At 48.9% G+C, this 57,671-nt stretch carries 57 protein-coding genes, 1 rRNA gene and 1 riboswitch (1 of these 59 running past the window's edge); of the genes, 55 read left to right on the plus strand and 3 right to left on the minus strand.

Annotated features, from left to right (window positions below; genetic code table 11):
* The first annotated feature begins 139 nt into the window (after window positions 1-139).
* Window positions 140-256 (plus strand): 5S ribosomal RNA (gene rrf / locus ACO9K6_RS16200).
* A gap of 301 nt (window positions 257-557) precedes the next feature.
* On the opposite strand, the gene ACO9K6_RS16205 is transcribed toward rrf, so the two are convergent.
* Complete coding sequence (locus tag ACO9K6_RS16205) at window positions 558-1,088, minus strand: transposase (RefSeq protein ID WP_424768589.1); 531 nt, start codon at window positions 1,086-1,088, stop codon at window positions 558-560.
* Window positions 1,089-1,321: 233 nt separating this feature from the next.
* On the opposite strand from ACO9K6_RS16205, the gene ACO9K6_RS16210 reads away from it, so the two are divergent.
* The 9 genes from ACO9K6_RS16210 to ACO9K6_RS16250 all read left to right on the plus strand — a co-directional run bounded on the left by ACO9K6_RS16210 (window position 1,322) and on the right by ACO9K6_RS16250 (window position 13,022).
* Window positions 1,322-1,513, plus strand: coding sequence for a sigma factor G inhibitor Gin (locus ACO9K6_RS16210; RefSeq protein ID WP_424768590.1), 192 nt, complete (start codon window positions 1,322-1,324; stop codon window positions 1,511-1,513).
* Window positions 1,514-1,619: 106 nt separating this feature from the next.
* Complete coding sequence (locus ACO9K6_RS16215; protein ID WP_424768591.1) at window positions 1,620-3,140, plus strand: aminotransferase class I/II-fold pyridoxal phosphate-dependent enzyme; 1,521 nt, start codon at window positions 1,620-1,622, stop codon at window positions 3,138-3,140.
* 496 nt (window positions 3,141-3,636) lie between these two features.
* Complete coding sequence (locus ACO9K6_RS16220) at window positions 3,637-4,668, plus strand: substrate-binding domain-containing protein (protein WP_424768592.1); 1,032 nt, start codon at window positions 3,637-3,639, stop codon at window positions 4,666-4,668.
* Between the two features lie 86 nt (window positions 4,669-4,754).
* On the plus strand, window positions 4,755-5,936 hold the full coding sequence (locus ACO9K6_RS16225) for a M24 family metallopeptidase (protein ID WP_424768593.1): 1,182 nt from the start codon (window positions 4,755-4,757) through the stop codon (window positions 5,934-5,936).
* Between the two features lie 154 nt (window positions 5,937-6,090).
* A complete protein-coding gene (locus ACO9K6_RS16230; RefSeq protein WP_424768594.1) occupies window positions 6,091-7,074 on the plus strand; it encodes an ABC transporter permease in 984 nt (327 codons plus the stop codon).
* Window positions 7,075-7,105: 31 nt separating this feature from the next.
* Window positions 7,106-8,599, plus strand: coding sequence for a sugar ABC transporter ATP-binding protein (locus ACO9K6_RS16235; protein WP_424768595.1), 1,494 nt, complete (start codon window positions 7,106-7,108; stop codon window positions 8,597-8,599).
* Window positions 8,600-8,604: 5 nt separating this feature from the next.
* Window positions 8,605-9,543, plus strand: coding sequence for an ABC transporter permease (locus tag ACO9K6_RS16240; RefSeq protein WP_424768596.1), 939 nt, complete (start codon window positions 8,605-8,607; stop codon window positions 9,541-9,543).
* 126 nt (window positions 9,544-9,669) lie between these two features.
* Window positions 9,670-11,424: a sensor histidine kinase gene (locus ACO9K6_RS16245; RefSeq protein WP_424768597.1), complete on the plus strand. Its 1,755-nt coding sequence runs from the start codon at window positions 9,670-9,672 to the stop codon at window positions 11,422-11,424.
* A 17-nt stretch (window positions 11,425-11,441) separates the two neighbouring features.
* On the plus strand, window positions 11,442-13,022 hold the full coding sequence (locus ACO9K6_RS16250) for a helix-turn-helix domain-containing protein (protein WP_424768598.1): 1,581 nt from the start codon (window positions 11,442-11,444) through the stop codon (window positions 13,020-13,022).
* On the opposite strand, the gene ACO9K6_RS16255 is transcribed toward ACO9K6_RS16250, so the two are convergent.
* Entirely contained in the window at window positions 13,015-14,325 is a 1,311-nt protein-coding gene (locus ACO9K6_RS16255) for an extracellular solute-binding protein (RefSeq protein WP_424768599.1), read from the minus strand. The genes ACO9K6_RS16250 and ACO9K6_RS16255 overlap by 8 nt on opposite strands.
* Window positions 14,326-14,577: 252 nt before the next feature.
* Here ACO9K6_RS16255 and tmk point away from each other — a divergent pair, with 252 nt between their 5' ends.
* The 8 genes from tmk to rsmI all read left to right on the plus strand — a co-directional run bounded on the left by tmk (window position 14,578) and on the right by rsmI (window position 20,119).
* A complete protein-coding gene (gene tmk / locus ACO9K6_RS16260) occupies window positions 14,578-15,213 on the plus strand; it encodes a dTMP kinase (protein WP_424768600.1) in 636 nt (211 codons plus the stop codon).
* A 128-nt stretch (window positions 15,214-15,341) separates the two neighbouring features.
* Window positions 15,342-15,671: a cyclic-di-AMP receptor gene (locus tag ACO9K6_RS16265; RefSeq protein ID WP_056634702.1), complete on the plus strand. Its 330-nt coding sequence runs from the start codon at window positions 15,342-15,344 to the stop codon at window positions 15,669-15,671.
* 16 nt (window positions 15,672-15,687) lie between these two features.
* Window positions 15,688-16,131, plus strand: coding sequence for a YaaR family protein (locus ACO9K6_RS16270; RefSeq protein ID WP_424768601.1), 444 nt, complete (start codon window positions 15,688-15,690; stop codon window positions 16,129-16,131).
* A gap of 33 nt (window positions 16,132-16,164) precedes the next feature.
* A complete protein-coding gene (gene holB / locus ACO9K6_RS16275) occupies window positions 16,165-17,142 on the plus strand; it encodes a DNA polymerase III subunit delta' (RefSeq protein ID WP_424768602.1) in 978 nt (325 codons plus the stop codon).
* Between the two features lie 3 nt (window positions 17,143-17,145).
* Window positions 17,146-17,949, plus strand: coding sequence for a PSP1 domain-containing protein (locus ACO9K6_RS16280; protein ID WP_424768603.1), 804 nt, complete (start codon window positions 17,146-17,148; stop codon window positions 17,947-17,949).
* 61 nt (window positions 17,950-18,010) lie between these two features.
* Complete coding sequence (locus tag ACO9K6_RS16285; RefSeq protein ID WP_424768663.1) at window positions 18,011-18,412, plus strand: initiation-control protein YabA; 402 nt, start codon at window positions 18,011-18,013, stop codon at window positions 18,410-18,412.
* A gap of 160 nt (window positions 18,413-18,572) precedes the next feature.
* Entirely contained in the window at window positions 18,573-19,241 is a 669-nt protein-coding gene (locus ACO9K6_RS16290; RefSeq protein ID WP_424768664.1) for a tRNA1(Val) (adenine(37)-N6)-methyltransferase, read from the plus strand.
* On the plus strand, window positions 19,238-20,119 hold the full coding sequence (gene rsmI, locus ACO9K6_RS16295) for a 16S rRNA (cytidine(1402)-2'-O)-methyltransferase (RefSeq protein ID WP_424768604.1): 882 nt from the start codon (window positions 19,238-19,240) through the stop codon (window positions 20,117-20,119). The genes ACO9K6_RS16290 and rsmI overlap by 4 nt, the downstream gene beginning before the upstream one ends.
* Before the next feature lie 207 nt (window positions 20,120-20,326).
* Here the strand turns inward: rsmI and ACO9K6_RS16300 are convergent, their stop codons facing one another.
* On the minus strand, window positions 20,327-20,581 hold the full coding sequence (locus ACO9K6_RS16300; RefSeq protein ID WP_424768605.1) for an AbrB/MazE/SpoVT family DNA-binding domain-containing protein: 255 nt from the start codon (window positions 20,579-20,581) through the stop codon (window positions 20,327-20,329).
* A gap of 271 nt (window positions 20,582-20,852) precedes the next feature.
* Here ACO9K6_RS16300 and ACO9K6_RS16305 point away from each other — a divergent pair, with 271 nt between their 5' ends.
* The 37 genes from ACO9K6_RS16305 to tilS all read left to right on the plus strand — a co-directional run.
* Window positions 20,853-22,151, plus strand: coding sequence for an HD domain-containing protein (locus ACO9K6_RS16305; protein ID WP_424768606.1), 1,299 nt, complete (start codon window positions 20,853-20,855; stop codon window positions 22,149-22,151).
* 17 nt (window positions 22,152-22,168) lie between these two features.
* Window positions 22,169-22,942: a TatD family hydrolase gene (locus tag ACO9K6_RS16310; RefSeq protein WP_424768607.1), complete on the plus strand. Its 774-nt coding sequence runs from the start codon at window positions 22,169-22,171 to the stop codon at window positions 22,940-22,942.
* 184 nt (window positions 22,943-23,126) lie between these two features.
* Window positions 23,127-23,309: riboswitch (cyclic di-AMP (ydaO/yuaA leader) on the plus strand.
* A gap of 248 nt (window positions 23,310-23,557) precedes the next feature.
* Window positions 23,558-24,709: a ubiquitin-like domain-containing protein gene (locus ACO9K6_RS16315; RefSeq protein ID WP_424768608.1), complete on the plus strand. Its 1,152-nt coding sequence runs from the start codon at window positions 23,558-23,560 to the stop codon at window positions 24,707-24,709.
* Window positions 24,710-24,832: 123 nt separating this feature from the next.
* The gene (gene rnmV / locus ACO9K6_RS16320; protein ID WP_424768609.1) at window positions 24,833-25,381 is read left to right on the plus strand and encodes a ribonuclease M5; all 549 of its coding nucleotides are present in this window, start codon (window positions 24,833-24,835) and stop codon (window positions 25,379-25,381) included.
* Between the two features lie 3 nt (window positions 25,382-25,384).
* Window positions 25,385-26,302, plus strand: coding sequence for a 16S rRNA (adenine(1518)-N(6)/adenine(1519)-N(6))-dimethyltransferase RsmA (rsmA, locus tag ACO9K6_RS16325; RefSeq protein WP_424768610.1), 918 nt, complete (start codon window positions 25,385-25,387; stop codon window positions 26,300-26,302).
* Window positions 26,303-26,374: 72 nt separating this feature from the next.
* Entirely contained in the window at window positions 26,375-27,259 is an 885-nt protein-coding gene (gene yabG, locus ACO9K6_RS16330) for a sporulation peptidase YabG (RefSeq protein WP_424768611.1), read from the plus strand.
* A 184-nt stretch (window positions 27,260-27,443) separates the two neighbouring features.
* A complete protein-coding gene (veg, locus tag ACO9K6_RS16335; protein ID WP_424768612.1) occupies window positions 27,444-27,719 on the plus strand; it encodes a biofilm formation stimulator Veg in 276 nt (91 codons plus the stop codon).
* Window positions 27,720-27,881: 162 nt separating this feature from the next.
* A complete protein-coding gene (locus tag ACO9K6_RS16340) occupies window positions 27,882-28,067 on the plus strand; it encodes a small, acid-soluble spore protein, alpha/beta type (RefSeq protein ID WP_424768613.1) in 186 nt (61 codons plus the stop codon).
* 138 nt (window positions 28,068-28,205) lie between these two features.
* Entirely contained in the window at window positions 28,206-29,060 is an 855-nt protein-coding gene (ispE, locus tag ACO9K6_RS16345; protein WP_424768614.1) for a 4-(cytidine 5'-diphospho)-2-C-methyl-D-erythritol kinase, read from the plus strand.
* An 82-nt stretch (window positions 29,061-29,142) separates the two neighbouring features.
* Window positions 29,143-29,970 (plus strand): pur operon repressor, encoded by an 828-nt coding sequence (gene purR, locus ACO9K6_RS16350; protein ID WP_424768615.1) that lies wholly within the window; start codon window positions 29,143-29,145, stop codon window positions 29,968-29,970.
* 52 nt (window positions 29,971-30,022) lie between these two features.
* Complete coding sequence (locus ACO9K6_RS16355) at window positions 30,023-30,421, plus strand: RidA family protein (protein WP_424768665.1); 399 nt, start codon at window positions 30,023-30,025, stop codon at window positions 30,419-30,421.
* A gap of 130 nt (window positions 30,422-30,551) precedes the next feature.
* A complete protein-coding gene (gene spoVG, locus ACO9K6_RS16360) occupies window positions 30,552-30,833 on the plus strand; it encodes a septation regulator SpoVG (RefSeq protein WP_028609566.1) in 282 nt (93 codons plus the stop codon).
* Window positions 30,834-30,953: 120 nt separating this feature from the next.
* The gene (gene glmU / locus ACO9K6_RS16365) at window positions 30,954-32,351 is read left to right on the plus strand and encodes a bifunctional UDP-N-acetylglucosamine diphosphorylase/glucosamine-1-phosphate N-acetyltransferase GlmU (protein WP_424768616.1); all 1,398 of its coding nucleotides are present in this window, start codon (window positions 30,954-30,956) and stop codon (window positions 32,349-32,351) included.
* Between the two features lie 241 nt (window positions 32,352-32,592).
* Window positions 32,593-33,243, plus strand: coding sequence for a 50S ribosomal protein L25/general stress protein Ctc (locus ACO9K6_RS16370; protein ID WP_424768617.1), 651 nt, complete (start codon window positions 32,593-32,595; stop codon window positions 33,241-33,243).
* A 130-nt stretch (window positions 33,244-33,373) separates the two neighbouring features.
* Entirely contained in the window at window positions 33,374-33,934 is a 561-nt protein-coding gene (gene pth / locus ACO9K6_RS16375) for an aminoacyl-tRNA hydrolase (RefSeq protein ID WP_424768618.1), read from the plus strand.
* A 63-nt stretch (window positions 33,935-33,997) separates the two neighbouring features.
* A complete protein-coding gene (locus ACO9K6_RS16380; RefSeq protein WP_424768619.1) occupies window positions 33,998-34,228 on the plus strand; it encodes an anti-sigma-F factor Fin in 231 nt (76 codons plus the stop codon).
* Between the two features lie 110 nt (window positions 34,229-34,338).
* Window positions 34,339-37,866, plus strand: coding sequence for a transcription-repair coupling factor (mfd, locus tag ACO9K6_RS16385; protein WP_424768620.1), 3,528 nt, complete (start codon window positions 34,339-34,341; stop codon window positions 37,864-37,866).
* A gap of 76 nt (window positions 37,867-37,942) precedes the next feature.
* Window positions 37,943-38,977 carry a peptidylprolyl isomerase gene (locus tag ACO9K6_RS16390; RefSeq protein ID WP_424768621.1) on the plus strand — a complete coding sequence of 345 codons (1,035 nt, stop codon included), beginning with the start codon at window positions 37,943-37,945 and terminating at the stop codon, window positions 38,975-38,977.
* 353 nt (window positions 38,978-39,330) lie between these two features.
* A complete protein-coding gene (gene urtA / locus ACO9K6_RS16395; protein WP_424768622.1) occupies window positions 39,331-40,602 on the plus strand; it encodes an urea ABC transporter substrate-binding protein in 1,272 nt (423 codons plus the stop codon).
* Window positions 40,603-40,706: 104 nt separating this feature from the next.
* The gene (gene urtB / locus ACO9K6_RS16400; protein WP_424768666.1) at window positions 40,707-41,612 is read left to right on the plus strand and encodes an urea ABC transporter permease subunit UrtB; all 906 of its coding nucleotides are present in this window, start codon (window positions 40,707-40,709) and stop codon (window positions 41,610-41,612) included.
* A 57-nt stretch (window positions 41,613-41,669) separates the two neighbouring features.
* Window positions 41,670-42,752, plus strand: a complete 1,083-nt coding sequence (gene urtC / locus ACO9K6_RS16405; RefSeq protein WP_424768623.1) for an urea ABC transporter permease subunit UrtC — start codon at window positions 41,670-41,672, stop codon at window positions 42,750-42,752.
* On the plus strand, window positions 42,724-43,500 hold the full coding sequence (gene urtD, locus ACO9K6_RS16410; RefSeq protein ID WP_424768624.1) for an urea ABC transporter ATP-binding protein UrtD: 777 nt from the start codon (window positions 42,724-42,726) through the stop codon (window positions 43,498-43,500). Before urtC ends, urtD begins: the two co-directional genes overlap by 29 nt.
* Window positions 43,478-44,173: an urea ABC transporter ATP-binding subunit UrtE gene (urtE, locus tag ACO9K6_RS16415; protein WP_424768625.1), complete on the plus strand. Its 696-nt coding sequence runs from the start codon at window positions 43,478-43,480 to the stop codon at window positions 44,171-44,173. The genes urtD and urtE overlap by 23 nt, the downstream gene beginning before the upstream one ends.
* A gap of 285 nt (window positions 44,174-44,458) precedes the next feature.
* A complete protein-coding gene (spoVT, locus tag ACO9K6_RS16420; RefSeq protein ID WP_424768626.1) occupies window positions 44,459-45,001 on the plus strand; it encodes a stage V sporulation protein T in 543 nt (180 codons plus the stop codon).
* Window positions 45,002-45,125: 124 nt separating this feature from the next.
* Window positions 45,126-47,111: a polysaccharide biosynthesis protein gene (locus tag ACO9K6_RS16425; protein WP_424768627.1), complete on the plus strand. Its 1,986-nt coding sequence runs from the start codon at window positions 45,126-45,128 to the stop codon at window positions 47,109-47,111.
* Window positions 47,112-47,391: 280 nt separating this feature from the next.
* Window positions 47,392-48,912: a bifunctional methyltransferase/pyrophosphohydrolase YabN gene (yabN, locus tag ACO9K6_RS16430; RefSeq protein WP_424768628.1), complete on the plus strand. Its 1,521-nt coding sequence runs from the start codon at window positions 47,392-47,394 to the stop codon at window positions 48,910-48,912.
* A gap of 181 nt (window positions 48,913-49,093) precedes the next feature.
* A complete protein-coding gene (locus ACO9K6_RS16435) occupies window positions 49,094-49,366 on the plus strand; it encodes an HU family DNA-binding protein (protein WP_424768629.1) in 273 nt (90 codons plus the stop codon).
* 4 nt (window positions 49,367-49,370) lie between these two features.
* Window positions 49,371-49,661, plus strand: coding sequence for an RNA-binding S4 domain-containing protein (locus tag ACO9K6_RS16440; protein ID WP_424768630.1), 291 nt, complete (start codon window positions 49,371-49,373; stop codon window positions 49,659-49,661).
* A gap of 246 nt (window positions 49,662-49,907) precedes the next feature.
* Window positions 49,908-50,195: a sporulation protein YabP gene (yabP, locus tag ACO9K6_RS16445; RefSeq protein WP_424768631.1), complete on the plus strand. Its 288-nt coding sequence runs from the start codon at window positions 49,908-49,910 to the stop codon at window positions 50,193-50,195.
* The gene (yabQ, locus tag ACO9K6_RS16450; RefSeq protein WP_424768632.1) at window positions 50,192-50,800 is read left to right on the plus strand and encodes a spore cortex biosynthesis protein YabQ; all 609 of its coding nucleotides are present in this window, start codon (window positions 50,192-50,194) and stop codon (window positions 50,798-50,800) included. Before yabP ends, yabQ begins: the two co-directional genes overlap by 4 nt.
* A gap of 9 nt (window positions 50,801-50,809) precedes the next feature.
* Window positions 50,810-51,118, plus strand: a complete 309-nt coding sequence (locus ACO9K6_RS16455) for an FtsB family cell division protein (protein ID WP_424768633.1) — start codon at window positions 50,810-50,812, stop codon at window positions 51,116-51,118.
* Window positions 51,119-51,265: 147 nt separating this feature from the next.
* Window positions 51,266-51,781, plus strand: a complete 516-nt coding sequence (locus tag ACO9K6_RS16460; protein ID WP_424768634.1) for a S1 domain-containing RNA-binding protein — start codon at window positions 51,266-51,268, stop codon at window positions 51,779-51,781.
* Between the two features lie 394 nt (window positions 51,782-52,175).
* Window positions 52,176-54,668, plus strand: coding sequence for a stage II sporulation protein E (gene spoIIE, locus ACO9K6_RS16465; RefSeq protein ID WP_424768635.1), 2,493 nt, complete (start codon window positions 52,176-52,178; stop codon window positions 54,666-54,668).
* Between the two features lie 6 nt (window positions 54,669-54,674).
* Window positions 54,675-54,833, plus strand: a complete 159-nt coding sequence (locus tag ACO9K6_RS16470) for a hypothetical protein (protein WP_424768636.1) — start codon at window positions 54,675-54,677, stop codon at window positions 54,831-54,833.
* 273 nt (window positions 54,834-55,106) lie between these two features.
* Entirely contained in the window at window positions 55,107-55,832 is a 726-nt protein-coding gene (locus ACO9K6_RS16475) for a vWA domain-containing protein (protein WP_424768637.1), read from the plus strand.
* Complete coding sequence (locus tag ACO9K6_RS16480; protein WP_424768638.1) at window positions 55,816-56,739, plus strand: protein kinase domain-containing protein; 924 nt, start codon at window positions 55,816-55,818, stop codon at window positions 56,737-56,739. The genes ACO9K6_RS16475 and ACO9K6_RS16480 overlap by 17 nt, the downstream gene beginning before the upstream one ends.
* Before the next feature lie 42 nt (window positions 56,740-56,781).
* Window positions 56,782-57,671, plus strand: the 5' portion of a protein-coding gene (gene tilS, locus ACO9K6_RS16485) for a tRNA lysidine(34) synthetase TilS (protein WP_424768639.1). Its footprint extends 523 nt past the window's final position; 890 of the gene's 1,413 nt are visible here — the first part of the coding sequence; the start codon lies at window positions 56,782-56,784; the stop codon falls past the right edge of the window.

Below are 57,671 nucleotides of genomic sequence, written 5' to 3' on the forward strand. Positions count from 1 at the left end.
GTGTGGAGCTGACGAATACTAATCGGTCGAGGGCTTATCCTAAAAAAGTTTGCATGGACCCATACATCCGGCAGACAGCAGCAAAGGCTTTCAGCAGCCATTCTCTTTCGTATCCAGTTTTCAGCGTGCAAACGCTACGTTTGGTGGCGATGGCGGAGGGGAACCACGCGTTCCCATACCGAACACGACCGTTAAGCCCTCCAGCGCCAATGGTACTTGGACCGCAGGGTCCTGGGAGAGTAGGACGTCGCCAAGCACGAGAGACCTATCGCATGTTATGCGATAGGTTTTTTGTTTTTTCATGGCCAAAGGCGATCAAGGGCAATCTAATTATTGTTTTGTGCTGAATTTAGATCAACGAAATTGAATTAATTTGAGATCAGCCAGTCGTCCGACTGTCCATGACAGCATGCCAGCCCAGCGCCAATAGGACTTAGGTTCTACGGATCCTCTGGGAGCGTAGGACGCAGCCAAATAAGTCAAATCTATTGCCCTTACAAGGATTTTAGTTACAAAAAAAGCCTAAGCCCCTCGTGAGAGAGCTTGGGTTTTTGGTATTAACGCCGGTAATAGGATGCTTCTCGTGCTTGCAGTCGTAGTATGCCATCCTTCTGCTGCTTACGGAAGGAGAAGGATAAAAGCAACCGTGGAATGATAAACCATAGATGCCAGCCTACGATGCTAATCAGAAGAGATTCTTTAATCCAAGGGTACAAAAGCGCAATTGCACATAATCCGATCCAGAATAGATGCCGATGCACACGTCTGAACAGGATGAACTTAATGTCGTTAGCTGGCTTAAACCCAACCCAAGGCGGGCTTATTCCCCAGGTCCATTTCCTGTCGGCTGCCTCATCTACACGGATGAAGGTGAGCAAAATGATAGAAATATGTATCACCTGCACCACTACAAAGCCGAAGAGCCAAGCGAATAGACCATCCATTTTATAGACCAGCATAAGAAAAGCGAGTAATATGGCCAAGGTAAGCAAATGGCTTTGAATAAGCTCAGACCGAATTATTTTTCGTTTAACAAGCTGATACTGGTAAATTGTCGCATTTTGCTGATCGGATAATGGTTGGCGCATCAATGAACTTCCTTCCTTTAACTATTAACAAAAGCACTCGTTAAATATATCGGTATTTATTTGTAAATTGTCCATAGTATTGATGAAACATTTTTATAAATGTAGTAACCATAAGCCTATTCGGAGCATACGATGTATAAATATTTGAAATGGGCTATGAAACAAGTATAAATAGCTAGATTATGTGTCATAATAGTAACTATATAGGAAAGTAATAGAAAGCGGGGATTGTTATGAGCGATAATCGCGAGCATCACTGCGTGATATGCGGTCAACAAAAGGCCGAAGGTCAAGGCATTAGGATTGTATCCGGCTTTATTTGTGAGACATGTGAAGAAGAAATGGTTCGAACTGATGTGAGGGATGCGAAATATCCATTTTTTATTCATCAGATGAAGCAAATATTTATGGATAAAAATGCTTGAGCGGATTCTGGCGACAGATACTGCTCTTTTTTTATCCTTAATTCAGGTACAATAATAAAGGGAAATACGCTGTGGATGTTTCTTTTGAAGGGAAAGTGTTATATAAATGAAGCAATTTTATGCTCCTATTTTTAATGCGCTCATTGATCATGCCAAAAATAAGCCTGCAGGCTTCCATGTACCTGGACATCGTTATGGACAGGCTATGAGGCAGAACCTTCTGCTAAGCCATGCAACAAAGCATCCTGCTGACTGGTTTTCTTCCATTATGGAGCTTGATGTAACGGAGCTATCTTCGACCGATGATTTGCATCATCCTGAAGCTTCTATTAAGGAAGCTCAGCAGCTTGCAGCGCGCACATTTGGAGCGGAGGAAAGTTATTTTCTCGTGGGAGGGAGCACTTCCGGCAATCTTGCTCTGATCTTGACCGTATGCGGTGCAGGTGATTTGATTATCATGCAGCGAAATGTACACAAGTCCGTTTTAAATGGCTTAAAGCTCGCAGGAGCTTCGGTGATATTCTTATCTCCACAAATTGATCATGTAACGGGACTGGCGACTATTCCGGCTTTAGCACAGATCGAAGAAACGCTTCGAAAATATCCTAAGGCAAAAGCTGTGTTTTTGTCGAATCCTAATTATTATGGCATGGGCTACGAGTTGGAGCCTTACGTTGAGCTTGTACATAAATATAATAAGCCGCTCCTCGTTGATGAAGCGCATGGCGCACATTACGGGTTTCATCCGAAGCTGCCTCGGTCGGCATTGGGGGCAGGGGCAGATGCGGTTGTTCAATCTGCTCATAAAACTTTGCCCGTATTAACCATGGGCGCTATGCTGCACATACAAGGCGATAGAATGGAGCGAGATGGTCTCCGACAGGCTTTAATGATGATACAGAGCTCCAGCCCGTCTTTTCCGATTCTTGCTTCATTAGATATTTCCCGAGCAATGATCGATTCTCTCGGTGACAAAATGTTTGAGCAAAGCATAGTCTCTGCTGATTCTTTCCGTAAATGGTTAAGGCAGCATTCAACAGCCATACAGGAGGTTGATAGAATGTCAGATCGCTTAAGCTCTAATAAATCACCTGTCCGCTTCGCCGATCCTTTGAGGGTTGTCTTATACGATAGTACGGCTGCGATGTCTGGGTATGTGCTGCAGCGCCTGCTGGAGGAGCAAGGTTGTTACGCAGAGATGGCCGATCCTCGTTATGTTGTTCTGGTCTTTGGTATTCAAGCTTCTTTAGAAGAGAATAATAAACTGCAAGATGCCATACAGAAGATTAACCGAATGACTATTACACGAGCTGACGATGCTCCAGAGGTTCTGAATGAACCCAGATATGGCCATCCAGCTGCTGTGGGGGCTTCCTCAGCACCGGTATCGTTTGCGCGTGATCAGAATACGAATCGAAGCAGCGCACGAATCGACTTGAAGAAGGCTGTGAAAAAAATATCAGCTGAAATGGTTACCCCGTATCCGCCAGGTATTGCTATATTGTATCCAGGAGAAATCATAACACCGGCCATCATTAAACAAATTGAGCTTTTAGCTGCTGCAGGAGCAAAATTTCAAGGAGCAGCTGATCCCATCATGGCAACGATTGCTGTCTATAGCAATTAGAGGTTACTTTCCTGGCAGAGAGTTTGTCCAGCTCTGCCAGGGAAAAACACCTTATTATCTAAAATCCTCAGTAATACCTCGGTCCCCAAATAAGCTAGTCGTTTCCTATATCGCATGAAATGGAATAAGCCTATCCCTCGTTTTACGAATCCATCAACATCTCTTCATTCATGAGAAAGCCACTTCATTTATCACTGTCCCCAACTGCCTTTATTCTTAATCTTGCTTAGGCTGATCAAAACATTCAACCTGATTGTCATGTTTTTCGACCTAAATCGTTCCAATGGCTATTATATAATTAGCTCGTACCCAATAAGACATGACATCCCATACAAGCAAGCTCGGGAAGGAGGGGAACGGGGAAACAGCTTGGGAAGAGCTGAAGCAACGCAATCTTTAGCTATGTAAGCCACTGTGAAAACCGATTCGAGCAAGCCAGAGATGCAAGAACACGCGGTAAAATCTATTCAGACATTGGAGGGAGTCAATAGACACTATGAAGAAGAAGAGTTTTTCCATAATTATCGCCAGTATGCTGGCATTCGCACTTACCATAACGGGATGCGGCAATTCCAACAATGATCCCGGAGCAAGCGGCAACGAAAGCCCGACCGCCAGCACTGTTCCGGCAGGATCCTATGAATATAAAACGAAAGCGGAAGGTGATATCGTTATCGGTTTCTCGCAAGCGGTGATGAACCATCCGTTTCGTATTGCTAACGTGGAGTCCGCGAAAGCAACGGCTGCGGAGCTCGGTATTGAACTCATCGTTACCGATGGCCAAGGCGATGTGAACAAAGAAATCTCCAACATCGAGAGCCTAATCGCACGGAAAGTTGACGCCATCATCGTTTCCAGTCTTTCCGGCAAAGCAATTTACCCGGCATACAAGCAGGTTGCTGAAGCCAAGATCCCGCTGATCATCGCTGCTTCCGGTGTGCCAGACGACGAGAGTATCCCTTATGTGAGCTACGTCGCCACCGACGAAGTTACCATGGGACAGCAAGCTGCTCAATATATCGGGAAATTGCTTAACAACAAAGGAAACATCGTAGTTATCGATGGTGTTCCGGAATCGACAAACTCCGAGCTTCGCCGCCAGGGCTTCATGCCTGAAATCGAGAAATTTGCCGATATCAAAGTTGTTGCCCACCAATCTGGCGATTGGCTTCGTTTACCGGCCATGCAAGTCATGACGAATATCCTGCAAGCTAATGACGAGATCGATGTCGTACTGGCACAGAACGACGAAATGGGCTTCGGTGCTCTGGAAGCCATCAAAAAAGCCGGCCGCGAAAATGAAATCAAAGTCATCGGCATGGATGCTCAGAAAGAAGCTCTTGAACTGATCAAGAACGGTGATAGTTACATCATGTCAGTCAAAAACGAATGGTCGCTCGACACCGCAGTTAAATTAGCTGTAGACGCCGTCCGCGGCAAGCCGATTGATAAACGCGTCGTTCTGGATTCGCCGATCATCGACAAGGCCAACATCGACGAGTACTACGATCCGAACTCCATTTTCTAAGCCGAAACAACAAATAAGAACAAAGACACCAAAGAAACGACTATATGAGAATGCATACTATTTATTTTGATAATGGAGGTCATTAAATGTCTAATCCTAATTTTCGCTATGAAGATGTATTGCAAGATATTCCTGTAACCGAATACCAAGGCCGCGTGGAAAAAGCGCGCAAAGCGATGGAAAAAGAAGGACTGGACGGATTGCTTGTATGGTCCGACGCGGCCCGCATGAGCAACGTACGCTGGCTAGCCGACTATCGTGCATTCGACGGCGTGTTCCCTTACCCAGCCATGGTTTTTCTGCCGCTGGAAGGGGAACCGACTTTATTTGCTGAAGGCTCCATGGTGTCCTATGCCGCAGATGAAACGTGGTTTACCGATACGCGTGGTATCCGTCAGGAGTTAGGCAACTCAATCAAGGATTTCATGCACAAAAAACCGAATGCCAAAATCGGCCTGAGCGGTTCCAAATACCTTGCTCTTGAGTTCTATGAGCAAATCATGGGCGCATTGAATGATCCGCAACAGCTAAGAAAAACGAATATTATCGAATACCTCAAATCCATTAAAAGCGAAAATGAGATCCGCAATATGAAGGTTGCCGGCCGTCTAGCCGATCTTGGCATCGAGAAAATCCACGAGCTGCTTGCAACGGAGGGCCTCAGCGAGCGCGAGCTTGTTCGCCAGGCTTACGCTGCAATGTTCGCTGCAGGCGCTGATACAGTATCATTCGATATCATGGTTCAGTCCGGATCCAACTCTTCTGATTTCTTCCTGGCACGTCCTCGTGACAAGAAGGTCGTCAAGGGTGAAACGATCCTTATCGACATCGGCTGCCGCTTCAACGGCTATTCTTCCGACATGGCCCGCGGTGTAGGCTACGGCAATGTGTCTGACGATAAGCGCCGCATGCTGGATGCTTGCCTTGAAGCCTGGACCGCCGGCATTAGAGCAATTCGTCCCGGCATGACCGGTGCGGAAGCAGACGTCGCCGCGAATGAAGTACTTCACGATTACGGCTATCCCCATGCTTCCGGCGAAGGCCGCGGTTGTGCGCACTCCACGGGTATGGATCCGGAAGAGGAAATTCCAGTTGTAGGTCCGGACAGCCAGGATGTGCTTGTCGAGAACCAAACGATCGCCTTCGAAATTACGCTTATGGTTCCTGGCGTTGGCGGCACACGGGTAGAAGACACTGTGGTAATCCGCAAAGACGGAGCTGAGTCGCTGACTAACTTCCCGCACAGCTGCTACTGGTATCAAGATTAATCCGAAATCTACTAATTTATGAAAATTGGCTTTGCACCGCTTGTTGCGAGAACGGAAGCAGAACATGTCTCCTTCTTACATATGCTTGCGAAGCCTTTTTTACTCAAAACACAAATGCAGACCGGAATTTTACGGATGAAGGGGAACTTCCGAAATGGATATAAAACTGGGATGGAGAAACAGACTTGGTTTTACGATCAAGAGCCATCAAGAGGAGTCGCTGTTGCTGCTGTTAATCCTGATCATCATCGCGATCTCCCCTATTATTTCGCCTGATTTTTTCACGGAATACAATCTTTATAATTTATTGCGGCAAATTTCCTATACCGCCATCGTTTCGATCGGTATGCTGCTTACGATCCTAATTGGAGGCATTGACCTTTCTGTCGGATCCATCATGCAGGCGGTAGGCTTGTCATCGATTTTACTCATTCAGAATGATATGCCTGTTTGGTTGGTCGTCATTGCCGTCATGTGCATCGGGATGGGACTCGGGCTCATAAACGGGTCGCTGATCGTCTACGGCTTGCTTCAACCATTCATTGTGACGCTGGGAACCAAGATCGTTATAGACGGAACGACGCTGGTCATTTCAGACGGTAAAGGGATCAGCGGAAACGCGCCCGACAGCTTTCTGGGAATTGGAGCGGGGCATCTGGGGCCGATACCGATTCCAGTGGTCATCATGTTCGTGTTGATTAGTACTGGATCAATCGTTCTAAACCGAACGGTATTTGGCAGACAAATTTACGCTGTCGGTTCCAACCGGTTGTCGGCGCACAATTCTGGCATTAATGTGAATAAAGTTCAGCTTCTCGTATACATGTTGTCCGGTTTGTTCGCGGCAATTGCCGGTTTGCTCGTTGCAGCAAGAACAGGCGCATTCCAGCCGATCACGACGCATGGGGGCGCCGCTGGTATGGAACTGAACGCAATTGCAGCGGTTGTCGTGGGAGGTGCGAGCCTGGCGGGCGGAAAAGGCACCATCGGGGGAGCGTTTCTGGGCGCGCTGCTGTCAGGACTGCTGTTCAACCTGCTTGTCTTCCTGAACATGAATCCTTACATTCAACAATTTATTTTAGGCGCTATCGTTCTTGCCGCGGTCATTTTCTCCGCCTCCAAACGCAGAAAGCGTTAATCGCCAATCTTTAGAATTAAAGAGGGATAACATGATGAACAACGTGATACTCGAACTCAAAGGCATTTCCAAAAAATTCGGGCCTGTGTATGCCCTCCAGGATATTAGCGTGCAGCTGCAAAAAGGGGAGTTTCACGCGATCGTTGGCGAGAATGGGGCTGGCAAATCGACCTTGATCAAGATGCTTTCCGGGGTTCACCTTCCGGATGAAGGACAAATTTACTGGAACGGCAATCCCGTACGATTGTTGTCACCCCACGCGGCGCAGAGTCAGGGAATCAGCACGTTGTTCCAGGAAATTCAGGAGATTCCGGCGCTTTCTGTCGCAGAAAATATTTTTCTCGGTCGGGAGCCGAAGCGAATGGGCTTTATGCAATGGTCCGAGCTGTACAAGGAGGCCGAGAAACTGCTGCGCAGCCTGAATATTATGATCGATCCACGCGCTAAGATGGAAGATCTGCAGATTTCCGAGCGGAAAATGGTCGAAATCGCCCGTGCGGTTTCCGTCAAAGCGGAGCTTCTGATCATGGATGAGCCGTCGGCCAACTTGAACGAGGATGAGCTCAAAATTCTGTTCGATACGATCGCGCTCCTTCGTAAACAAAACGTGACGATTGTGTACATTTCTCATCGTTTGAGAGAAATATTTACGATGGCCGACCGAGTGACCGTTCTGCGGGATGGCAGATATATCCAGACGGTCAATATCTCGGATACGAATGAAGCGGGGCTCGTCACCTCGATGATCGGAAGGAAGCTGGAGGAATACTATCCGGCCAAAACCGTGGAAAGCGGCGATATTTTGCTTAATGTAAAAAATTTAAGCCTCCCGGATGGAGACCTAAGCAATGTTAGCTTTCAGCTCCGCAGGCGAGAGGTAGTCGGCTTGGCCGGACTCGCCGGTTCGGGTCAAGCGCTTGTGACGAAAATACTATTCGGTTTGATCAAGGGTTATACGGGCTCCATGGAGTTGGATGGAAAGTCTTTCGTCCCCCACTCTCCACGGCAAAGTATGGATGCCGGTATTTCATTCGTGCCTGAAGACCGGAAGACACAGGGCTTGTTCCTCAATCAAAGCGTAAAGGACAATATGTCAATCACGGCGCTGTCCAAAAATTTCGTAACCGGCGGCTTAATCAACAAGAAGAAGGAGCTTCGAAAGGCTCAGAGCCTGATCACGCAATTGTCGGTAAGGCCGCAGGATCCTTATAAACATGTCGGCAACCTAAGCGGCGGCAATCAGCAAAAGGCGCTGATCGGCCGCTGGCTGATCGACAAGTACAAAATTCTCATTCTGGAAGAACCGACTCGCGGTGTGGATGTCGGCGCCAAAATGGATATATATCAGGAGGTTAATAAGCTCCTGGAACAGGATTTAGCTATACTGATGGTATCGTCGGAGCTTCCGGAGCTGCTCGGAATGTGCGATCGTATCCTCGTGTTCTCGGAAGGGAAATTGACCGCCGAGCTAAGCAGGGATGAGGCGACGGAAGAAAAAATTATGGAATATGCTTTTCCGAGGTGAAACAGATGAAAAGACTAAACAACCAGCTTCCGTTGATCACACTTGTCATATTAATTATAGCGGGATCGCTGCTGTCGGACAGGTTTTTGTCCTTGCAGAATCTCATTAACCTGGTTCAATTCGCCGCTGAAACGGGTATCATTGCAGTCGGCATGGCGTTTGTCATCTTCACCGGCGGCATCGATCTGTCGGTCGGGTCGATCGTGGCCTTGGCCGCCGTCGTCTCAGCAAGCACGCAGCAAATGGGCGTTGGCGGAGTACTGTTGCTTTGTGCGACGCTCGGCGCTTTGATCGGTTTGATTAATGGTTTAGTCATTACGAAAGCGAGAGTCGAGCCGTTCATGGCAACGCTCGCCATGATGGCAATTGTGAGGGCGGTCACCTTGTGGATTACTAACGGGGGACCGGTTCTCAAGCCTGTATCGGCAAGCTATCAAGCTATTGCGGGCGAAGTGTTGGGCATTCCACTTCCTGCTATTTATCTCATCGTCATTTTTATATTCGGTTATATCCTGCTGAATCGCATGCCTTTCGGCAGACATGTGCTAGCAGTCGGCGGCGGGGAAGAAACCGCCAGACTGTTCGGCGTTAAGGTTGAGAACGTCAAGCTTGCGGTTTATACGCTAAGCGGCGTGCTAGCTGCACTGGCGGGTGCGCTGATTACGGCGCGGATCGGTATGGGCGAGCCGAGGTCAGGCTACAACTTTGAATTGACGGCGATCGCCATCGTTATTGTCGGCGGAACCTATCTGCTCGGCGGGCGCGGCACAATCGGTGGTACGTTCATCGGTGCCATGATCTTCGCTGTTATTTTAAATCTGATGAACCTGATGGATGTCTCGGCGTATATTCAACCCATCGTTCGCGGCTTGATTATCATCATTGCCGCCCTGCTCATTTCACGTTCGTTCATCAAATCCAAGAAAACGGCGGAAGCCACGTAATAGATTTACCAGACTCCTCCTGGACATGGCGATTAATGATGCTTGTCCGGGAGGATTATTAATAATAGAATGAGATGTAAGTGTTAAAAATGACTGAACTTTTCGTCATTTAAGGGGTTGCTCATGATGAAACAACTGTTGCGAAACTTAAATGACTATTTCTTTTCCAGCGTGAAGCGCGAAATGATGCTGATGGTCACAGCCACGATCGTTCTGGTCGTAGGGGCAATTGTGATCGTGACGTACAACGTCTCGATCGATTTGCAAATGAAAGACGCCAAAGCAAATGATGCTTCCAAAGTCCGGATTATCGGTGACAATATTGATGAAACCGTTATCAATATTAACCGGCTGATGGACAGTTTGACGCAGGATACGGAAGTTCAGGCACTGCTGGACAGCCCCTCCAAACTGCTAATCTCCGAAGTAAGGCAACTGGAGGACCACTTTCTGTCCAAGGTGATGTATTCCTCCGATATGTTTAATTCTATCTACCTCTTTGATACGAGTGAGCAGCTGTTCCATCTCAAATTTGGAAGTCGTACAAATGATCAAGAGCTTCTGAACTACAACAAATACCGCTACGACACGATTGGCAGGACGACTTGGCGTATTGACAATGGCGTCGTATACGTGGACAAAACCCTCCGACAGCGCGAGTCGCTGCGAACGCTCGGCTATATTAGCATTGAAATTAACAAGGAATATTTGCGGCACCGGCTTCAGTTGGAAGGCAACCGCTTTACTTATGTCTATGATGAAAACGGCGGCATTCTGATTGGCAGCCACGAAGACCGCGGACTGAACACGGAAGAACTGTTCGCCCAAGCAAAGCTCGAGCAAAATGGCATTTCCAACGTCGTCAAGATTCCGCCGTACCGGAATATGCTGCTCACCACCCATCTCTCGGACTACGGCAAGTGGCGGGTGGTTTCTGTCGTTCCCGTAAAGGAAATTGCTAGAGGACCGGAACTGATTGGATTGTGGATTGCTATTATCGGAATACTTGGCGCCCTCTCCGGAATCGTGATCTTCTGGTATAGCTCCAGCAGGTTGATCTCACCGCTTAATGATCTAAAGAAGCTGATGGATCTGGCCGATGTCGACAATTTTCAGCATCAGGCCGATATTCGGCGCCGGGATGAGTTTGGCCGGCTGGGCCGCAGCTTTAACCATATGATGCGTAAAATCAATTACCTCATTTCTGAAGTTTATCAGAAAGAAATTGCCCAGAAAGAGTCTGAATACAAGGCGCTCAAAGCGCAAATCAATCCCCATTTTCTTTACAACACACTTGATACTATCCGCTGGCTGGCGATGTATGGCGAAACGGGGAGGATTGAAAAGGTAGCCGTTTCGCTAGCCCAAATTTTGAAGGCCAGTCTTATGAATAGTAAAGACATGGTGCCGATTCGTACAGAAATGGAGTTCATTGACGCTTACCTCGCCATTCAGAAAAACCGTTTCGAGAACCGCATTTCCGTCTCGATCCATATGGACGAGCGAATCATGGACCTGATGATTCCGCGATTTGTTTTGCAGCCGATTGTCGAAAATTCCTTCATTCACGGTTTAGAGCAGAAAGTAGGAGAAGGAAAATTGATGATTCAAGGATCGCTCGGCGTTAATGGAGTAACCATCCGGGTCATCGACGATGGGGTCGGAATGGAGGAAGAAAGGGCGCAGCAGTTGTTGGAGGGGCGCAAGACGACCGCATTTTCCAGTACAACAGGAACCGGGAGCGGCATCAATAACGTGCATGAACGAATTCGTACGCTGTTTGGGGAATCTTACGGGTTATCTATCGACAGCTCACCAGGGTCAGGGACGATCGTAGAGGTGGCGCTGCCCGCTAAGCAGGAACAAATGGCTGTAACATGACGCAAGGGGGACGAATCATGTATAACGTCGTTATTGTAGACGATGAAATGATCGTGAGCCGCGGTCTCAGCGAGAAGATCGATTGGGGCCAGTTGGAATGCAACATCGTCGGTATCGGGAGCAACGGAATCGAAGGCAAAGAGCTGGTGGATCGTTACCGGCCTGATATTGTCCTTACCGACATTAAGATGCCGGGGATGAACGGACTTGATTTGGCACAGTACATGAAGGAAAACTACCCGGAGAGCGTTACGATTCTGCTCAGCGGCTATCAGGAATTTGATTACGCACGAACGGCGGTCCGCCATCAGGTGTTCGATTATTTACTAAAGCCTGTAGATCTGGACGATTTGAGGATCTGCATTCGAAAAGCGAAGCAGCATCTAGCGAGCATTGGAACGTCGACGAAGAAAGCGGAGCTCGACAAGGAGGTCTCGGAACGGAAAACAGCGCTGGCGGAGTCGGGTATTCTGCTGAACGTAATCGTGAACGGCAAAAAGGATATCGGCATTCTCGAAAAGAAAATGGACGATATGGGCATACTGCTGCGTAAGGGGCAAACGGTGATTTTTGAACGTTACGACTGTACGGTCGATCCTATTTCGGCTTCGTTGTACCAGTACGCCATTCAGAATATTGTGAGCGAGACGTTCGACAACCACAATATCCGTACTACGGTAATCAACCATGAAGAACAGAACGTCGCGGTTGTCAAATACAATCCTGAGATCCAGTCTGTTGTCTTTGAAAGCAGGTTGATGGAAGTAATTGATAGGTGCAAAAACAACGTAGACCTGTATTTAAAAATGAGCGTGAACATCGGTATCGGGAATGTTTTCGATGGCATTCAAGGCTTACATGCTTCTTATTTGAGAGCCAACAGCATGCTGCAGGATAATTTGTTCTGGGGGATGCACGAGATCTCAACGCGGACGGCTCCTGTAACTGGCAACCATACGATCATACATGTCAATCCGGCATGGTTCGAAGCGGTGAGCGAGGGGAAGGAAGAGGAAGCGTTGCGATACATGGAGTCATTTCTGCAGGAGACCAGAAGATACAAAAACAAAACATGCGCGTTCAACGCTCTGATGGACTTTCTGGTTGGTCTGACCCGTCATGTAACCGATAAAGAAATGAAGGCTTTCATCACGAGGACTATTACAGAAATGGCTGCAATCAGAACTTACAAGGAATACGAAGCGATGTTGTTGAGAACAATAGAAACGGTATGTCGACAAGCGAGAAGAGACTTCGAGGACATGAGCGCTTCTCTCGTCCAGCGCGTGCTCGAATACATCGATACACATTACCAGGAATCCTGGCTCAGCCTTCAATTGGCGGCCGAAATGTATCACGTGAGTGACGGACACCTGAGCCGGCTGTTCAAGAAGGAAACCGGCAGCAACTTCAGTGAATACCTTATTAAGAAACGGGTGGACAAGGCCAAGAGACTGCTGGACAAAGACCACCGCATGCCGGTAGCTGGCGTTGCGGGCCGGGTGGGATTCACGGACGCCAAGTATTTCGGGCAGGTGTTCAAGAAGTATTATGGCATGACACCTACCGAATACAAGGACCACAATGCCTTCAATTGATTAATTTTTTCTCTACGCTCCTGACCGCTTGATCCAAAGCGTCCTGGGGCGTGTTTTTCTGTGTTAAAGCGAACAGCAGCGAAGCTTGCAGGTCGCGCTCCAAAGCATGATAAGAAGCCGTGCGAGGCTGGTTGATGGCATATTCAAATTGCTGCTTCATGATGTCAATGGATGGATAGGCTTGCTTGAGTGTTGCTAAATCGATCATGTCGTTCCAGACCGGCAATCCTCCGGTATATTCGGTGACAATGATCTCGTTGCGCTTGGCACTCATCATCTCGACGAATTTCCAGCCCCAATTCTTGTTCGGGGAGTTGCGGACCAGACCGAGGGCGCTGCCGCCCGCTACGCTGGAACTTTTGAGCGACATATCGAAACCGGGGATAAGGGCCACCTTGATGTTGGAATAGTTCTTCAATTTGTGTGCGGCATAAGAACCGGCAATGAGAAAAGGCACCCGTCCTTTGGCGAATTCTTCTGCGGCTTTGGCTTCATTGACACGAACGGATATCGGATCGCTCAGCTGATCGACGTATATGGAGTTGACCATGAACTCAAGCGCTTTCAATCCGCCGCCCTGATTGAAAATCCATTTGCCATTTACGTCTTTGTACTGTCCTCCCATGGCATTCAGCAGCAGGGTATAGTCGTCCATCAAGCCTCTGGTGTCGTCCCATCCCCAAATGACACCGTGCTCGATGAGGTTCTTGTCCTTCATGAAGGCGACGGCATCCGTCAGTTCCTTCCAGGTGGAGGGCGGGGCATAAGATCCGACTTTGCGAAGAAGGTCCTGATTATAGAATAGAAAACGGGCTTCTATACTCATGGGAAACGCATACAATTCCGGGAGCGTGTATAATTCGTTGTTCAGAACTCGCTGCTCGTAGGCTAGCGGGATCGTGTTGCCTTTCAATTCTGCTGTAACGAATTTGTTCAACGGTTCAAGAAACCCTGAAGTGGCGAATTCTGGCGTCCATTCGGACTCCACTTGGACAAGATCAATATCGGAAACCTCAGTGTCGACGCGTTTGACGATCTCATCATAGAGTTCATTCGTCGGGGCGGCGAAGACTTCGACTTTTATGCCGTATTGCCGTTCGAATTCGGCGCCGATCTTCTCAATATACTGTTGATGGACATTATCGGAAATAATTTTCAGCGAAGAGGGCCGCTTGTCGTCAGAAGGCTGGGCCGACTCTGGCGCTTCTAGAGGAACAGATGTTGTCTTCGAGTAAAGATAAGATAAAGAAAAGGCGGTCGCAATGATAAAAATGAAGAGTAAGGAAGCTCTCTTTATACGCATCGTGTACCTCCTTCTTTGGCGGTTGGTAGAGGAGCGCCCGCGTTTGCTGGCGAGTGCACTAAGGAGATTATACTATACTTTCGTGTTCACATGTCCGTGAATGTTGGCTGAAGCAGGCTGGGATCGCTGATTCTAGCAGGCGGGGCAATGAATCGCAAGACAAACCATTTGTAATCATGATATTCTAAAGAAATGAATAGGAAGACGTAATGAGATAACGGAAAGAAATGACGGATTGGAGAAAATTAAGCTATGCCACGAGGATATTTTTTTTCAGCAGAGGGCGGCGAAGGCGCCGGAAAGTCATCGATTGTTACGATGGCAGGCGAGTATCTTGCATCTGCAGGTCTTGACGTCATCACTTCGAGGGAGCCGGGCGGAATCCCCATTGCAGAACAAATCAGGTCTGTTATTTTAGATACAAGCCATACGATGATGGACGGACGAACAGAGGCACTGTTATACGCGGCCGCAAGAAGACAGCATTACGTGGAGAAAATAGTACCTGCCCTAAATGCCGGAAAAACGATCATTTGCGACAGATTTATTGACAGCAGCCTAGCTTATCAGGGATATGCGAGAGGGCTCGGAATAGAAGAGATTTTGTCTATTAATGAATTTGCTATTGAAAAAATGTTCCCGGATTTGACGATTTACTTGGATGTGGATCCCGAAGTGGGGATGAGACGGATATATGCGAATGCGAACAGAGAGGTCAACCGACTTGATCTGGAGTCTATCACCTTCCATGAGAAGGTAAGAGAGGGCTATCTTGAGCTGGTTAGAAGATTTCCTGAACGAATCAAGCTGATTAATGCCAATGTAAATAAAGAGGACGTGTTTGAACAAGTGAAGGATGTGTTTAATTCATTTATCAAGCACCAATAATGAAGAAAAAGGGTATACTATTTTGACGTCGAATATTAAAATGAACGTAAGCATTTACAAATAATCCGGGATTAAAAAGGTTTTTCAACTGATATACCTATTCTAATAGTAGTCAAGGGGGAACGAGGATGAAATTAGTAATCGCGGTTATTCAAGATAAGGATAGCAACCGTTTGTCGAATGCACTTGTACGTGAAGGATTTAGAGCGACGAAGCTTGCGAGTACTGGCGGATTTTTGCGGGCGGGAAATACAACATTTATGATTGGTATTGAGGATGAGCGCGTTCATGAAGTGCTTCAAGTCATTAATGCGAATTGCAAGGTGCGTGACCAGCTCGTGACGCCGGTGTCGCCAATGGGTGGATCAACAGACTCCTACATTCCGTTCCCCGTTGAGGTGCAGGTTGGAGGCGCAGCCGTATTCGTTGTTCCAGTCGAACGATTTGAACATTTCTGAATGGGCGTGACATATAATGAAAATTGATCAGGGCTTTCGTCCGCTAGGACAAAATCGCACCAGCAGCGATAATGGAGCAAAGCCGGTTCAATCAAGAAGCTTTTCAGATGTGATGGTGCAGCAGGATGCGAATCGAACGCAGGAGCAGCTGCAGCAGAAGCTTAATGATATTCATAGACAAGGCGATCGGCTTGCGAAAATGATGACCGTTCGCGAATTGAAGCTGTATCGTCAGATGATCAAGCAGTTTCTAGAAGATACCATCAGACGGGGTATCGTACTCAAAGAGGTTAAGGGCTTTGACCGTAGAGGACGTATGAAACGGTATAAGCTCCTCGATGAGATTGACGCGACTCTTGTGTTAATGGCTGAGGATCTATTGGACAGCGAGCAGGGAAGAATCGATTTGCTGAACAAGATCGGAGAAATAAGAGGTCTGCTTATCAATTTGTTGTTCTAGTTAAGGAAGAGCAAGGAAAGGTTAGGAACGGCAATGAGTTTAGAACAAATTCCCGGCCAATGGAAGGCGCAGCGGATTTTGAAGCATGCCCTGGTGAGCGGTAAAATCTCTCATGCTTATTTATTTAATGGGCCTTCAGGAACGGGCAGAATGGCCATGGCGCGCGAATTCGCCAAAGCGTTGTTTTGTACGGCAGAAGGTTATGAGGCGTGCGGAAATTGTCTGGCGTGTCGAAAATTCGAGCACGGCAATCAGACGGATTTAACGATAATCGCTCCCGATGGCCAATCGATCAAAATCGACCAGATTCGAGAGCTGCAACGAGACTTCTCCTATCGCAATAGCGGTACGAATCGCAAAGTATATATGATTGAGCAAGCTGAAAAAATGACGATGCAGGCTGGAAACAGCTTGCTTAAATTTCTGGAGGAGCCTTTGTCGCCTGTTGTGGCGATATTGATTACGGATAATGGACAGGCCGTGCTTCCTACCATACGGTCACGTACGCAGTGGGTTCCCTTCCTGCCAATGTCTCCTGAATGGATGCTGCAGACTCTCGTTGCGGAGGGCGCGCCGCCGACTTTAGCACGCGCTGCGGTACAGCTGACTTCGGGTTTAGACAGCGCTAGACAATTTCTCCAACAGAATCAGTTTGCAGAAATCAGAAACCTAGTGATACAATTAGCTAAGGAGAGTTTGACCCGATTCACCGCGGCGATGATCACTGCCCAACAACAGCTGTTTAAGACAGATTTGGCAGAACACACACAGATGCTGTTGTCGTTATTGGTTATATGGTTTAAAGATTTGATACAGTTCCAGGCCGGAAGGCAGGACAACATCGTTTTTATAGATCAGTTGGAATGGATAGGCAAGCATGCTTTTAATCGATCGGCTGCAGGCTGGGTGTCCTGCATAGAGCATACACTCGAAGCAAGTAAGCGAATGCGTGCGAATGTTACACCACAGCTCGCATTTGAGCAACTATTGGTAAACTTACAGGAGGGCTAATCCTTGTATAATGTCGTCGGTGTTCGCTTCAAGAAAGCGGGCAAGATCTATTACTTTGATCCGGTCGAGCATCCCGTGGATAAGGAACAACATGTTATTGTTGAAACTGCGCGCGGTATCGAATACGGTAAAGTGGTGGTGGGACAGAAGCAAGTCGGTGAATCGGATGTCGTCCTTCCTCTCAAGAAAGTGATACGGATTGCAAGCGATGTAGATGCGAAGGTAGTGGATGAAAATCGCATCGCAGCGAAGAATGCATTCGCCACTTGTCTTGAAAAAATTAAAGGTCATCAGCTTAAAATGAAGCTGGTGGACGTTGAGTTTACGTTTGACCGCAACAAAATTATTTTTTACTTTACGGCAGAGGGCAGAGTCGATTTCCGCGAGCTGGTTAAAGATCTGGCCAGCGTATTCCGTACGAGAATCGAGCTTCGTCAAATCGGTGTTCGCGATGAAGCGAAGATGCTTGGCGGCATTGGTCCCTGTGGACGTGTGCTTTGCTGTTCTTCTTGGCTGGGCGATTTTGAGCCCGTATCGATTAAGATGGCAAAGGATCAGAATTTGTCGCTTAATCCGACTAAAATTTCCGGATTATGCGGACGTCTGATGTGCTGCCTGAAGTTTGAGCACGACAATTACGAAAGCATTCGTGAGGAGCTGCCGGCGATCGGTAAGATCGTTGTTACTTCATACGGAGAAGGCAAGGTTACAGGGATTAACACATCCACGAAGAGCGTGTATGTGCAATTATTCGATAAACCAGGTAAACCGAAAGAACTGCCGCTCGATGATGTTGTCATCAAGTAACGGCAGAGTGCGATTCTCACGGGTGAGGTAATACTCACGCATGAAGCTCTGGGGTGGGAACTTGGAGAAGAAAGATATTTTCATTCAAATGGATGAGCTGGATAACAGAGTCGGTGTATTTCATGCCGAGCTTGGTGCTATGAAGCAGAAGGTGAAAGAGCTGCTAGAAGAGAACAAACGTCTAAGCGAAGAGAACAACCAGCTGCGTCAGCTGTTTAAGAGAGAGGCGGAGCTTGAGCACGAGGTCGTTCATGCGTCCGCGGGCAGGAAGCAAGTGGCTGAAGGTCAGCCATCGCCGGATGCCGTCGATGATGCTTTTGCAGATTCGAGTGTTGCCATTGGTGAAGGTCATGACAATTTAACCCGCTTGTATCATGAAGGATTCCACATATGCAACGTATATTACGGGCATTTGCGGACGGAGGGTGACTGTTTATTCTGTTTATCCTTTCTAAATAAATAGTGGAATCCATATCGACATGCCGTCCTTGCCGCAAAGGACGGTATTTTTATTAAGGAACGGCAGGCTCGTGCATGGGGCCATATCGTTTACCAAAAAAGGAGCGGCTTATAACTTGTCAGAGACGATACATCTAGCAGAAAATGAACGGCTTGATGATTTAATGACTGAATCAGGCCTGAAAATTATACAGAGCCGGGAGGTGTTTAGCTTCTCTCTCGATGCTGTGCTGCTGTCTCGATTCGCCAGCGTACCAAAGTACGGGCGCATTGTTGATTTATGTACAGGTAATGGAGTCATTCCGATGTTGCTCACAACGAGAACGAAGGCGCGGATCGACGCTGTTGAGATTCAACCTAGATTGGCGGATATGGCGAGAAGAAGTGTAGCGCTGAATCAATTATCGGAGCAAATTCATATTATTGAGCAGGATTTGCGATTATACCCAAAGCTTGCGGGAAATGGCGTATATGATGCGGTAACGGTTAATCCCCCTTATATGCCGGTAACGGCAGGCGAAAAAAATGAAAATGAGCATTATGCGATTGCAAGGCATGAGATTCATTGTACGCTGGAGGATGTTGCAGAGGCTTGCTCTCGGCTTGTCCGTCCCGGGGGAAAGGTATCGATGGTACACCGTCCATCGCGTCTGCTCGATATCGTGGAAACGATGCGCAAATGGCGCCTTGAGCCAAAGCGAATCCAATTTGTTCATCCATATGCGAATGCGGAAGCGAATATGGTATTAATAGAAGCAATGCGAGATGGGAAGCCTGATATTAAGCTGCTTCCGCCAATTATGGTCTACGAGAATGGAGTGCAGATCGTTTGAATATACAGAAAAGCTTTGCCGAAGCGGCTAAGGAGGCAACGGGCAGCCTGTATTTAGTGGCCACGCCTATTGGCAACCTCGAGGATATGACCTTTCGTGCGATAAGAACGCTGAAGGAAGTGCAGCTTATTGCAGCGGAGGATACGAGGCAGACCCGTAAGCTGCTCACCCATTTTGAAATAAACACCCGAATGGTCAGTTATCATGAGCATAATAAGCGAGCAAGTGGTCCTGAGCTGATTCGCTTGCTGCTAGAAGGCCAATCCATTGCTCTTGTTAGTGATGCAGGCTTGCCTGCCATATCCGATCCTGGAGCTGATCTTGTGAGAGAAGCGGTCGATCACCATATTCCTGTCATTCCGATTCCAGGAGCGAATGCGGCACTGTCAGCGCTTATTATGTCAGGGCTTCCGACGGAACAGTTCCTATTTGCCGGGTTTCCGCCGCGCGAGCGCAAATCAATAACGAAGTGGCTGCAGCAATTAAGCACGCAGAGGGAAACTCTGCTTTTTTATGAATCACCGCATCGTATCCATAAAACTTTGGATGCTTTATTGGAGTGCTTTGGCGATCGGTCAATTGCCTGCATAAGAGAATTGACCAAGCGGCATGAAGAAGCCATTCGCGGGCAAGTATCGGAATGTATCGAGTGGTTCGCTGAGCATCCTCCGCAGGGGGAATTTTGCATCATAGTAGCAGGAGCTGACGAATCCGATGCCGCGGGGCTAGCAGGAGAAGATGTTTGGTGGTTAGAGCTTGATCTTGCCGCTCATGTAGCCCGTTATGAAGAGCAGTTCGGACGGAAGGAAGCGATTAAGAAGGTGGCTGCAGATCGCGGACTGCCGAAGCGGGATGTATATAATGAAGTAAATCGATAAGGAGTTTAGCGGTCTTAGCGGCTAGCTCCTTGTAGGAAAATATATAATAGCAGAAATGCAAAAATACGAATGCTGTCCATTAGCTTCAAAGCTTGTTTTGGAGTATAAAAAAAGACCTTCCTGGCCGGGTTCTAGCGCAGGAAGGCATCGAGGAATATGAAAAGGTTAGAATTAACAATTGGATAAGTACAGTATAACCTATTTTTATTATTTTGTCACAGGTGAAGGCATTTCAGATAAACAAACATGGCAAACAATTTTTCCTTTGAAATAAGATACGTTCTCTGCATTACCACAGAAGATACATGCAGGCTCGTATTTCTTCAACATGATACGCTCGCCGTCTACATAGATTTCAAGTGCATCCTTTTCGCCAATTCCAAGCGTACGACGCAATTCGATCGGAATAACAACGCGTCCTAACTCATCAACCTTACGAACAATACCAGTAGATTTCATCATAATATATCCGTGCCCCTCTCAAAATGTAATTCGTCATCGTTCGACATTGTTTTTGTTTTTATGATTACTATAATACCAACGATTACCATAATAGTCAAACTATAAAATTACTATAGAAAGCCTTTGGTATAAGTATTTGACTAGTCCTATGCGTCATATTACTCTGTAATAGAATACAACAGCTTCGACAAAATGGAAACTGAATAACGACATGATTCGACAAAAACAATGCTTTTTGTGTCGAAAATATGAACAAAGGAGTTGAGAGACGATGAAGGAGCAGCTCACCGAAGAGAAGGTGTTCAAGGATCCCGTTCATCACTATATTTATGTGCAGGATCAGACGATTTGGGACTTAATTAATACGAAAGAATTTCAACGCTTAAGACGTATTCGTCAATTAGGCACTTCTTATTTGACTTTTCACGGAGCGGAGCACAGCCGATTCTCACATTCGCTTGGCGTTTATGAAATTACTCGTAAAATTATTTCGCAATTCGAGCGAAATGGTTATCCGGATTGGCCGGCGGAGGAACGACTCGTATCGCTTTGCGCGGCGCTCCTGCATGATGTTGGACATGGTCCGTTCTCTCACTCCTTAGAGGAAGTATTCGACACGGATCATGAAGAGTGGACCTGCAAAATATTGCTCGAGGATACCGAGATCAACGAAGTGCTTCGCGAGGTGTCCGAAGATTTTCCTGCTAAGGTTGCTGCCGTTATTCAGAAAACGTATCCAAAACCCATTGTCGTTAGTTTGATCTCCAGTCAAATGGATGCTGACCGCATGGATTATTTGCTTAGAGATGCTTATTTTACAGGCGTGAATTACGGCACCTTCGATTTAGAGCGTATTTTGCGTGTACTGCGGCCTTATAAAGGAAAAATTGTGGTGAAGGAAAGCGGGATGCACGCAGTTGAGCATTATTTAATGTCGCGATATCAGATGTATTGGCAGATTTACTTCCATCCGGTAACTAGAAGCTCTGAGATTATTTTACGGCAAATATTTCGTAGAGCGCAGGAGCTTTACGGGGGTGGTTATGCCTTTGAATGGTTGCCAAGCCCGCTAAAAGGCCTGCTGCAAAATAAAATGAACGTACATGATTATTTGAAGCTGGATGAGGCGCTTGTTCAGACGGTGTTCATGCAGTGGTCGGAGGAGAGCGACTCATTGCTGAGCGATTTATGCGACAGGTTTTTGAATCGCAAATTATATAAGTACATAACCATCGATAACCCGGATGAAACGTTATTAAATGAAATAAGCGATTGCTTTTCTTCTATAGGAATGAGTCCGGATTATCATATAGAGATCGACTTTCCCTTTGACCTGCCATATGACGTATATCGACCGGATAAAAAAGAAGGCGAAAAGAAAGAAAAAGCGCCGATTTTGTTGCTTCAAGGGGAGGATGAGATCAGCGAAATATCCACCAAATCCGACATTGTTCGCTCGATTACGGGACTTCATCAAGGGGAATACCATTTATACTATCCGGAGGAGCTACTGCGCGCATCCATACATTTGCTGCCTATGTCGATCAAAAAAATATTTAAATTAGATTAAAGGAGCCTAACATTAACATGACACAGCTGTTTGATACGCATACACATATGGATTCCTACAAGTTTGATGAAGATCGTGAGGAGGCTATCCAGCGAGCGAGAGACGCTGGCGTTCATATGCTTGTCAATATTGGCTTTAACCGTGAGACAATCCCAACGACCATGGCGCTTGCTGAACAGTACGATTTTGTTTATGCGGCGGTTGGCTGGCATCCGGTGGACAGCATCGATATGCTCCCGGAGGATTTAGATTGGATCGAGCGCTTATGCGCGCATAAGAAGGTCGTAGCTATCGGTGAGATCGGACTTGATTATCATTGGGATACCTCACCTAAGGACGTTCAACAGCGGGTCTTTCGTGAACAAATCCGGCTGGCTAAAAGGCTTGGCAAGCCGATCGTCATCCATAATCGCGATGCGCATGAGGATATCGTTCGTATATTGCGGGAGGAAAAGGCTTCTGAGGTTGGCGGCGTTATGCATTGTTTTTCAGGAAGCTGGGAGACGGCCAAGCTATGCCTCGATATGAACTTTTATATTTCGTTTGGGGGTCCTGTGACCTTCAAAAATGCACGCGTTCCCAAAGAGGTGCTTAAGCAGGTTCCGCTTGACCGAATTTTGATCGAAACCGATGCTCCTTATTTGGCGCCTCATCCGTTCCGCGGGAAGAGAAATGAGACCGCTTATGTGTCTTTAGTCGCAGAGACAGCGGCTGAAATTTTAGGCAAAACGGTTGAAGAGATAGGGACAATAACAACTGAAAATGGAAAAAAATGTTTTGGAATTGTCTAATATCACATGAAATGAAGAGAAATTAAGACCTTTATCAAGTAAAAAGTGATTTTTATCCCGAAAATCGCTTAATTTTTCGGTCATTATCCACCTTTTTCGCTTAAATCGTCTTTTATCGTATCTTTACAATTGACCATGGATGAGGGTATGATTCATCTCAGAGCATTAAACTTTTGTATTGGATTTCCAGTTTGCGCTTAATCTCCATTCGGAGAGCGGGGGAACCAAATGCGGAGAAAATCGACCGCATTTTGAATTCTTCAGGGGTGAATTTCGGAGCCTTTGCCATGAGCATTGCGTTTCGACTAGGGCGACTCTCTTGTCCGAACCCGTCAGCTAACCTCGTAAGCGTTCATAGAGAGTGATCAACCTCGTGCATCCATTTTTATCTGTATCCCAGAGCGTCAGCTACCCGGGAAGCCACGAAACAGATCCTCTGTCGACGGCTTCTTTTTTATTTTCGAATAATCGGGATGCAGTTGACATAGGGTGAAAATGGAGGTGGAAGATCAATAGAATTGCTGGAGTGCGTGCTTGCACGCCAAAATACTATAGTCGCGTCAGTTGTATCATGCGTAACACTTGGCGGCGGGGCTATGAAGGAGGACCGATGAAGTGGGAATACTCCAGGTTAAGGACACCCATGGGAAACGATCATCCAGCATGTCTTTCGCATTGCGATGGAAGCGTGAAAACTTGCGTTTGATTCTTTTAAGTGCTGCTATCTCAATCGCTATGACTTTCATGTTTTTGGTGTTGTTGTACGGAACGGCTGTCAAAAGCGTCTCCGTAGTGGTGAATGGACAAGAAACCGTTGTGGAAACAAAGCAATGGGTCCTGCAACGCCTACTGGATGAACAAGCTATCACGATTGGACCACATGACGAGGTGTCCGTACCGCTTAACGCGGCAATTAAGGATGGAGATCGTATCGAGGTTACTCATGCGATACCCGTTATTGTGAAAGCTGATGGCAAGACCTCCACTGTATACACGACAGAAAGAACAGTGCAGGCGGCGATCGAGGAATTAAATATTCCAGTTCGTGGTCAAGATAAAGTTATTCCTCCGCTTGAGACAGAAGTGGATGAGGAATTAACGGTGACGGTCGTGCGTGTCGATACGAGAGTGTCGGAAACGGAGCACCAGGTGCCTTACTCCATTGTGAAGAAGAACGATCCATCCTTGGAGGCAGGCAAAGAAAAACTCGTGCAGACAGGTAAGAAAGGTCTTATCGTCGAGCAGATCGAGAAGCAATATGAGAATGGCGTTCTGATCTCGAAGAAAACGGTCAACAAGGTTGTGGAGACAGCAGCCGTTGATCACGTTATTGTGGTCGGAACGAAGAAGAAGGAAGAACCTAAAGTAACGGTGCTCTCGAATAACACACCGAGCATCAAGACGCTAACGAAGGGCGGCGTCAGCTTTAAGGCGAAGAAAGTGCTGAGCAATGTTACCTTAACAGCCTATACAGCTGGTGTTGCGTCAACCGGCAAGGATGAAGATCATCCGCAATACGGGATTACCGCATCAGGGGCACGTGTGAAAGAAGGACGGACCATAGCTGTCGACCCTAGTGTTATTCCAATCGGCTGGTGGGTTTACATTGAAGGAATTGGCTTCCGCCGCGCAGAGGATAAAGGCGGCGCGATAAAAGGCCATAAAATCGATGTTTACTTTGACAGTTCTAAGACTGCGACCAAGTTCGGCAGGAAGAAAGGCATTAAGGTTTATGTGCTCGGGCCTAATAAGCCGACGGCAAGCTAATTCAAGCGGCCATCATCATTTTATCGTAAGATCGAATAAAATATGTCATCATAAAGGAGAGGCCTTGCCTCTTCTTTTTGTATATTTGTCAATTGATTACGTTTGTAGAGGGGAATAATCCAGATGATCAAGGAGATCATTGTCGTAGAGGGCAAGGATGATACGGTAGCGATCAAGAGAGCAGTCGATGCGGACACGATCGAGACGAATGGGTCAGCGATTGGGGAGGCTGTGCTGCGTCGTATTGCACTTGCGAATGAGCGCCGCGGCGTCATTATATTTACTGACCCCGATCACGCGGGGGAACGCATACGCAAAATTGTCGCGAGACACGCACCAGGCTGCAAGCATGCATTTCTGCCACAGGAGAAGGCGTTGTATAAAGGCGATATCGGTATCGAGAATGCGAGCCCCGAGGCGATTCGTCAGGCGCTCTCGGAGCTTCGCACGGAGACGGATGATGAAGCGGGGGAAATTAGCTGGGAGGATCTGATGGAAGCGGGACTGATCGTCCATCCAGAAGCGTCCAGCAGACGCTTGCACATCGGCAAGCTGCTCGGAATCGGCTATGCGAACGGAAAGCAGTTCTATAAGCGTTGTACAAGCTTCCGGATATCAAAGGCGGAATTTCTTGAGGCGCGTCGTCAGATGGAAGAGGAATTGGGGGTATAGTGAATGAATGAACAAAACCATGGTGCGGGAGCAGCGAGGGCGTCCTCTGCAGAGGTGGCCACGCCGAAGCGTACGAAGGAGATTATTTCAAAATACGGTTTCTCCTTTAAGAAAAGCTTGGGTCAAAACTTTCTCATCGATCAAAATATTTTAAATAAAATTGTCGCAGCAGCCGGGCTTGATCATACAAAGGGCGCCTTGGAAATCGGTCCGGGTATCGGAGCGCTTACGCAGCGATTGGCGGAAGCAGCCGGCAAAGTAACGGCGGTTGAAATTGATAATCGGCTTATTCCCATTTTGCGCGATATTTTGGCTGATGAGCAGCACACGACAGTCATTCACGGAGATATCCTAAAGCTGGACTTAAAGCAGCTGTTCGCAGATCAATTTGCTGATGTCACAGGTGTAAGCGTCGTTGCGAATTTACCTTACTATGTGACGACGCCAATCCTCATGAAGCTGCTGGAGGAGAAGCTGCCTCTTGAGCATATTGTCGTTATGATCCAGAAGGAGGTAGCGGAGCGAATGGCTGCGAAGCCCGGAGGCAAAGTATATGGCAGCCTTAGTGTAGCCGTGCAGTATTATTGCGTGCCGGAGGTCGTATGTACAGTGCCGCATACGGTATTCATTCCGCAGCCTAATGTTGATTCCGCCGTTATTAAGCTTTCCCTTCGGGAGAAACCAGCCGTAGATGTGCCGGATGAGGAGCATTTCTTTAAGGTAGTGCAGGCCAGCTTTGCTCAGCGCCGTAAGACGCTGGCGAACAACTTGACTGCGTTTGTAGGCAAGGAGCGGCGCGAGGCATTGACAGAGCTGCTGCAGCAATGCGGCATTGATCCAATAAGGCGAGGCGAAACGCTGTCGCTGGAGGAATTTGCGCGCATTAGCCGCAGTATGCTGGAGGCCGGCTGGAGAAGCTAGTTTTCGGAGGCCGTAAAAATACTCACCATTCGCCCTGTCTGCCCATAGGATAGACGAAGAGGTGATTGATCCATGAAGCAGGGGGACCTGGTCGTCCGCAAATCATATGGCGGTGACGTGCTGTTCCGAGTTGAAGCTGTTCGTACGTATTTTGCCGTCCTGAAGGGCACGGATTACCGATTACTTGCGGATGCTCCGATTCCCGATCTGTCGGTCGTATACGATCCAGAATCGACAAGAGCAGTACAGCAAGTCCGCATTAAAGTGAAAGATTCGATAAGGCGTATGCACACTGAGCGTGAGCGCCATGCCGTAGAAACGGAAGACCATATTCGGCATGCGGTGCAGCAAAGTCAGGCTTTCTTTGAAGTGCCGGGCAAAGTGCTCCATCTCGACGGTGACGGAAATTACTTGAAGAAGAGCATGCAGCTATATAATACGATGCATGTTCCTTCACATGGGCTTCATGTGCATGAATCCCAAATGGCTGATGTGCTGCACCGTTTACTTCCTCAAATCAAGCCTGATATTGTAGTGATCACAGGTCATGACGGGTTGTTAAAAAATCGAGCGTCAATGGATCTTTATAGTCTGAGCAGTTATAAAAATTCGCAGCATTTCGTCAATGCGGTCCGTGCAGCCAGGGATTATGAGAAGAGCCGTGATAGCTTGATCGTGATCGCAGGGGCATGCCAGTCTCATTTTGAAGCGTTGCTGCAGGCAGGCTCCAACTTCGCAAGCTCCCCTGGACGAATATTAATCCATGCGCTTGATCCTGTTTACATTGCAATTAAAGCAAGCTATACGTCAATCAAGGATACGATTAATTTGGCTGACGTGATACATGGAACGATAAGCGGGATTGACGGCGTAGGCGGTATTGAGACGTTAGGTCGTTTCCGCGTAGGCTTGCCGAAGCCCCAAATTACGGCAGCGAATTCAACCTTGATGGCTTAGCCTCGCCATCTTTGTGCAGCAACTTCTTAAATTGTCTATTTTTAGTTTTTGTATGCGTGGTTTTTTAAAAATGGGTGAATTCACCGTTGACAAGTAAATATTCTTGCTGATATAATAATTTGCTTTGTTTGACAAACCCTCTTTTTTTGTTTATAATGGACAAGGAAAGAGGTGGTAGTGGACAATGGCAAAAAATACGCTATTGGATATAAAACGCAGTTTGGAAGCTCATGTTGGCTCCAAAATCCGTCTTCGAGCTAACGGTGGCCGACGAAAGACCATCGAAAGAACCGGAACGTTGGAAGAAATCTACCCTTCTGTATTCATTGTTAAGCTGGATGAAGACCAGCATGCGTTTAAGCGTGTCTCTTACAGTTATGCGGATATACTGACAGAGTCGGTGGAAGTTACCGTGTGCAATGATGAAGGTCAAGTTCGAATTGCCCATTTGCAGCAATAGATAATAGATCGCCTTGTGAGGCAGGTTAGCGCAGAATTCATCTGCGCTTTTTTTATTGCTGTTGAGGCCCAGCCCTTCACGTATTAGCTTATCCACGCTGAAGCATACTACCTTTGTTTGAAGAAGCTTGCAGCATGAACTAAGGATAGGGAGGGATTATTAATGGGCCGCAGAAGACGGAGCATCATGTCGGAGCAATTGAAATATGAGCTCGCGAAGGATCTTGGGTTTTATGACACGGTGCAGCAAGAGGGGTGGGGCGGCATACGCGCCAAAGATGCAGGCAATATGGTTAAGCGTGCGATCCAGCTTGCCGAGCAAGCCGCAGCCAAATCGAATCAACCTTAATTATTGTTAACTTTATTACTGAATAAAAAGCTAAGCTGCTGGCTATCATCAATCGACGGATAGCTGGTGCTTAGCTTTTATTGCTTTCGTTTGGTATAATAATACTTAAGCATATGAACGAACGGGTGAACTTATCGGATGAAGGTATATGAGAAAGCTCCTGCCAAAATAAACTTAGTGCTCGATGTGCTGCGTAAGCGTGATGATGGCTACCATGAGGTCGAGATGATTATGACGATGGTCGACCTTGCGGACCGTCTGGAGATGGCTGAGCTGCCAAGAGACCAAATTATTATTTCAAGCCAAGTTGGCTACATACCGCTTGATGAAAAAAATCTGGCCTTTCAAGCGGCCAGGCTGATTAAAGAACGTTATGACGTGAAGCAAGGCGTATATATTCATCTGGACAAGAAAATCCCAGTAGCCGCAGGACTAGCCGGAGGCAGCAGCGATGCTGCCGCTGCGCTTCGTGGTCTTAACCGGCTTTGGAAGCTGCAAATTCCTGAGGACGAGCTGTGCCGGTTGGGCGCGGAGCTTGGATCCGATGTTCCTTTCTGCGTAACGGGAGGGACTGCGATCGCCAGAGGACGCGGAGAGGTGCTGGAGCATATCGCCAACCCGCCGCAGTGCTGGGTCGTTCTAGCCAAGCCTCCGATCAATGTCTCGACGGCAGATGTCTACGGCAGATTCCGAGCGAATGAGCTGAAGGAGCACCCCTCCATCCCGAACATGTTGTCTGCGCTTGAGAGAGGCTCCTTTACAGATATGTGCGAAGGGCTTGGCAATGTGCTGGAGAAGGTGACTTTAGAGCTTTATCCAGAAGTCATGCAGCTGAAGGAAAGCATGCTTAGACTTGGAGCAGACGGCGTGCTTATGTCAGGAAGCGGGCCTACCGTTTTCGGACTCGTATCGAAGGAGGCCAAGCTTCCGCGCATTTATAACGGACTGAGAGGCTTCTGTAAAGAAGTATATGTGGTAAGAATGCTTACATAAGTCTGACGTTCTTCTTGATTAAATCCGTATAAAAATGTTATATTGACATTATATTATTCGGATTTAGTGGGGGGAGATGTGTTTGAAGAAGTTGAAACGGAGCTCGCGGTTGGTAGAAATGACGCAATACCTGCTAAGTCGACCCCACACGTTAATTTCACTGACAGCTTTTGCTGATCGATATCAGTCCGCAAAATCTTCCATTAGTGAAGATCTAGCCATAATTAAAGAAGTGTTCGAGGAAGAAGGAATTGGTGAGCTTCATACGCTTGCAGGAGCTGCGGGCGGAGTGAAGTATACACCCAAGATGCAAGAGGCCAAAGCCCTTAAGATTATGACGGGCATATGCCGCCAGTTAGAGCAGCCTGAAAGGGTTCTTCCGGGCGGTTATTTGTATATAACGGATATGCTGGGCCAGCCGGAGCTGCTGGCAGACGTCGGCAGAATGTTTGCAACCGCCTTTGCGGGCAGCAAGATTGACGTCATTATGACGGTGGAAACCAAAGGCATTCCGCTTGCTTATGCTACGGCTGCTTGTCTCAACATTCCGGTCGTTATCGTCAGGCGCGATAATAAGGTGACGGAGGGATCGGCGGTTAGCATTAATTATGTATCAGGCTCAACCAAACGGATACAAACGATGTCTCTTGCTCGTCGGGCGCTCAAGGAGCAGTCTCGCGTTCTTATTATTGATGATTTCATGAAGGCGGGCGGAACGATTCAAGGTATGATGGATTTGCTGTTTGAATTTAAAGCAACCGTTGCCGGTGTCGGGGTATTTGTTGAATCCGGCGAGGTGGAATTAGAGGAGCGGCTGCTTGAGGATTACGTATCGCTGGCGAAGCTTACTGCTGTTGACATGAAGACAAAGCAGACGACCGTTATTCCGGGCAACTACTTTAAAGCATAAGAGCATACAAAAACGGGAACAAAGCATTTGAAGATGAAGGGCTGGGACGATGATGACAACAAAGCTGCAACTGCAAGTGATTGCAACAGACAAAGCGCCTGCGGCCATCGGGCCATATTCACAGGCTATTAAGCTGGGAGGCTTGCTGTTTACCTCTGGTCAAATTCCGCTGGATGCATCAGGACAGCTTGTTGAAGGCGGAATTGAGGAGCAAACCCATCAGGTGTTCCGTAATTTAGAGGCGGTATTAGCAGCTGCGGGAGCAGGCTTTCAGGATGTGGTGAAGGCAACTGTTTTTTTAAAGGATATGAACCAATTTGCAACGGTCAATGGGATCTATTCCTCCTATTTCGGCGACCATAAACCAGCTCGTTCAGCTGTTGAGGTGGCGCGTCTGCCGAAGGATGTTTTTGTCGAAATAGAGGTCATTGCATCGACAAATGTCGAATGAAAACGAAAAACTTTCAAACTCAAAAAAATATTTTAAATCATGCATGATTTTTCCAAAAAAGTAGCAGGAATTTGCAATAAAACGTGGAAGTATACACCAAGTCTCTGATAGACAAAGGTGGTGAACACAAGTGCAAATTACTGATGTCAGACTCCGCCGTGTAAATTCCGAAGGGCGTATGAAGGCTATCGCATCCATTACTATTGACAATGAATTCGTCGTTCACGATATTCGCGTTATCGACGGTAACAATGGTATGTTCGTTGCAATGCCAAGCAAACGTACTCCGGATGGAGAATTTCGGGATATCGCTCATCCGATTTCTTCCACAACCCGGGAGAAAATCCAGGCTGCTGTTCTCGCTGAGTACGAGCGTGCAGCAGAAGAAGTAGCGATTGAAGAAGGAGCTTAACCAGAGCATTTCATGTTTTAAGGGAATGATTGGAGAAGAGAGCCATGGCTCTCTTTTCTTTTTTTGTCGTTTGAGATATATTCAGGAAGAGAATTTCAACAGGGCTAGGAGGTCGTTTAGTTGAGGGTGATGGCGATTGTACTTGCTGCGGGACAGGGCAAGCGAATGAAATCGAAATTATATAAGGTACTTCATCCGGTGTGCGGCAAGCCGATGGTCGGGCATGTGCTAGATATCGTGAAGGAAGCGGCTGCTGAACGCGCGGTTGTCATAGTTGGTCATGGCGCAGAAATGGTTAAATCGTATTTGGGCAGCGATGCGGAGTATGTATTGCAGGAGCAGCAGCTAGGGACTGGACATGCGGTTAGACAAGCAGAGGCGCTGCTCGGAGAGGAAGAAGGCACGACAATCGTCATTTGCGGCGATACGCCGCTTGTGCAGGCTTCTACGATTCAAGCGATGCTTGAACTGCATGCGTCAAGCGGAGCTGCTGCAACGGTGTTGACGGCCTCCTTCAATAACCCGACGGGTTACGGACGCGTTATTCGCGGCGAAGACGATTCTGTTCAGCGAATCGTGGAGCAGAAGGATTGCTCGCCAGAGGAAGCTGCTGTTCAGGAAATTAATACGGGAACCTATTGCTTTGATAATAAGAAGCTGTTCGCAGCTCTCCGTAAGGTGACCAGCAATAATGCGCAGGGCGAATATTATTTGACGGATGTCATCGGTATTTTCCGTGAAGCGGGAGAAACCGTTCAAGGTTATTGTACCAACGATTTGGCGGAAGCCATCGGTGTAAATGACCGTGTTGCTCTAGCCGAAGCGGAGCGTTATATGCGGGATAGAATTAACCGCAAGCATTTGCTGGGCGGTGTGACCTTTATAGATGCGGCTAATACTTATATCGAAGCGGACGTACAGATTGGGCCGGATACGATCATTTATCCAGGGACAATGCTTAGAGGCTCCACGGTTATTGGCGAGGATTGCATCATCGGACCTCAAGCAGATATTACAGACAGCACAATCGGCAATGGCGCAGCTATCAAATATTCTACGGTTGCGGAATCCATTGTTGGCGATACGAGTACGGTTGGTCCTTATGCGAATTTGCGCCCTGGCTCGAAGCTTGGCGTCGGCTGCAAAATCGGCGATTTCGTTGAGTTGAAAAATGCGTCGCTTGGAGATGGAAGCAAGGTCTCACATCTTAGCTATGTTGGGGATGCGAAGGTAGGCGCTGATGTGAATATCGGCTGCGGCGCCATTACAGTCAATTACGACGGCTTTAATAAATTTGTAACCGAAATCGGCGACAATGCTTTTGTCGGAAGCAACGTCAATCTGATTGCTCCCGTAAAAATAGGCGACGGTGCCTATGTAGTAGCGGGGTCTACGGTTACGCATGATGTACCGGCTGGCGATTTAGCTATTGCGCGTGAGCGTCAGGTGAATAAGCCGGGCTACGCGGAGAAGATCCGGAGCAGAGCCAAGGTGAAGAAAGCAAAGAAACAAGAATAGGCAGCATCTCGCTGCTGCGGCGCATGGATGGATTCATAAATATGAATCCATCCATGCGTTTTTTTGTTTCAACAGGAAGTCTGCTGGAACGAATAAGGGCTGCTGTCTATGAGTAGTAGATTTGGCCATTGTTTAAAAAACGGTTGATTGGGGTAAGTTATAGGGAAATCAATTTTAAAGCAGTGTGCATGTGTTCTAGAAAAAAATGCTTTGCTTTAAAAAAACTCAGGAGGTTATCCATATGGCGATTGCTATGAAAGCAGACCAACGTACGAGCTCGACGAAGGGTGAACTGCGCCAATTGCGGCTCCAGGGCAAGATTCCAGCTGTTATTTACGGAAAAAAAATAAAGGATGCCGCATCTGTCTCCGTGGATGGCAGGGAGCTGCAGGGGCTTCTACGTTCTCACCCAAATGCGGTCATTGAGATCAATATACCATCACAAGGCAAGCATTCCGTTATGGTGTCGGAGGTACAGCGCGATTCGCTGAATAATCAGGTGCTTCATGTTGATTTCCGTGCAATCAATATGAATGAGAGCGTGCGAGCCAATGTGCGAATTCAAACGGAGGGCGATTCCACTGGTGTAAGAGAAGGCGGGGTTCTTCAGCTAATCATCCATGAGCTTGAGGTGGAATGTCTGCCGAGCGAAATTCCGGATGCGGTGACGGTCGATATCTCGTCGCTGGCCGTAGGAGAAAGCTTGCTTGTTAGCGATCTGCAGCTGCCTAAGGGAATAGAAACTCATGTTGATCCCGAGCAGGTTGTGGTTACCGTTCTTGCGCCGCAAAAGGAGCTTACCGAGGAAGAAGCGGAGGATGCTGCTGTGGAGCTTGCAGAAGCGGAATCACGTTCCAAGGAAGAGCAGCTTGAAGGCGTAAAGAGTCTTTAATCTATAGCTAAGGAGTGGAATATGGCGCCGTCCTTTAAAAGGACGGCGTTGTTTTGTTGCTTGCTGACTGCAGCCGTTTACGCTTGGATGAGATTATGATACATTTGTCCCTAAAGGAGTGGAGCAAGCAATGAGGTGGATAGCAGGCTTGGGTAACCCTGGCACCGCATATCAGGGAACGCGGCATAATGTAGGATTTATGGTCATCGATGAGCTGGCACGTCGGTGGGGAATTAATGTCACGCAGAACAAAAGCAAAGCTTTAATCGGAGAAGGAAATGTGCAGGGCACGAAGGTGGTCCTCATTAAACCGATGACATATATGAATTTGTCAGGCGAATCGATACGGGCGTTTCTGGATTATTTTAAAGCTGATCTAGCGGACGGGGTTATCGTGTACGATGATTTGGATACAGAGATCGGAAAGCTAAGACTTCGCTATCAGGGCAGTGCAGGCGGACATAACGGCATCAAATCGTTAATTCAGCATTTAGGCACGCAAACGTTCGATCGCGTCCGAATGGGCATCTCTCGTCCACAGCCGGGCATGAATATTGCCGATTACGTTCTCTCGAACTTTCCAAAGAGCGAGCAGGAGCAACTGACAGCGATGATCGAGGCAGCCTGCGATGCCATTGAATTCAGGCTGAAGGCGCCATTTGAGGAAACGATGGCAAAGTTTAACCGCTAGTCTGTTAATTTGTAGGATTACGGGCATACTGAAGGGTATAACAACTCTTCAGGAGGCATACATATGGCTGTAAACTATATTTGTCGGCACTGTAAAACATCAATGGGGTCTCTTCACGGGTCGGATTTAACGGAGCAGCAGCTCGGTTTCCATTTCTTGACCCCCGAAGAGCGCAGCGATATAATAGCGTATGACCAAAATGGCGATGTGACGGTAAAGGTGATTTGTGATTATTGCCGCGAAGCGATTAACGCGAATCCGGAACTTCATTTGGTAACTAATCCACTTCAGTGATGGAAAATAAGTAGTGTGAGCCTTAGCGGACGGCTGAGGCTTCTTTTCAATGTACGGGGGGACGTCCATATCCATCTCCCATTGTGTATAGAAACGGGGTGTTGCAAACGTTGAAAGCGTTAATTAAAGCTTTTGCCGCGGATGGGGATGTTCAGTCCGTTATCTCTGGCATTCATAAAGGGATGCGCGAGCAAATGATATCAGGGCTTGCCGGATCCTCCAGACAAGTGCTCATAGCTGCGCTGCAGCAAGATGTTCAGCGTCCGATGCTTGTGGTGGCGCATAATATGTTCTCCGCTCAGAAGATCGCGGAGGATTTGCAGGAATGCCTTTCTACAGAAGAAGTATTATTATATCCCGCTAATGAGCTGGTTGCTGCAGAAGCCGCGATCTCGAGTCCAGAGACGCTGGCGCAGCGCATGGATGTGCTGATCAAGCTGTCCAAAGGCTATCGCGGGATTGTTGTCGTGCCCTTCTCGGGTGTGCGGCGTTATTTGCCGATCAACAGCGTCATGGCCGAAGCGCAAATTGTAGTCAAGGTTGGCGACGAGCTGCCAATTGATAGCTTCCTGAGGCAAATGAATGCGCTTGGTTATACGAGAGCGGATCGCGTGGAGCTTCGTGGAGAGATGAGTGTGCGCGGCGGTATTGTCGACTTTTATCCGATAACCGCATCACAGGCGCTCCGGATTGAGTGGTTCGGCGATGAGATTGACTCCATTCGCGGATTCGATCCAGCGGATCAGCGCTCATCCGATCGTTTCGAATCCTATGTTGTGCCACCATGCCAAGAATTGCTGGCCGACGGACAGCGTATGGAAATTGCGGCCAATCATGCGCAGCAGCTTCTTGAGAAGCAGCTTGACAAAATGACGGATCGCACAGCTAAGGAACGTCTTCGGACTGAGATTGGCGGGGAGCTGGAGAAGCTTCGCGAGCATGTATACTTTCAAGAAATATATAAATATATTTCGTTATTATATCCTGAGCGGCAAACGATTCTCGATTATATGCCGAGCGATACGCTGCTTATACTAGACGAGCCAACCCGTTTGATAGAGACGGCGAAGCAGTTGGAGCGGGACGAAGCGGAGTGGTCGATGCATTTGCTGCAAAACGGCAAGTCGCTGCCTGGTCTGGCATTGGCGCGTGAAACAGAGGAAATTCTGCATCACCGTCCATTTCCGACGCTGTTTCTGTCGTTGTTTCTGAGGCAAATTCCGCATACGCAGCCGCAAAATATTTTGAACATGACAAGCCGCTCGATGCAAAGCTTCCATGGACAAATGAATGTGATGAAGGCGGAGATGGAGCGCTGGCGCAAGGCCGGCGCTACCATCATGATGCTGGCCGGCAATGCCGAGCGCATGGATCGCATGCGCCGGGTTCTAGAGGATTACAGCATTGAACCGCCTATGCTGCTGGAAGGCAATTTGCAGTCTGGCTTCGAGCTTCCCTCCTCGCATCTTGTCATTATCACCGAGGGCGAGATGTTTTCGCAGAAACAGCGAAAAGCAAGAAGGATTGACAAGAAGATCGATAATGCAGAGCGTATTAAGAGCTATACGGAATTAAAGGTTGGCGATTACGTCGTTCATCAAAATCACGGCATCGGCAAATACGTCGGAATCGGTACGCTGGAAATTGCAGGCATTCATAAAGATTATTTGCATATCCTATACGCTGGCGGCGATAAGTTGTCCGTTCCGATTGAGCAAGTCGACATGATTCAGAAGTATGTTGGCTCGGAGGAGCGGGAGCCGAAGGTTAACAAGCTTGGCGGCAGCGAGTGGACAAGAGCGAAGAGCAAGGTAAAGGCGTCCGTTCAGGATATTGCCGATGACTTGATTAAGCTGTATGCGCAGCGCCAGACAACGCCAGGCTATGCATTCGGACAAGACACCTCCTATCAGAATGAGTTCGAGGCGATGTTTCCATACGATGAAACGCGTGACCAGCTGAGAGCGATCGAAGAGATCAAGAAGGATATGGAGAAGAGCCAGCCGATGGACCGACTGCTTTGCGGAGACGTAGGCTACGGCAAAACCGAGGTCGCTGTCCGCGCGGCATTCAAGTCAGCAATGGATAGCAAGCAGGTTGCCGTGCTTGTGCCGACGACGATTTTAGCACAGCAGCATTACGAGACGTTCCGTGAACGCTTCGCGGGATACCCGATTAATGTACAGGTGCTAAGCCGTTTCCGCTCGCGCAAGGAACAGAACGCAACAATGAAGGGACTTAAGGATGGTACGGTTGATGTGGTCATCGGAACGCATCGTCTGTTGTCACAGGATGTGATCTTCAAATCGCTAGGATTGCTCATCGTGGACGAGGAGCAGCGGTTTGGCGTGTCCCACAAAGAGAAGCTCAAGAAGCTGAAGACAAATGTGGATGTGCTCACGCTGACAGCTACACCGATTCCGCGAACATTGCATATGTCGATGCTTGGCGTTCGCGATTTGTCTGTGATCGAGACGCCTCCGGAAAATCGTTTTCCTGTGCAAACCTATGTCGTTGAGCATAGCCCTGCGCTTGTTCGCGAAGCGATTGAACGCGAGCTTGCCCGCGGCGGTCAAGTCTATTACTTATATAATCGCGTGCAAGGCATCTATCAGATGGCGGAGCAGATTAATGCGCTGGTGCCTGATGCTAGAGTAGCGGTAGGCCATGGTCAAATGTCCGAGCAGGAGCTGGAGAAGACCATTCTCGACTTCCTTGACGGCGAGTCGGATGTTCTAGTCAGTACGAGTATTATTGAGACGGGCGTCGATATCCCGAACGTAAATACCCTCATTGTGCACGATGCTGACAAAATGGGACTCTCGCAGCTCTATCAGCTGCGTGGCCGGGTAGGGCGTTCGAATCGTATTGCTTATGCATACTTTACCTATCAACGGGATAAAGTGCTCACGGAAGTAGCAGAGAAGCGTCTGCAGTCGATTAAGGAGTTCACCGAGCTGGGTTCAGGCTTCAAAATTGCTATGCGCGATCTATCGATTCGCGGAGCAGGCAACCTGCTCGGCGCCGAGCAGCATGGTTTCATCGCCTCTGTCGGCTTCGACATGTATTCACAGATGCTTGCCGATGAAATTACGAAGCGCAAAGCGGAGATGAGCGGTGAAGAACTCAAGGAAGAGAAGCCGTTCAGCACGCTGATCGATATCAGTATTGATGCGTACTTACCATCCGATTATATATACGACAGCATACAAAAGATCGAAATTTATAAAAAAGTGGCAGCTATTCGCACGTTTGAAGAAGCGGACGATGTGATTGATGAGCTTATGGACCGTTTTGGCGATTTACCGCTAGCCGTCAGCAATTTGCTTTCTGTGGCAAGACTTAAGGTGTATGGCTCCATGTACGGCATTGAGCAGATTAGCGGCAAGGGCGATGATGTAACGCTTCGCTTCGCGGCAGCTCAGAAATCCCGGATAGACCGGAAGAAGGTTGACCAGCTATGCCTCAAGATGGAAAATCGCTTCAAACAAGCCAGCGCCCAGGAGCAAAACCCGAGCGTGCTGCTTCGCGGCAAGGGGCTTACGATGGAGCAGAAGGTTCATATGATCGAGAAGTTTTTGCAATCCTATAAGGATACTCTGCTTCCTGCAGATGAATTGCAAAATGCAGCGCCATAGGCGAGATTAGCTTTCTGCGTTCCTTTTCTGATACAATACAAACAAGTTCATAAGATGAAAGGGGATTCAACACAACATGCTACACAGTTTACGCAAATCGACATGGCGCAATGGCGCGCTGCTCGTTATTGCAGCGCTGCTCGTCATGACGATGGCGGCTTGCGGTGCGAAGGAAACGGAAGTTGCTACCTATAAGGGCGGCAATGTAACGGATAAGGAGTTCGATAAGTATGTGAATGTGTTTGTTGCTATGCAACCCACATATGAGCAAATTATTGCGTTCCCGCAATTTAAAGAGCAACTGCTTCAGCAGTACATCGGGTACAAGATTTTAGGCAGTCAGGCTTCGAAGGAAGCGAAGAAAAAGGCACAAGAAGAAGCCGATGCCCAAATGGTTCAATTTAAACAGGTGCTTAATGAAAATCCAGAATACAAAACATTTGTAGAAGGAAAAAAAGTAAAAGAATCAGATGTCGAGGATTTCTTATTATTTAATTTCATTCCCGTGGCTCATATGGATTTGCAGGTCACAGAGGAAGATATGAAATCCGAGCTAGAGACGAACGGCGCAGAATACGCAACGATAACTGTGCGTCACATATTGGTAGCGACAACGGATCAATCGACGCAGGAGCAGAAGGAGCTTCGTACGCTTGATGAGGCGCTGGCCCGAGCGAAGGAAGTGAAGTCAAAGCTGGAAGCAGGCGGTGATTGGGCTGCTCTGGCGAAGGAATATTCTGATGATCCTGGCTCTAAGGACACAGGAGGCCTATATGCAGATCAGAAGGCTGGAGTTTGGGTTGATGAATTTAAGCAGGCGGCCAAAACGCAAGAGATTGGCGTTATTGGCGACCCTGTCGAAACGCAATTCGGTTATCATGTCATTCTTGTCGAGAAGCGCACCATTCCGGCGTATGACGAGCTAACGGATACGGATAAGGATGCTGTGAAGAACGCAGTTACGACTAGTAAGATGAACAGCTTCATGACGGAAGAGCTGCCGAAGCAAGAGATTGAAATAAAGCTGCCTGAGCCGTCTCCGTCTCCGACGGATAAGGGCGCGCCTGCCAATGGCGAGACGCCGGCAACGGACGCTCCCGCAGCAGAATAATGAAGACAAGCTAACCACAGATAAGAGTAAATAAGCAAGATCGACGCAGCCCACCTTGAGGTTAAAGCCCAAGGTGGGCTGTTTGTGTTTGCGTAAAAAGCAAAAAATATGACACGAAAAAATAAAGAAGACATATTAAAAATGAAAAGTCATAATAATGTCACTATACATGACATAGATTAAGGAGATTTCGTCTGTTTATCGGATACACTCTATTCTTAAAAATTTTAATGTTAACTATATTGACATAAAAAAGGGTGTCGATCTATAATATAGAAGCGAACGATGGAATTTATATCCATGTAAACGTTCGTAAAATAGAGAAAAAATTATATGAAATGGGGAGTGGAGAGATGAGAAAGAGATTGTTTTACCGATTTAGCCTGTTATTGGTTGCAGCGAGCTTGGTGTTGGCTGGATGCGGGGCAAACAACACACCTGCATCGACGAACACCGCCACGAATGCACCATTAGACGCAGTGGATTCTGGAGCATCTGCAGAGGGGGAAATTAAAGTAGGAATTCTTCACTCCCAGAGCGGTACGATGGCGATCAGTGAAGTATCGGTCATCGATGCAGAAATGATGGCGATTGAAGAAATTAACGCTGCAGGCGGCGTGTTGGGGAAACAGATCGTACCAGTACTTGAGGACGGCGCGTCGGATTGGCCGACTTTTGCGGAGAAGGCTCGCAAGCTCATCTCTGAGGATAAGGTTGCCACTGTATTTGGGGGGTGGACATCTGCCAGCCGGAAAGCAATGAAGCCGGTATTCGAAGAGCTAAACGGCCTGTTATGGTATCCGGTTCAATATGAGGGGCTTGAGTCATCGCCTAATATCTTCTATACAGGAGCGACAACGAATCAGCAAATCGTTCCATCCGTTTCATGGCTGCTTGAGAATCGCGGCAAGAAAATTTACTTGCTTGGTTCAGATTATGTATTCCCACGCACAGCTAACCTCATTATTAAAGAGCAGCTGAAGGCGGAGGGCGGCGAGCTGGTTGGCGAAGAATACACACCGCTTGGCCATACGGACTACAGTACGATCATTAGCAAAATCAAAGAGGCAGATCCAGACATTGTATACAATACGTTGAACGGTGACAGCAACGTTGCATTTTTCAAACAACTGAAAGACGCGGGCATTACAGCGCAAGATTTGACGACACTGTCTGTATCGGTTGCAGAGGAAGAAATTCGCGGTATCGGCGTAGATGTGCTTGAAGGGCATTTGGCGGCTTGGAACTACTATCAAACAACGGATACGCCTACGAACAAAACGTTCGTTGAAAACTACAAAAAGAAATACGGAGAAGACCGCGTGACTGCCGATCCGATAGAAGCGGGTTATACAGCCGTTTATCTGTGGGCTGCTGCAGTAGAGAAAGCAGGCTCCACGGATGTGGCGAAGGTGAAGGAAGCCGCTAAAGAACTTGAGTGGGAAGCTCCGGAAGGTAAAGTGAAAATCGACGGTGAAACACAGCATATTTACAAAACGGTGCGAATTGGCGAGGTGCAGGCCGACGGTCAATTCAAGGAGCTGTGGAATTCAGGCGAAGCGGTTAAGCCAGACCCTTATCTGAAGGGCTATGACTGGGCAGCTAGCATTCAACCGACCGAATAAATAATTGCAAGCCTAACACTAATTCGCAGCTATATAGGAGGGAGTATTCGATGCTTCGAATACTCCCTTCCTTGTTCATGATAGCTAGCGAGGGGAGCGGTCATATGGAGGTATATTTACTGCAGCTGTTCAACGGACTGAGCATCAGCTCGATCCTGCTGCTTGTTGCTTTGGGTCTTGCGATTACGTTCGGCCTGATGAAGGTCATTAACATGGCGCATGGCGAGTTGATTATGATTGGTGCATACTCCACCTATTTGACGCAAAATCTGTTTAATGATTATTTACCTGCGTCGCTGTTTAATTGGTACTTCGTGCTAGCGATTCCAGTTAGCTTTGGTCTTGCGTTTATTATCGGTCTTATTCTTGAAATGTCTCTTATCCGTTTCCTTTACGGGCGTCCGCTCGACAGCCTGCTCGCCACTTGGGGCGTTGGCCTTATCCTGCAGCAGCTGGCGCGATCGATCTTCGGCGCTCAGAACGTAGCGGTTAAGAGTCCGACCTGGTTGGATGGCGGGCTGCGAATTATGGATGGCACACTGCTGCCATACAAACGGCTGTTTATCATTGCGCTTGTTATCGCCTGCTTGGTTGCCATGTACTTCTATATTTATCGCAGCCATGAGGGCAGAAGAATGCGTGCGGTTATGCAAAATCGTGATATGGCTGCATGTCTTGGCGTATCAACGCGCCGGGTAGATATGATGACGTTCGCGATTGGCTCAGGTATTGCCGGAATTGCGGGCTGCGCACTTACATTATTGGGACCGATCGGTCCATCGCTCGGCACCTATTATATTGTCGATGCATTTATGGTCGTTGTTTTGGGGGGTGTAGGCAAGCTTGTCGGAACGGTGCTGGGCGCGACAGGAATAGGGATGTTCAATACACTGTTTGAATACTGGACGAATGCTTCGCTAGGCAAGGTGCTTGTATTTGTTTGTATCGTAGCGTTTCTGCAGTGGAAGCCGATGGGGCTTGTTGCGATGCGTACGCGCTCGCTCGATTAAGAGAAACATGCGAAGTTAGCGTGATCTCAAACAATGATCAAGAAAGGTGGAGTACGCATGCGTTTACAAAAACTAACGCCCCAGCGGTTATGGATATTGGCCGGTTATGCGGCCGCCGCGGCTGCTTTGTTCTCCGCGCCGTTATTCGTAAGTGATTTTCGACTTAACCTGCTGGCGAAATTTCTAGCCTTTGCAATTGTAGCGCTAGGGCTTGATCTTATATGGGGATATACCGGTATTTTGAGCTTAGGCCATGGCATTTTCTTCGGGCTGGGCGCCTACGCGATGGCCATGTATTTGAAGCTTGAGGCAAGTGGAGGGAAGCCGCCTGATTTCATGGGGTGGAGCGGGCTGAAGGAGCTGCCGCTGTTCTGGAAGCCTTTCGAGAATTTCGGCTTTGCAGTGGGGATGGGAATCATCTTACCGGCGCTGCTGGCACTCGTGCTGGGGTATTTCACGTTCCGCAATCGGATTCGCGGTGTTTATTTTACGATTTTGACACAAGCGCTGGTCATTATTACGACGACGCTGATAATTGGACAGCAAGCCTTCACGGGAGGCACGAACGGGGTAACCGGCTTCTCGACCATTCTCGGGCATTCGCTGGGATCGCCGGAGACGAAGCGTATGCTTTACTTCATAACGGTTGCGGCGGTAATTGGGATTTTCATCATTTGCCGCTATGTCATCGGCAGCCGCTTCGGAAAGGTGCTTAGAGCCATCCGGGACGGAGAGAATCGGGTTCGGTTCATTGGTTATAATCCTGCAATTTATCAAATGGTCATCTTCACGATTTCAGCTGCGATTGCGGGCATTGCCGGCATGCTGTTTGTGCTTCATGTCGGCATCATTTCGCCGTCGATGCTTGGGATTGTACCCTCTATTGAAATGGTGCTATGGGTGGCGATCGGCGGCCGCGGCACGCTTATTGGCGCAGCCCTTGGCGCAGTACTCTTGAACTGGGCGAAGAGTGAGTTTAGTACAGCTTACCCAGAGGGGTGGCTGTTCTTTATGGGACTTTTGTTCGTTGTTGTTGTTGTCTTTATGCCGAAGGGCGTTGCTGGATTGGCAGGTCAAATCAAATTCCGCAGAAAGAGGAGGGAGCCGGAGCATGAAGGAGTCCGCAATCCTGCAGTGTGACGATGTAACGGTGGAATTCGACGGGTTCAAGGCGATTCAAGGGATGAATCTGAGATTGGTGAAGGGGGAGCTGCGATTTCTAATCGGTCCGAACGGTGCGGGCAAAACGACGATGCTTGATGTCATTTGTGGCAAAGTGCGGCCGACGTCGGGCAAAGTAACCTTCGGCGGCAAGGTCGACATTACACGCAAGAAGGAGCATCAGATTGCGGAGCTTGGCATTGGCCGCAAGTTTCAGGCGCCTTCTATTTTCCCTTCGATGACGGTTTCGGAAAATTTGGAGATTGCTATGCGTCAGAAGCGTTCTGTATTTGCTACGCTTTTCGCCAAAATGGCGGAGGACGAAAGGGAGCGGATTAATCATCAGCTGACGATGATCGGCCTTCATAATAAAGCGGAGTGGCGTGCAGGGAGGCTGTCGCACGGTGAGAAGCAGTGGCTTGAGATTGGCATGATGCTATTGCAGGAGCCGGAGGTGTTGCTGCTGGATGAGCCGGTTGCCGGCATGACTGATAAGGAAACGGATAAGACAGGCGAATTATTGCACCAGATTGCTCGCAAACGCTCGATTGTCGTGGTGGAGCATGATATGGAATTTGTACGCAACTTTGCAAGCAAGGTGACTGTGATGCATGAGGGCAAGCTGCTGAAGGAAGGCTCTATGGACGAGGTGCAGGGTGATGATCGTGTAGCGGAAGTGTATTTAGGGAAAAGGCGGGATGCCGATGTTAGCCGTTCAACAGCTTGAATCAGGTTATGGAGAAAGTGTTATTTTGCGGGATGTCACGCTCAAGGTAAAGCCGGGACAGGTTGTGTGCTTGCTTGGGCGTAACGGCGTCGGGAAGACAACGCTGATGAAAAGCATTATGGGACTGCTGAAAGCGCGCGGCGGCTCTGTATCCTATAATGGTGTGGATTTAACGAAAAAGGCGCCCGGGATGCGGGCAAAGAGCGGCCTTGGCTACGTGCCGCAGGGACGTGAAATATTCGCGCAGCTTTCAGTTTATGAGAATCTGCTGCTTGGACTTGAGGCTTCTAAGGAAAAGCTGGGTGTGGTGCCGGAGGAAGCGATCGCAAAATTTCCGGTTCTGCCTGCCATGTATACACGTCGCGGCGGCGATCTGAGCGGCGGACAGCAGCAGCAGCTAGCGTTCGCGCGGGCGCTTGCTTCGAAGCCGGAGGTGCTGCTGCTCGATGAGCCATGCGAAGGGATTCAGCCCTCGATCGTAGACGATATTCGGGAAGTCATTCGCTCGATTAAAGCGGACGGCAAAACGGCGATTTTGCTCGTGGAGCAGAGCTTTGACTTCGTGAAGAGCGTCGGGGATTACTTTTACGTGCTGGAGAAGGGCGCGATCGCCTGGGAGGGCGGTCTGGATTCGCTGAATGATGATGTCATTCGTAAGTATTTGACGGTCTGATAAGGGGGCGTTACGAGAGGTCCATGCTGCTGCGCATGGGCCTATTCGGTTTTTGGAAATCATAAAGAAGCTGCAGGGTTATGAGCCATTTAGAGGGAGCTGAAAATACATAATGGGAAGGAAATGGGTGGTTTGTTTAAGCTTTAGAGCGTGCATAAGAAATTGGGAGCAGATGAATACTATGGTCAGATTCAAAATCTTTTGAAGGATCTTTCCTCTTCGTCATAAAGAAGCAATATGTATCCAGTCTGTTCAAAATCCTCTAGGAAAGCGGGGCAACAAGAAATGAAAGCAACTGGAATTGTACGTCGTATCGATGATCTCGGGCGTGTGGTGATTCCGAAGGAGATCCGCCGTACACTGCGTATTCGCGAGGGCGACCCTCTAGAAATATTTGTAGACCGTGATGGCGAAGTTATTTTGAAAAAATATTCTCCTATCGGTGAGCTTGGCGACTTTGCGAAGGAGTATGCGGAGTCGTTATTTGAAGGAACGAACCATATTACATTGATTACGGATCGTGATAACATAATAGCTGTTGCAGGAGCTTCCAAGAAGGAGCTGCTTGAGAAATCAGTGGGACCCGTTCTGGAGGCGTGTATGGAAAACCGTAAAACCCATGCGGAAATGAACGGCGGATCATTTGAGCTGGTAAAGGATATGAATGAAACCTATAGCTCTTTTGTCATTGCGCCAATTATTGCGGGCGGAGACCCGATTGGCACGGTCGTACTGCTGAGCAAGGATGAAGCGGTGAAAATGGCGCAGATGGAAACGAAGATGGCCGAGACGGCGGCAGGTTTTTTGGCGAAGCAAATGGAGCAATAGCAGGGTGGCATGAGCTTTTCTGGTCGAGAGTAATCTTGGCTGGGAAAGCTTTTTTTGAGGGCTGTCAATTGTGCGGTATAATAGATAACAATAGAAATCGATGAATAGGCGGGAGCGAGGAAAAATGGAGCGCGAGCCGGACCGTATGCGGCATGCAGCAGAGACGCTCGTACAGGCGAATGGGAAACGAGAAGCGGAAGCTGCGAAGGTTAGGCTACATAAAAGCCGAATGCTGTTCAATGGCGTTGCGCTCATGGCAGGTGCGGCTCTCCTATCAAAGGTAATTGGCGTGTTTCAAAAAATTCCGCTTCAAAATATGGCCGGCGACCGTGTGTTCGGCATCTATAATGCGGTTTATCCGTTATATCAGATGGCTGCCATACTTGCGACAGCAGGTCTTCCGACAGCGGTTTCGCTGTTAATTGCCGAGAGGCTTCGCCAAGGAGGTTCTACTGAAGGAGTAAGGCATATTCTATATGCTGCATTGCTGCTGCTCGGCATATCGGGTGTCATTGCCTTTGGCTGGATGTGGGCTGGTGCAGACCGTGTAGCCAGCTGGATTGGCGATGCCGAGACAGCCAGCGCTATTCGGGCATTGTCGGCAGCGCTTCTCTTCGCGCCATTCGTAGCAGCCTTGCGAGGCTACGTGCAGGGCTTAGGACGAATGGCGCTTTCTGCTGTCTCGCAAATCGTGGAGCAATTGATCCGAGTCGCGGTCATGCTCATGGTGCTTGCGTTAAGCTGGTCCGCAGGCTGGTCTGATGCTTCTGTCGCTGCTGGGGTGATGAGCGGATCGGCGGCAGGAGCGATCGCCGCCTTGCTCGTTCTTGGTGCTGTTTCGTGGAAGAACAAGCGGCGTGAGCGACTTTCGCCTGTACATGCTGCGATCGGGGCGGAGATGAAGAGGCTTGCGGTAGTTGCGCTGCCGGCGGCGCTGGGGGCGGTTGTTGTGCCTGCGCTTGGCGTTGTGGACGCCTTTACTGTGCCCAGGCTGCTGCGGGATGGAGGGCTTGCCGAGTCTGAGGCAATGGGCATGTTCGGTATATACAGCCGTGCGCAGCCGCTTGTGCAGCTAGTGGTCATGGTAGCAGGGGCGGCTGCTGCTGCGCTTGTGCCTGGCTTAGCGCTTGCGCGTATACGCGGTGCTTACGGCCAGCTGCGAATGCAGCTGTCTGTCGCCGAGCGTGCGGCTTGGGCCGTTGGCGCGGCCGCCAGCATGGGTCTCGTGCTGCTTGCTGAGCCGATAAATGTAATGCTGTATGCCGATAGCAGCGGCACAACGGCATTTGCTTTAGTGGGCTGCGCGGCGCTCGCTGGCTGTGTGAATGCTGTCACCGCACCTGTGCTGCAAGGTCTTGGCGCCGTACGGGCGCCTGCTGTGCTGCTGCTCATTGCCGCGCTTCTCAAAGGCGCGCTTAACGCGCTGTTTGTACCGTTGTACGGAATTGAGGGCGCTGCCATCGCGGGTATAGCTTCGCTCAGTGTAATTGCTTTGCTAGGTTCGATTGCAGTGAGGTATGCTGCCACAGCAGCGGGAGCTTCGCTTGGCTGGAGCGCGAGAGTAGGCGAGCAAGGGCGAGTAATGGTGGATGAGCGGCCTGTCGTCCAACGAGGTGAGACGGCGCGGAGAGAGCGGTCGGTGAGCGGGGAAGAACGAATCGAGGGAAGTGAGCGGAGTGAGCGGGCTTACGGAGCCGGGAGCGATCAGGCTGATCATAAGCGAGCAGATGAGGGCGAGCGGTCGGTGAGCGGGGAAGAGCGAATAGCGCGGAGCCAGCGGCGAGGACGAGCGACTGGTGCGGGGCGCAGGCGGGGCCCTTCTCTTGGCCGGGCGGCCGCAGGCATGGGCTTTGCGCTCGCGGTCATGGCCGCGGCGATTGTTGTCGCCGAGCGAGCGCTGAGCGCCGCGCTTGGCGGGCTGCCGCCGCGGGCGGCAGCAGCTGCGCTTGCGCTGACGTGCATAGCCGTCGGCGCTTGCGCCTTCGGCGCCGCGGCATTGCGAGGCGGCGCCGTGAGCGCGCGCGAATTGCGCGCGCTGCCGGGCGGCGGCGTATTGGCCGCCCGGTTGCGACGCTGGCGGCTTATTCCGCCGGCGGAGGAGGAGCGCTAACCGGGGGTTGGCCGGTTAGCTGCCGTCATAAATGAGCAAGCTGTACTATGCTCATTACTTTTTTAGATGCGATTCTCTAGATTCACGAATGCAAGTTCAATCAAATAGCGAAATGAACGACAGATTTTTCAGTTGAATGGAGAAAAGAGCCCGGTATCGATCCTGAGCAGAGGGGATAGTGGATCAAAAGGAATACAGCCCTGATCGGCTTATGTAAAAGAAACAGCCTATAGGGCTAGTACTTAATAATACATATCTATTTTTATGGAGGTTTATTGCTATGACACATCCAAGCATTACGGTCGTCGGGCTCGGCTCGGGCGATCCTGATCAATTAACGCTGGGCGTATGGCGGAGGCTTCAGGCAGCAACGCGCTTATTCGTCCGAACCTCGCACCACCCTATGATGTCGATGCTGGAGGATAATGGGATCTCTCACACCTCCTTCGACACGCTATACGAGCAGCATGAATCCTTCCCTGATGTATACAAAGCGATTGCCGAGGCATTAATAGCGGAAGCACAGGAGATGGCTTCCTATCAACCCTCGGAGCAAGGCTCCGGAGCTGCCGGATCGATTGTTTACGCAGTGCCTGGTCACCCCATGGTGGCGGAGCGCACCGTTCAACTGCTTCGCGAGCAATGCCCGAATGCGGGTATAACGCTTGAAATTCTCGGCGGTGAAAGCTTCCTGGACCAAGCTTTCATCAGTTTAGGGATCGACCCGATCGAAGGATTTGCGCTGCTGGATGCTGCTGACCTTCAGCCTGCGCTGCTGCAGCCTCAGCTGCATACCATAATCGGTCAAGTGTATGATGCATTCACTGCCTCCGATGTGAAGCTGGCGCTGATGGAACGTTATCCAGACGACTTCGAGATTGTTGTCGGCCATGCGCTTGGCGTCGCCGGACAGCAGCAAATTATTCGCATCCCGCTCTATGAGCTCGATCGTACGCCAGGCTATGGCAATCTATCGCTCATCTGGGTGCCTCGCTCGGATGATGCGGGGCTTCGCAATCGCTCCTTTGAGCGTCTGCATGAAATTGTTTCCATACTCCGCAGCCCGGAAGGCTGTCCATGGGATCAGGAGCAGACGCATCAATCCATACGCAAAAACTTTATCGAAGAGCTTTATGAAGCGCTTGAAGCGATTGATAATGACGATCCGGATGGGATGCAGGAAGAATTCGGCGACGTGATTCTTCAGGTTATGCTTCACAGTCAGATGGAAGAAGAGACGGGTGCATTTTCTGTCTATGATGTGATACAATCGCTGAACGAGAAGCTTATTTTCCGCCACCCGCATGTATTCGGGGATATCAACGTCAGCAGCTCGGAAGAGGCGCTTGGCAACTGGGAGCAAATGAAGGCCGAGGAGAAGCGGAGGAAAGGCACCGATGCCAGCCGCAAATCTGTGCTTGATGGCATCCCGCCAGATCTGCCGGCGCTCATGAAAGCGTACAAGCTGCAGAAAAAAGCGGCTAAGGTCGGTTTTGACTGGGATGAGCTTGAGCCTGTGCTTGCAAAAATCGAGGAGGAGCTTCATGAGCTGCGTGAAGCGATCGCGAATAAAGATGTTGAGGAGCAGGCTTCTGAGCTTGGCGATTTGTTGTTCGCAGTCGTGAATGCCTCACGCTTTATACACGCTGATCCAGAAGAGGCGTTATCTCGCACGAACAAAAAATTCCGGAGCAGATTTGCCTATATTGAGGAGCAGCTTCGTATAAGCGGCAAGCAATTTGACCAGACTGATTTAACAGAAATGGATCGTTGGTGGGAAGAGGCCAAGCGTCAATCCTAGCAGGTAATTCGGCACAAATCGCCTTTATTCCTCACTTTTCGCAAAAAAATTTCAAATAGCGGCAGGATTTATTTGCTCGTAGGCAGAATAAGTATTCTTCGTGAAGAGTAAAAATTCCCAACAAGGCGGCGCTGCATGCGTCGACCACAAATAACGGTAAACGAAATAGGAGGATTTAATAATGAACAAGACAGATCTTATCAACAACATTTCGGAAAAAAGCGGTTTGACTAAACGTGATGTAGAAGCAGTACTTAATGGATTTTTGGGTGAAGTAACAGATGCACTTGCTAGCGGAGACAAAGTACAATTGATCGGCTTCGGTACTTTCGAAACTCGCAAACGCTCCGGACGTACTGGCCGCAACCCGCAAACGGGCGAGCCAATCGAAATTTCGGAAGCAAAGGTTCCTGCTTTCAAAGCAGGCAACAAACTGAAAGAAGCAATTAAGTAATTTAATGCGCTTAGATAAATTTCTCAAGGTTTCCCGCTTGATTAAACGTCGTACCGTTGCGAAGGATGTATCCGAGCAGGGACGCGTATGGATCAACGGCCGCGAAGCGAAAGCGAGCAGCGCCGTTAAGGTCGGGGATGAGCTCCAAATCCAATACGGTCAGAAAATCGTCACTGTGCGCGTTGAGCGTATTGCCGAGACGACTCGTAAGGATGAAGCCGGAGAGCTTTACACCTTGTTGAAGGAAGAGCAGCGCCCGCGTGAGAATGGTCTCGACTGGGGACAGCCGCTATAGTAAAGGCTATAACAAATCATACATCAAAGCTGTCTGCAAGCAACAAACCTGCAGACAGCTTTTTTTATGCTGACCGGTTTCAAATCTATCTAACCTGTTTACTGATACGGAGGACTGTATCACGCCAGCCAAGAAGAAATCGCTCACTCTCCTGCAGACGAATAGCACTGATCGAATTCGTTCTAAACCGCTTCCTCTCTTCATATGCTTGTCGTAGGACATGTTAACGAAGCGGAGGACGAGTCTATGGTTGACCAAGGCAAAGGGCAGAAGCGGCAGGAAGTGAAAATGTTAAATCGCAAGCTGCTGGAGCTTACTGGCGTTGTGAATGTGCAGAGCTTCGACAGCGAAGAGTTTCTACTCGAGACGGAGCTTGGTTTCTTAGAGGTTAAGGGTCATAATTTGCATATGAAGCATCTTAGCCTCGAACAGGGTTTAGTTACGATTGAAGGGCTTGTCCATTCGCTCGCCTATCTGGATGGCAGCCCAAGCGCATCTAAATCCAAAGGGCTGTTCGGGAAGCTGTTTAAGTGACGCTCAGCATGCAGTGGTTGACGATGGCAGTCATGCTTCTATCGGGTCTTGGCATGGGAACGGTATTCGATGGCTATCGCGTCTTGTCGAATGAGTTGAAGTTTCCGCGCTGGTGGCTGCCTGTGCTTGACGTCATGTACTGGATGGCGGCTGCGGCCGTCGTCTTTCGGGTGCTGTACGCCAGCAACAATGGCGAGGTGCGGGCGTATGTTTTTATCGGACTGGCTATTGGCGTTTTGCTTTATTATTTGCTGCTAAGCAGGATCGTTATCATTATCGTGAAATGGGCCATAGGAGCGGTGCGTCGGTTGATCGCATTCGTGCTCAAATGCTTTGACATTCTCTTTGTGAAACCCATTTTATTGCTCTACAAGCTGCTTGTTGTTATTTTAGGATTTGGGTCTTCGCTCACTATTTTCCTTTTTAAAATTGTGATACAATTGGTTCGTCCATTTTGGCGGTTGCTTGCTTGGATGGTTCGGCCGCTGCTTCGTCCGATAGGACGATGGCTGTCGCTGTACCTGAACAAATGGCAGATTACCGAGAAGTTGACTAAGATTGGACTACTAATTGCCCAATGGTGGAGCAAATGGTTTAGGAGGTAACACCCGCACATGTCTAATGCTGCAGCGAACAAAGCAACGAATACTGCTGGCTCGAGACGCCGGTTCAAGCTCTTGATGATGATCGTCGTGCTATTTATGGGCTGGGCGGCGTATATTATCTTCGGCCAAATGCAAGAGAAGGACGCAACGAGCGTGCGGCTAGCCACTGTACAAGAGCAGATTAATGCTTCGACGATAGAAACCGAAGCGCTTAAAAGGGAAATTGAACGTTTAAATGACCAGGAATACATAGAGCAGCTTGCAACAAAGGAACAAGGTATGGTAAAGAAGGGCGAGCAGCAAATTTTCAGTGATTAAATACGTGTTTAATCAGGTGAACGTCTGTTGACCTTACTTGAACGGTTCGGTTATAATCACGTTAACAGCGTTTTCGCAAAACTTTTAGCATATGCTTATACATTTAGTTTTGCTTCGCATAACTTTTAGGGAGGAACATTTTATTTTATGGCAATTGAAGTGGGCGCTAAGTTAGAAGGAAAAGTGACAGGCATTACGCATTTTGGGGCATTTGTCGACTTGTCGGGAGGTGTCACGGGTCTTGTTCACATTTCGGAAATAGCTGATAACTACGTCAAGGACGTGAAGGATCACCTGAAGATTGACGATGTCGTCAAGGTTAAAGTGATCAACGTGGACAAAGACGGTAAGATCGGACTTTCCATTAAGCAAGCCATTGACCGGCCTGAAGGCCAACCAGCGCCACAACAACGCGAGCGTCACAGCGGAGGCGGAGGCGGCAGTGCTGGTGGTAGTGGCGGCGGAGAACGTTTCAACCGCGGAGGCGGTGGTGGCGGAGGCGGTCGTCCCTTCAACAAGCAATCGTCTGGCAGACCTGCTTACGGTAAACCGTCATTCGAGGATAAAGTGTCACGTTTCCTGAAAGACAGCGAAGAGCGCATCTCCTCTCTGAAGAAGAATACGGAGGGCAAACGCGGCGGACGCGGAGCCAAGCGGGTATAAGCTGAATTGCTATACATTCATACATGAAGCAGAGCCGATGAGGTTCTGCTTTTTTTTGCGTCTTTTTTGATGTTGTCGTTTCCCGTAATATGCCAGGGCTTAACAAATACTTTTCTCTGATCCTCCATCATTCCCGACAGGTTCCTACGACTATTCGTCATCAAAAGGCTGATTCATAACACGCTTTTTGTTGTCGTCAGCTTATGCAAAGACTTTGTTCAAAGCAGCTTTTAGCCATATAGCGCATAGGTTTAGCTTTGTCATGACAATGACTGCGGCGGTCTTTGTTTTTGTCGGAAAAAAATTTCCAGCCGAATACGTTAACTGACAAACTTCATACGGACAACCTCCTATAATGGGAAACACATTACATTCGGATTGGTGGTGTCTGTTAGTGGAAAAGGAAAACGCAGTTGTGGCTCCCGGTATGAAACGGACAAATTTAGCTCGGACAATGATGCAGAAAGGAAGGGAATGGGCTGCGGCACGACATTTCATTCAAGTGTTATTGGCGAAAAAATGGACATTCCTACTCGTTGGTGTTGCCTTCTTGCTTGGACGGGCTGTCATTCTCGAATCGCTCATGCCATTTGCGATTGCCTACTTTGCCGTTATTTATTTCATGCGTCGAGATATTTATCCCTGGGTCGCGATATCGTTAGTAGCTGGAAGCTTTCTAGCGGTTGACCCGGCTCCGATGTGGATCGCAATGGAAATTGCCGTGCTGTTTCTTTTCTTGAAAGGACTGGAGGCTTACGAGAAGGCGGAGTTGTCGTCGGCGCCGATTCTCGTATTCGCTTCAACGCTGCTTGTGCAGCTATTCAGTGTATTCATTGGGGATGTGCTCACCTGGTATAATTTCATGCTCGTTGTCGTGGAGGCTGCGCTTGGATTTGTCCTTACGCTTGTATTTATACAGGCGATCCCCGTACTCACCATGACAAAGAAATCGGCATCGCTCAAAAATGAAGAAATCATCTGCTTAATGATATTGCTGGCATCCGTAATGACGGGTGCGGTTGGCTGGGTATTCTATGGCATGTCCGCAGAGCACGTCATGTCCCGGTATATGCTGCTGCTATTCGCTTTGGCAGGCGGGGCACCGCTTGGCGCTTCAGTCGGTGTAGTTGCAGGACTTATTCTGAGCTTGGCGGACTTTGGGGCTGTCGTCCAGATGAGCTTGCTTGCTTTTGCGGGCTTGCTTGCGGGTCTGCTGCGTGACGGCGGTAAAATGGCCGCTGCGTTTGGAATGCTGCTTGGCACATCGATTTTATCTATATATGTCGGCAGTCAGGCTGATGTGATGAGCTCGACGTGGGAGTCGGTCGCGGCCGCGACTCTGCTCATGCTGACGCCGCGCACCATGATTCGAACGATCTCGCGATATGTGCCGGGTACGAGTGAGCACGCGAATTCTCAGCATGAGTATGCGAAGCGAGTACGTGAGGTAACCGCGGACCGCGTATCACAGTACTCCGAGGTGTTCCGCCAGCTGTCACGCAGCTTCGGCCAGATGAATAACTCTGTCACGACCTTGAAGAAGGAGGATAAAATCAATTATTTTATGAATGCGGTTGCCGAGCGGAGCTGCGCAAGCTGCCATCGGCAAAATGCTTGCTGGGAGGACAAGTTTTTTCATACGTACAAAATGATGACCGATATGATGACGATAGTTGAGGAAGATCGCATCCCTGCGGGGAAGGACCTTCCGCGCGCCTGGTCTGCTCATTGCGTGAAATCGACTCAGGTGCTGACGGACATGTGCCAACAATACGAGCTCTATCAAAGTAATATGCACTGGAAGAAGCAAATATACGACTCTCGTCAGCTTGTTGCTGACCAGCTGCAAGGCGTATCGCAGGTTATGGAGGACCTGGCAAAGGAAATTAAGCGGGAAGGGCAGACGCTTCATTTGCAGGAGGAGCAAATTCGAGAGGCGGTGGAGGGACTAGGTTTATCGATTCAAGGCATTGATATTGTGAATCTGGAGGAGGGAAATGTAGATATCGAGGTTTACCATACTTTTGGGAAGGGGTATGATGAATGCCGCAAAATCATCGCTCCGCTGCTTAGTGACATTTTGGGCGAGCATATTGCGGTGAAATCGGAGGAGCCGCCTATGAAAAACGGTGATCCTGCGCGTGTAGTTTTTGGCTCGGCCAAGCAGTATGAGGTGGAAACCGGTGTTGCGGGCGCGGCAAAGGGGGGTGATCTGCTGTCCGGTGACAGCTTCAGCATGGTGGAGCTGGGCAATGGCAAATTTGCCGTCGCGATAAGCGATGGTATGGGCAATGGAGAACGTGCGCGTCAAGAAAGCAGTGCGGCCCTGCTTATTTTGCAGCAGCTGCTGCAGTCGGGCATGGATGAGAAGATAGCCTTGAAGTCGGTGAACTCCGTGCTGTTATTGCGTTCCTCCGACGAGATGTTCGCTACGGTGGATTTGGCGATCATTGATTTATATACGGCCCAAACGACATTTATGAAGATAGGCTCGACGCCGAGCTTTATTAAACGGGGAAATGAGGTTATTTCGATAACGGCGAACAATTTGCCGATTGGCATTCTACAGGATATTGATATTGATTTCGTAGCTATGCAGATGCAGCCCGGCGATACGCTAGTCATGATGAGCGACGGCATTTATGATGCCCCTGGTCATGCGGTCAACAAGGAGCTGTGGATGAAGCGTATGATAAGTGAGCTAGCGACGGACGACCCGCAGGAGATGGCGGATGCTCTGCTGGAGAAGGTTGTTCGTCATCATAACGGAGAGATTATTGATGATATGACCGTGCTCGTCGCACGTATCGATAAGCATTTGCCGGAGTGGGCATCGTTCCGCTTTACCGGAATGACGCATATGGAGCGTCCGAGGACGGTGAGTTAAGCAAGGGTGAAGCGACATATAGTTACCTCTGATGAAGCCTCTCAGGAGCCTCGTTCGCTGCCGGCTAATATACTGCCGGCGGCGGACGAGGCTTTTTGCGCTGGCATCTTTCAGCGGCTGCGTCGAAAGCAGTACAGTGTGTCAGTCATTCTGGAACTTAAATAAAATAGACAAATAGCCTTTTTATGCTATGATGCCGCTGACCGATGACAAACTTATGGTACTGGCTATTGATACCCGATGTCGTCGATTACGTGCGCTCGGGCTTTTCTTTTCATTTTTGTAGTCTAGCGGTTTATCTCTCCTAAAAAAAGGCGAAGCTGATAGAAAGGCTGGCTCTAGGCCTGCATTTGCGATGCTGTGTTTGCTTCGCAAACATTGAGTCTATGCTTATGAAGCCATGTTTGCTTCGCAAACATTTTAGGAGGGTAAATAACCATGAAGCAGATTTTATTGATAACGGATGGCTGCTCTAATGTGGGGCTTAGTCCGGTAGTGGCGGCTGCGCATGCGTTTTCGGAGGGAATTTCGGTAAATGTGGTGGGTGTGCTGGATTATGGGGATATTGGTGAGCTAGGCGCAGCGGAGATTGATGAAATCGCGCGGGCGGGCGGGGGCTTAAGTCGAATGGTCAATATGCGGCAGCTTTCGCAGACGGTGCAAATGATGACGCGCAAGACCGTCGTGCAGACGATTCAGCTGGCGGTCCAGAAGGAGCTGAAGCAGGTGCTTGGCGATGGCTCGATTGAAGCGCTGCCGCCCGAGAAGCGGGGGGAGGTTGTCCGCGTCATTGATGAGCTGGGTGAAACATCGCGTCTGCAGGTTGCGCTGCTGATCGACGCAAGCGCCAGTATGAAGCCAAAGCTGTCGGCAGTAGAGGAAGCCATTCATGACTTGATGCTAAGTCTTCAAGCAAGGCAGGGGAAAAGCGAAATTTGTGTCTTTCACTTCCCAGGTTCAAGAAATGGTGATGAATGTGTCATGGATCGTGGCTGGACGAGCCATCTGAATGGCGTGCAGGCGATTTTTCCTAAGCTGCAGATGGGCGGGACGACACCGACGGGTCCTGCGATCATGCAGGTCATTGATTTTTTCCGGCAGGGCGATTATGGTAGACAGAGCAGAGATGAAACGGATGGGATGATGAGTGACTACGTCGTTTAAGATTGATCTTCGCCGCGGAATGGTGGTGACCGGCAAGTGGAAGTATGGGCGATATAAGGTTGAGAGGCTGCTTGGTGCAGGTGCAAACGGTAAAGTCTATCTCGTACAGCGCGACCGCAGCTGGTTTGCTCTGAAGGTCGGCGCGGATGCCATTGATTTGCAGTCGGAGATCAATGTGCTGCAGTCACTTGCCCAGCTGAAGCAGAAGGGACAACAGCCATTTTTGTACGATGTAGACGACTTGTATGGTCCGGACGGCCGCGAATATCCGTTTTATACGATGCGATATGTGCTAGGCAAGACGCTGGCTGAGTATTTGAAGCAGCAGGGGGCGGAATGGTTTCCTTTAGTTGGGCTTAATCTGCTTGGCAAGCTGGCGAAGCTGCATCAGGCAGGCTGGGTATTCGGGGATTTAAAGGTGGAGAATGTGCTCGTGGCTGATTATGGACATGTCGAGCTTGTCGATTACGGCGGCGTCACAGCTAATGGCAAGAGCATTCGCCAGTTTACCGAAATTTATGATCGAGGGTATTGGAACAGCGGCTCAAGGTCAGCCGATGCAAGCTACGATCTATTTTCCTTCGGCGTGCTCTGTATACAGCTGCACGAAGCGAGAAAGCTGCATCAACTGGCCAAAGAGCTGTTCCCGCAAAACCGTTCTGCAGACGAGCTTATGCAGCTCGTAGACGCGAGTCCTGCGCTGAAGCCAGTAGCCGGTTGGCTGCGCAAAGCATTTGAAGGACAGTTTGCGGATGCTGGCGATGCGGCTGCCGCATGGCGGTTGCTCATGCATAGGCGAGACACGCACAGGCCTTCGTCCAACCCTGGCTGGCTGAAGGGGCTTGTCGCCGGGTCTGCGATACTGCTTGCGACGTCGGCGTTTTGGCTGTTTCGCCATTTACTTTAACGGCTGGCTGGCGGGAGCTGAGCAATGAAGGTGAGGATACATATGAATTTGCAGAATGAGTTGGAGAAAGCGAACGTGGAGCACGGGCTTTGGAGGAGTGGAGAGCGTATTGTCGCGGCCGTGTCGGGGGGTCCTGACTCCATGGCCATGCTGCATATGCTGGCTTCTCTTGCCCGGAAAGGGGAAATATCGGTTGTTGCGGCGCATGTGAATCATGGCTTTCGCGTAGAGGAGTCTGCCAATGAGCTGGAGGTTGTTCGGGCCTTTGCAGCTAAGCTGGGATTGCCCTGCGAGACCGTAACACTCGACCTTCCATCTTATATAGAAGAAACACGATTGAATGGACAGGCTGCAGCACGAGAGAAGCGCTATACTTTTCTTCATGAAATGGCAGAGCGCTACGGGGCCTCGCGCATTGCGCTAGCCCATCATGCGGATGATCAGGCAGAGACCGTTTTAATGCGCGTGATTCGTGGTACGGGACTAACGGGGCTTGCAGGCATTCATAGCAAAAGAAGTGAAAAAAACGTGGAACTTATTCGTCCACTGTTACGTATGAACAAGTCAGACATCCTGCATTACTGCGAAAAGCATGACGTGCCTTACTGTACGGACAGCAGTAATAAGGAGCGCCATTATTTCCGAAATATTATTCGGTTAGATATTTTACCTTATTTATCCCAATTCAATCCGCAGCTGTCTCATTCTCTGCAGCGTCTGGCCGAGGTGGCAGGAGCGGAGGACGATTGGATGGAGAGCCAGACCGATACCTTATTCGCGCAGCTCGTTGCGTTATCCCCTGACGAATGCGCCTTAAGCTGTACCGATTTGCGCAGTCTCCACGTCGCTTTACAAAGGAGATTGATTAAACTAATATTAAGTTATCTTTCTAAGGAAACGGAAAAGATCTCCTTTGAGCGAATCGAGACGAT

This window comes from Paenibacillus praedii (assembly GCF_049725345.1).
GTDB lineage: Bacteria > Bacillota > Bacilli > Paenibacillales > Paenibacillaceae > Pristimantibacillus.

What these genes read in the sequence shown, in the direction of transcription:
- urtB (WP_424768666.1), top strand. Translation starts at nt 40,707, where the DNA reads ATGGAGGTATATTTACTGCAGCTGTTCAACGGACTGAGCATCAGCTCG.
- ACO9K6_RS16255 (WP_424768599.1), bottom strand. Translation starts at nt 14,325, where the DNA reads ATGCGTATAAAGAGAGCTTCCTTACTCTTCATTTTTATCATTGCGACC.
- ACO9K6_RS16310 (WP_424768607.1), top strand. Translation starts at nt 22,169, where the DNA reads ATGACACAGCTGTTTGATACGCATACACATATGGATTCCTACAAGTTT.
- ACO9K6_RS16380 (WP_424768619.1), top strand. Translation starts at nt 33,998, where the DNA reads ATGGCTGTAAACTATATTTGTCGGCACTGTAAAACATCAATGGGGTCT.
- yabP (WP_424768631.1), top strand. Translation starts at nt 49,908, where the DNA reads ATGGTTGACCAAGGCAAAGGGCAGAAGCGGCAGGAAGTGAAAATGTTA.
- ACO9K6_RS16300 (WP_424768605.1), bottom strand. Translation starts at nt 20,581, where the DNA reads ATGATGAAATCTACTGGTATTGTTCGTAAGGTTGATGAGTTAGGACGC.
- ACO9K6_RS16305 (WP_424768606.1), top strand. Translation starts at nt 20,853, where the DNA reads ATGAAGGAGCAGCTCACCGAAGAGAAGGTGTTCAAGGATCCCGTTCAT.
- ACO9K6_RS16340 (WP_424768613.1), top strand. Translation starts at nt 27,882, where the DNA reads ATGGGCCGCAGAAGACGGAGCATCATGTCGGAGCAATTGAAATATGAG.
- ACO9K6_RS16225 (WP_424768593.1), top strand. Translation starts at nt 4,755, where the DNA reads ATGTCTAATCCTAATTTTCGCTATGAAGATGTATTGCAAGATATTCCT.
- ACO9K6_RS16370 (WP_424768617.1), top strand. Translation starts at nt 32,593, where the DNA reads ATGGCGATTGCTATGAAAGCAGACCAACGTACGAGCTCGACGAAGGGT.
- yabN (WP_424768628.1), top strand. Translation starts at nt 47,392, where the DNA reads ATGACACATCCAAGCATTACGGTCGTCGGGCTCGGCTCGGGCGATCCT.
- yabG (WP_424768611.1), top strand. Translation starts at nt 26,375, where the DNA reads ATGAAGCAGGGGGACCTGGTCGTCCGCAAATCATATGGCGGTGACGTG.
- ACO9K6_RS16355 (WP_424768665.1), top strand. Translation starts at nt 30,023, where the DNA reads ATGACAACAAAGCTGCAACTGCAAGTGATTGCAACAGACAAAGCGCCT.
- ACO9K6_RS16235 (WP_424768595.1), top strand. Translation starts at nt 7,106, where the DNA reads ATGATGAACAACGTGATACTCGAACTCAAAGGCATTTCCAAAAAATTC.
- ACO9K6_RS16215 (WP_424768591.1), top strand. Translation starts at nt 1,620, where the DNA reads ATGAAGCAATTTTATGCTCCTATTTTTAATGCGCTCATTGATCATGCC.
- holB (WP_424768602.1), top strand. Translation starts at nt 16,165, where the DNA reads ATGAGTTTAGAACAAATTCCCGGCCAATGGAAGGCGCAGCGGATTTTG.
- spoVT (WP_424768626.1), top strand. Translation starts at nt 44,459, where the DNA reads ATGAAAGCAACTGGAATTGTACGTCGTATCGATGATCTCGGGCGTGTG.
- ACO9K6_RS16475 (WP_424768637.1), top strand. Translation starts at nt 55,107, where the DNA reads ATGAAGCAGATTTTATTGATAACGGATGGCTGCTCTAATGTGGGGCTT.
- ACO9K6_RS16245 (WP_424768597.1), top strand. Translation starts at nt 9,670, where the DNA reads ATGAAACAACTGTTGCGAAACTTAAATGACTATTTCTTTTCCAGCGTG.
- ACO9K6_RS16460 (WP_424768634.1), top strand. Translation starts at nt 51,266, where the DNA reads ATGGCAATTGAAGTGGGCGCTAAGTTAGAAGGAAAAGTGACAGGCATT.
- urtE (WP_424768625.1), top strand. Translation starts at nt 43,478, where the DNA reads ATGTTAGCCGTTCAACAGCTTGAATCAGGTTATGGAGAAAGTGTTATT.
- ACO9K6_RS16455 (WP_424768633.1), top strand. Translation starts at nt 50,810, where the DNA reads ATGTCTAATGCTGCAGCGAACAAAGCAACGAATACTGCTGGCTCGAGA.
- ACO9K6_RS16205 (WP_424768589.1), bottom strand. Translation starts at nt 1,088, where the DNA reads ATGCGCCAACCATTATCCGATCAGCAAAATGCGACAATTTACCAGTAT.
- urtD (WP_424768624.1), top strand. Translation starts at nt 42,724, where the DNA reads ATGAAGGAGTCCGCAATCCTGCAGTGTGACGATGTAACGGTGGAATTC.
- ACO9K6_RS16435 (WP_424768629.1), top strand. Translation starts at nt 49,094, where the DNA reads ATGAACAAGACAGATCTTATCAACAACATTTCGGAAAAAAGCGGTTTG.
- ACO9K6_RS16265 (WP_056634702.1), top strand. Translation starts at nt 15,342, where the DNA reads ATGAAATTAGTAATCGCGGTTATTCAAGATAAGGATAGCAACCGTTTG.
- urtA (WP_424768622.1), top strand. Translation starts at nt 39,331, where the DNA reads ATGAGAAAGAGATTGTTTTACCGATTTAGCCTGTTATTGGTTGCAGCG.
- ACO9K6_RS16440 (WP_424768630.1), top strand. Translation starts at nt 49,371, where the DNA reads ATGCGCTTAGATAAATTTCTCAAGGTTTCCCGCTTGATTAAACGTCGT.
- ACO9K6_RS16220 (WP_424768592.1), top strand. Translation starts at nt 3,637, where the DNA reads ATGAAGAAGAAGAGTTTTTCCATAATTATCGCCAGTATGCTGGCATTC.
- ACO9K6_RS16270 (WP_424768601.1), top strand. Translation starts at nt 15,688, where the DNA reads ATGAAAATTGATCAGGGCTTTCGTCCGCTAGGACAAAATCGCACCAGC.
- ACO9K6_RS16425 (WP_424768627.1), top strand. Translation starts at nt 45,126, where the DNA reads ATGGAGCGCGAGCCGGACCGTATGCGGCATGCAGCAGAGACGCTCGTA.
- pth (WP_424768618.1), top strand. Translation starts at nt 33,374, where the DNA reads ATGAGGTGGATAGCAGGCTTGGGTAACCCTGGCACCGCATATCAGGGA.
- ACO9K6_RS16240 (WP_424768596.1), top strand. Translation starts at nt 8,605, where the DNA reads ATGAAAAGACTAAACAACCAGCTTCCGTTGATCACACTTGTCATATTA.
- ACO9K6_RS16230 (WP_424768594.1), top strand. Translation starts at nt 6,091, where the DNA reads ATGGATATAAAACTGGGATGGAGAAACAGACTTGGTTTTACGATCAAG.
- rnmV (WP_424768609.1), top strand. Translation starts at nt 24,833, where the DNA reads ATGATCAAGGAGATCATTGTCGTAGAGGGCAAGGATGATACGGTAGCG.
- ACO9K6_RS16250 (WP_424768598.1), top strand. Translation starts at nt 11,442, where the DNA reads ATGTATAACGTCGTTATTGTAGACGATGAAATGATCGTGAGCCGCGGT.
- ACO9K6_RS16210 (WP_424768590.1), top strand. Translation starts at nt 1,322, where the DNA reads ATGAGCGATAATCGCGAGCATCACTGCGTGATATGCGGTCAACAAAAG.
- ACO9K6_RS16390 (WP_424768621.1), top strand. Translation starts at nt 37,943, where the DNA reads ATGCTACACAGTTTACGCAAATCGACATGGCGCAATGGCGCGCTGCTC.
- tmk (WP_424768600.1), top strand. Translation starts at nt 14,578, where the DNA reads ATGCCACGAGGATATTTTTTTTCAGCAGAGGGCGGCGAAGGCGCCGGA.
- rsmA (WP_424768610.1), top strand. Translation starts at nt 25,385, where the DNA reads ATGAATGAACAAAACCATGGTGCGGGAGCAGCGAGGGCGTCCTCTGCA.
- urtC (WP_424768623.1), top strand. Translation starts at nt 41,670, where the DNA reads ATGCGTTTACAAAAACTAACGCCCCAGCGGTTATGGATATTGGCCGGT.
- ispE (WP_424768614.1), top strand. Translation starts at nt 28,206, where the DNA reads ATGAAGGTATATGAGAAAGCTCCTGCCAAAATAAACTTAGTGCTCGAT.
- veg (WP_424768612.1), top strand. Translation starts at nt 27,444, where the DNA reads ATGGCAAAAAATACGCTATTGGATATAAAACGCAGTTTGGAAGCTCAT.
- ACO9K6_RS16290 (WP_424768664.1), top strand. Translation starts at nt 18,573, where the DNA reads ATGACTGAATCAGGCCTGAAAATTATACAGAGCCGGGAGGTGTTTAGC.